At 36.8% G+C, this 57,671-nt stretch carries 60 protein-coding genes (2 of these 60 only partly in view); 49 read left to right on the top strand and 11 right to left on the bottom strand.

Features of this window, described 5'->3' with window-relative positions:
* A protein-coding gene (locus tag D1B32_RS07010; RefSeq protein WP_118888978.1) for a hypothetical protein crosses the window boundary here: on the bottom strand, positions 1–144 show its start. The gene continues 249 nt to the left of window position 1, outside the view; only the first 144 of its 393 coding nucleotides appear in the window; it begins with the start codon at positions 142–144; its stop codon lies beyond the left edge, outside the window.
* Positions 145–612: 468 nt separating this feature from the next.
* On the opposite strand from D1B32_RS07010, the gene D1B32_RS07005 reads away from it, so the two are divergent.
* The 3 genes from D1B32_RS07005 (at position 613) to D1B32_RS06995 (ending at position 2,143) form a co-directional block, all read left to right on the top strand.
* Entirely contained in the window at positions 613–1,323 is a 711-nt protein-coding gene (locus D1B32_RS07005; RefSeq protein ID WP_338045034.1) for a polysaccharide deacetylase family protein, read from the top strand.
* A gap of 257 nt (positions 1,324–1,580) precedes the next feature.
* Entirely contained in the window at positions 1,581–1,685 is a 105-nt protein-coding gene (locus D1B32_RS07000) for a GapA-binding peptide SR1P (RefSeq protein ID WP_095308443.1), read from the top strand.
* A 191-nt stretch (positions 1,686–1,876) separates the two neighbouring features.
* Entirely contained in the window at positions 1,877–2,143 is a 267-nt protein-coding gene (locus tag D1B32_RS06995; protein WP_118888977.1) for a UPF0223 family protein, read from the top strand.
* Between the two features lie 97 nt (positions 2,144–2,240).
* Here D1B32_RS06995 and D1B32_RS06990 read toward each other — a convergent pair whose 3' ends face one another.
* Positions 2,241–2,861, bottom strand: a complete 621-nt coding sequence (locus D1B32_RS06990) for a YktB family protein (protein WP_118888976.1) — start codon at positions 2,859–2,861, stop codon at positions 2,241–2,243.
* Between the two features lie 332 nt (positions 2,862–3,193).
* On the opposite strand from D1B32_RS06990, the gene D1B32_RS06985 reads away from it, so the two are divergent.
* Together D1B32_RS06985 and D1B32_RS06980 are read left to right on the top strand one after the other, a co-directional pair.
* Positions 3,194–3,391 carry a YkzI domain-containing protein gene (locus D1B32_RS06985; protein WP_095308446.1) on the top strand — a complete coding sequence of 66 codons (198 nt, stop codon included), beginning with the start codon at positions 3,194–3,196 and terminating at the stop codon, positions 3,389–3,391.
* Positions 3,392–3,523: 132 nt separating this feature from the next.
* Positions 3,524–4,330: an inositol monophosphatase family protein gene (locus D1B32_RS06980; protein WP_095308447.1), complete on the top strand. Its 807-nt coding sequence runs from the start codon at positions 3,524–3,526 to the stop codon at positions 4,328–4,330.
* 11 nt (positions 4,331–4,341) lie between these two features.
* On the opposite strand, the gene D1B32_RS23685 is transcribed toward D1B32_RS06980, so the two are convergent.
* Entirely contained in the window at positions 4,342–4,512 is a 171-nt protein-coding gene (locus D1B32_RS23685) for a DUF5325 family protein (protein ID WP_158586216.1), read from the bottom strand.
* A 194-nt stretch (positions 4,513–4,706) separates the two neighbouring features.
* On the opposite strand from D1B32_RS23685, the gene D1B32_RS06975 reads away from it, so the two are divergent.
* Positions 4,707–5,012: a YlaH-like family protein gene (locus D1B32_RS06975; RefSeq protein WP_118888975.1), complete on the top strand. Its 306-nt coding sequence runs from the start codon at positions 4,707–4,709 to the stop codon at positions 5,010–5,012.
* Between the two features lie 63 nt (positions 5,013–5,075).
* Here D1B32_RS06975 and D1B32_RS06970 read toward each other — a convergent pair whose 3' ends face one another.
* Positions 5,076–5,279 carry a YlaI family protein gene (locus D1B32_RS06970; RefSeq protein ID WP_095308453.1) on the bottom strand — a complete coding sequence of 68 codons (204 nt, stop codon included), beginning with the start codon at positions 5,277–5,279 and terminating at the stop codon, positions 5,076–5,078.
* A gap of 167 nt (positions 5,280–5,446) precedes the next feature.
* On the opposite strand from D1B32_RS06970, the gene D1B32_RS06965 reads away from it, so the two are divergent.
* A complete protein-coding gene (locus D1B32_RS06965) occupies positions 5,447–5,761 on the top strand; it encodes a YbyB family protein (protein ID WP_118888974.1) in 315 nt (104 codons plus the stop codon).
* A 32-nt stretch (positions 5,762–5,793) separates the two neighbouring features.
* Here D1B32_RS06965 and D1B32_RS06960 read toward each other — a convergent pair whose 3' ends face one another.
* Both D1B32_RS06960 and D1B32_RS06955 read right to left on the bottom strand, forming a co-directional pair.
* Positions 5,794–6,396 (bottom strand): YhcN/YlaJ family sporulation lipoprotein, encoded by a 603-nt coding sequence (locus D1B32_RS06960; protein ID WP_118888973.1) that lies wholly within the window; start codon positions 6,394–6,396, stop codon positions 5,794–5,796.
* Positions 6,397–6,593: 197 nt separating this feature from the next.
* Positions 6,594–7,085, bottom strand: a complete 492-nt coding sequence (locus D1B32_RS06955; RefSeq protein WP_095308457.1) for a molybdopterin-binding protein — start codon at positions 7,083–7,085, stop codon at positions 6,594–6,596.
* Positions 7,086–7,253: 168 nt separating this feature from the next.
* On the opposite strand from D1B32_RS06955, the gene D1B32_RS06950 reads away from it, so the two are divergent.
* From D1B32_RS06950 to pyc, 3 genes are all read left to right on the top strand, one after another.
* Positions 7,254–7,535 (top strand): Fpa/YlaN family protein, encoded by a 282-nt coding sequence (locus tag D1B32_RS06950; protein ID WP_095308458.1) that lies wholly within the window; start codon positions 7,254–7,256, stop codon positions 7,533–7,535.
* Positions 7,536–7,951: 416 nt separating this feature from the next.
* Positions 7,952–9,136, top strand: coding sequence for a putative lipid II flippase FtsW (gene ftsW, locus D1B32_RS06945; protein WP_095308459.1), 1,185 nt, complete (start codon positions 7,952–7,954; stop codon positions 9,134–9,136).
* Positions 9,124–12,567 (top strand): pyruvate carboxylase, encoded by a 3,444-nt coding sequence (gene pyc / locus D1B32_RS06940; RefSeq protein ID WP_118888972.1) that lies wholly within the window; start codon positions 9,124–9,126, stop codon positions 12,565–12,567. Before ftsW ends, pyc begins: the two co-directional genes overlap by 13 nt.
* Positions 12,568–12,713: 146 nt before the next feature.
* Here pyc and D1B32_RS06935 read toward each other — a convergent pair whose 3' ends face one another.
* Positions 12,714–13,643: a COX15/CtaA family protein gene (locus tag D1B32_RS06935; RefSeq protein WP_095308462.1), complete on the bottom strand. Its 930-nt coding sequence runs from the start codon at positions 13,641–13,643 to the stop codon at positions 12,714–12,716.
* A 722-nt stretch (positions 13,644–14,365) separates the two neighbouring features.
* Here D1B32_RS06935 and cyoE point away from each other — a divergent pair.
* The 7 genes from cyoE to D1B32_RS06900 all read left to right on the top strand — a co-directional run bounded on the left by cyoE (position 14,366) and on the right by D1B32_RS06900 (position 21,188).
* Positions 14,366–15,307 (top strand): heme o synthase, encoded by a 942-nt coding sequence (gene cyoE / locus D1B32_RS06930; protein ID WP_095308463.1) that lies wholly within the window; start codon positions 14,366–14,368, stop codon positions 15,305–15,307.
* A gap of 61 nt (positions 15,308–15,368) precedes the next feature.
* Entirely contained in the window at positions 15,369–16,421 is a 1,053-nt protein-coding gene (gene coxB / locus D1B32_RS06925; RefSeq protein WP_095308464.1) for a cytochrome c oxidase subunit II, read from the top strand.
* Positions 16,422–16,466: 45 nt separating this feature from the next.
* Positions 16,467–18,320 (top strand): cytochrome c oxidase subunit I, encoded by a 1,854-nt coding sequence (ctaD, locus tag D1B32_RS06920; protein ID WP_095308465.1) that lies wholly within the window; start codon positions 16,467–16,469, stop codon positions 18,318–18,320.
* A 1-nt stretch (position 18,321) separates the two neighbouring features.
* Positions 18,322–18,945 carry a cytochrome (ubi)quinol oxidase subunit III gene (locus D1B32_RS06915; protein WP_095308466.1) on the top strand — a complete coding sequence of 208 codons (624 nt, stop codon included), beginning with the start codon at positions 18,322–18,324 and terminating at the stop codon, positions 18,943–18,945.
* Positions 18,946–18,948: 3 nt separating this feature from the next.
* The gene (gene ctaF / locus D1B32_RS06910; protein WP_095308467.1) at positions 18,949–19,269 is read left to right on the top strand and encodes a cytochrome c oxidase subunit IVB; all 321 of its coding nucleotides are present in this window, start codon (positions 18,949–18,951) and stop codon (positions 19,267–19,269) included.
* Between the two features lie 476 nt (positions 19,270–19,745).
* Positions 19,746–20,642 carry a cytochrome c oxidase assembly factor CtaG gene (ctaG, locus tag D1B32_RS06905; RefSeq protein ID WP_095308469.1) on the top strand — a complete coding sequence of 299 codons (897 nt, stop codon included), beginning with the start codon at positions 19,746–19,748 and terminating at the stop codon, positions 20,640–20,642.
* A gap of 90 nt (positions 20,643–20,732) precedes the next feature.
* The gene (locus D1B32_RS06900; RefSeq protein ID WP_118888971.1) at positions 20,733–21,188 is read left to right on the top strand and encodes a DUF420 domain-containing protein; all 456 of its coding nucleotides are present in this window, start codon (positions 20,733–20,735) and stop codon (positions 21,186–21,188) included.
* Between the two features lie 71 nt (positions 21,189–21,259).
* On the opposite strand, the gene D1B32_RS06895 is transcribed toward D1B32_RS06900, so the two are convergent.
* Positions 21,260–21,625 (bottom strand): YugN family protein, encoded by a 366-nt coding sequence (locus D1B32_RS06895; RefSeq protein ID WP_095308471.1) that lies wholly within the window; start codon positions 21,623–21,625, stop codon positions 21,260–21,262.
* Between the two features lie 309 nt (positions 21,626–21,934).
* Between D1B32_RS06895 and D1B32_RS06890 the strand changes: the two genes are divergently transcribed.
* From D1B32_RS06890 to coaD, 7 genes are all read left to right on the top strand, one after another.
* Positions 21,935–23,008 (top strand): CAP domain-containing protein, encoded by a 1,074-nt coding sequence (locus tag D1B32_RS06890; protein ID WP_118888970.1) that lies wholly within the window; start codon positions 21,935–21,937, stop codon positions 23,006–23,008.
* A gap of 435 nt (positions 23,009–23,443) precedes the next feature.
* Positions 23,444–23,833 carry a spore coat protein YlbD gene (ylbD, locus tag D1B32_RS06885; RefSeq protein WP_118888969.1) on the top strand — a complete coding sequence of 130 codons (390 nt, stop codon included), beginning with the start codon at positions 23,444–23,446 and terminating at the stop codon, positions 23,831–23,833.
* An 11-nt stretch (positions 23,834–23,844) separates the two neighbouring features.
* Positions 23,845–24,078 carry a YlbE-like family protein gene (locus tag D1B32_RS06880; RefSeq protein ID WP_095308474.1) on the top strand — a complete coding sequence of 78 codons (234 nt, stop codon included), beginning with the start codon at positions 23,845–23,847 and terminating at the stop codon, positions 24,076–24,078.
* Between the two features lie 60 nt (positions 24,079–24,138).
* Positions 24,139–24,576, top strand: coding sequence for a YlbF/YmcA family competence regulator (locus tag D1B32_RS06875; RefSeq protein WP_095308475.1), 438 nt, complete (start codon positions 24,139–24,141; stop codon positions 24,574–24,576).
* 98 nt (positions 24,577–24,674) lie between these two features.
* Entirely contained in the window at positions 24,675–24,950 is a 276-nt protein-coding gene (locus D1B32_RS06870) for a YlbG family protein (RefSeq protein ID WP_095308477.1), read from the top strand.
* A gap of 362 nt (positions 24,951–25,312) precedes the next feature.
* A complete protein-coding gene (gene rsmD, locus D1B32_RS06865) occupies positions 25,313–25,864 on the top strand; it encodes a 16S rRNA (guanine(966)-N(2))-methyltransferase RsmD (RefSeq protein ID WP_095308478.1) in 552 nt (183 codons plus the stop codon).
* Positions 25,865–26,063: 199 nt separating this feature from the next.
* A complete protein-coding gene (gene coaD / locus D1B32_RS06860; protein WP_095308479.1) occupies positions 26,064–26,549 on the top strand; it encodes a pantetheine-phosphate adenylyltransferase in 486 nt (161 codons plus the stop codon).
* 66 nt (positions 26,550–26,615) lie between these two features.
* Here coaD and ylbJ read toward each other — a convergent pair whose 3' ends face one another.
* Positions 26,616–27,827 carry a dipicolinic acid transporter SpoVV gene (gene ylbJ / locus D1B32_RS06855; protein ID WP_095308480.1) on the bottom strand — a complete coding sequence of 404 codons (1,212 nt, stop codon included), beginning with the start codon at positions 27,825–27,827 and terminating at the stop codon, positions 26,616–26,618.
* A 189-nt stretch (positions 27,828–28,016) separates the two neighbouring features.
* Here ylbJ and D1B32_RS06850 point away from each other — a divergent pair, with 189 nt between their 5' ends.
* Entirely contained in the window at positions 28,017–29,036 is a 1,020-nt protein-coding gene (locus D1B32_RS06850) for a SepM family pheromone-processing serine protease (protein ID WP_118888968.1), read from the top strand.
* 112 nt (positions 29,037–29,148) lie between these two features.
* On the opposite strand, the gene D1B32_RS06845 is transcribed toward D1B32_RS06850, so the two are convergent.
* The gene (locus D1B32_RS06845; RefSeq protein ID WP_095308483.1) at positions 29,149–30,360 is read right to left on the bottom strand and encodes a nucleotidyltransferase; all 1,212 of its coding nucleotides are present in this window, start codon (positions 30,358–30,360) and stop codon (positions 29,149–29,151) included.
* A 174-nt stretch (positions 30,361–30,534) separates the two neighbouring features.
* Between D1B32_RS06845 and D1B32_RS06840 the strand changes: the two genes are divergently transcribed.
* The 3 genes from D1B32_RS06840 (at position 30,535) to D1B32_RS06830 (ending at position 32,176) form a co-directional block, all read left to right on the top strand.
* On the top strand, positions 30,535–31,074 hold the full coding sequence (locus tag D1B32_RS06840) for a YceD family protein (RefSeq protein WP_379600949.1): 540 nt from the start codon (positions 30,535–30,537) through the stop codon (positions 31,072–31,074).
* A 44-nt stretch (positions 31,075–31,118) separates the two neighbouring features.
* On the top strand, positions 31,119–31,292 hold the full coding sequence (gene rpmF / locus D1B32_RS06835; protein WP_095308485.1) for a 50S ribosomal protein L32: 174 nt from the start codon (positions 31,119–31,121) through the stop codon (positions 31,290–31,292).
* A 398-nt stretch (positions 31,293–31,690) separates the two neighbouring features.
* Complete coding sequence (locus D1B32_RS06830; RefSeq protein WP_095308486.1) at positions 31,691–32,176, top strand: RsfA family transcriptional regulator; 486 nt, start codon at positions 31,691–31,693, stop codon at positions 32,174–32,176.
* 99 nt (positions 32,177–32,275) lie between these two features.
* Here the strand turns inward: D1B32_RS06830 and D1B32_RS06825 are convergent, their stop codons facing one another.
* Complete coding sequence (locus D1B32_RS06825) at positions 32,276–32,761, bottom strand: N-acetyltransferase (protein WP_095308487.1); 486 nt, start codon at positions 32,759–32,761, stop codon at positions 32,276–32,278.
* A 281-nt stretch (positions 32,762–33,042) separates the two neighbouring features.
* On the opposite strand from D1B32_RS06825, the gene D1B32_RS06820 reads away from it, so the two are divergent.
* The 21 genes from D1B32_RS06820 to D1B32_RS06720 all read left to right on the top strand — a co-directional run.
* Positions 33,043–33,423, top strand: a complete 381-nt coding sequence (locus tag D1B32_RS06820; protein WP_118888967.1) for a DUF3397 domain-containing protein — start codon at positions 33,043–33,045, stop codon at positions 33,421–33,423.
* A gap of 93 nt (positions 33,424–33,516) precedes the next feature.
* The gene (bshC, locus tag D1B32_RS06815; RefSeq protein ID WP_118888966.1) at positions 33,517–35,136 is read left to right on the top strand and encodes a bacillithiol biosynthesis cysteine-adding enzyme BshC; all 1,620 of its coding nucleotides are present in this window, start codon (positions 33,517–33,519) and stop codon (positions 35,134–35,136) included.
* Between the two features lie 210 nt (positions 35,137–35,346).
* Positions 35,347–35,778, top strand: a complete 432-nt coding sequence (mraZ, locus tag D1B32_RS06810; RefSeq protein ID WP_095308491.1) for a division/cell wall cluster transcriptional repressor MraZ — start codon at positions 35,347–35,349, stop codon at positions 35,776–35,778.
* A 110-nt stretch (positions 35,779–35,888) separates the two neighbouring features.
* Positions 35,889–36,866, top strand: coding sequence for a 16S rRNA (cytosine(1402)-N(4))-methyltransferase RsmH (gene rsmH / locus D1B32_RS06805; RefSeq protein WP_187393135.1), 978 nt, complete (start codon positions 35,889–35,891; stop codon positions 36,864–36,866).
* Positions 36,866–37,246: a cell division protein FtsL gene (gene ftsL, locus D1B32_RS06800; RefSeq protein ID WP_095308493.1), complete on the top strand. Its 381-nt coding sequence runs from the start codon at positions 36,866–36,868 to the stop codon at positions 37,244–37,246. Before rsmH ends, ftsL begins: the two co-directional genes overlap by 1 nt.
* Before the next feature lie 16 nt (positions 37,247–37,262).
* A complete protein-coding gene (locus tag D1B32_RS06795) occupies positions 37,263–39,512 on the top strand; it encodes a penicillin-binding protein (protein ID WP_118888964.1) in 2,250 nt (749 codons plus the stop codon).
* A gap of 101 nt (positions 39,513–39,613) precedes the next feature.
* Entirely contained in the window at positions 39,614–41,548 is a 1,935-nt protein-coding gene (locus D1B32_RS06790; protein ID WP_118888963.1) for a stage V sporulation protein D, read from the top strand.
* A 152-nt stretch (positions 41,549–41,700) separates the two neighbouring features.
* Positions 41,701–43,176, top strand: coding sequence for a UDP-N-acetylmuramoyl-L-alanyl-D-glutamate--2,6-diaminopimelate ligase (locus tag D1B32_RS06785; protein ID WP_095308497.1), 1,476 nt, complete (start codon positions 41,701–41,703; stop codon positions 43,174–43,176).
* On the top strand, positions 43,176–44,546 hold the full coding sequence (locus tag D1B32_RS06780; RefSeq protein WP_118888962.1) for a UDP-N-acetylmuramoyl-tripeptide--D-alanyl-D-alanine ligase: 1,371 nt from the start codon (positions 43,176–43,178) through the stop codon (positions 44,544–44,546). The genes D1B32_RS06785 and D1B32_RS06780 overlap by 1 nt, the downstream gene beginning before the upstream one ends.
* A 109-nt stretch (positions 44,547–44,655) precedes the next feature.
* A complete protein-coding gene (mraY, locus tag D1B32_RS06775) occupies positions 44,656–45,639 on the top strand; it encodes a phospho-N-acetylmuramoyl-pentapeptide-transferase (protein WP_095308499.1) in 984 nt (327 codons plus the stop codon).
* A complete protein-coding gene (murD, locus tag D1B32_RS06770) occupies positions 45,639–46,988 on the top strand; it encodes a UDP-N-acetylmuramoyl-L-alanine--D-glutamate ligase (protein ID WP_095308500.1) in 1,350 nt (449 codons plus the stop codon). Before mraY ends, murD begins: the two co-directional genes overlap by 1 nt.
* A 178-nt stretch (positions 46,989–47,166) precedes the next feature.
* Positions 47,167–48,240 (top strand): stage V sporulation protein E, encoded by a 1,074-nt coding sequence (spoVE, locus tag D1B32_RS06765; RefSeq protein ID WP_379601015.1) that lies wholly within the window; start codon positions 47,167–47,169, stop codon positions 48,238–48,240.
* Positions 48,241–48,437: 197 nt separating this feature from the next.
* Positions 48,438–49,250 carry a cell division protein FtsQ/DivIB gene (locus tag D1B32_RS06760; protein ID WP_118888960.1) on the top strand — a complete coding sequence of 271 codons (813 nt, stop codon included), beginning with the start codon at positions 48,438–48,440 and terminating at the stop codon, positions 49,248–49,250.
* A 399-nt stretch (positions 49,251–49,649) separates the two neighbouring features.
* Entirely contained in the window at positions 49,650–50,933 is a 1,284-nt protein-coding gene (ftsA, locus tag D1B32_RS06755; RefSeq protein ID WP_095308503.1) for a cell division protein FtsA, read from the top strand.
* 190 nt (positions 50,934–51,123) lie between these two features.
* Positions 51,124–52,278, top strand: a complete 1,155-nt coding sequence (gene ftsZ / locus D1B32_RS06750) for a cell division protein FtsZ (RefSeq protein WP_095308505.1) — start codon at positions 51,124–51,126, stop codon at positions 52,276–52,278.
* Positions 52,279–53,257: 979 nt separating this feature from the next.
* Positions 53,258–54,178, top strand: a complete 921-nt coding sequence (spoIIGA, locus tag D1B32_RS06745; RefSeq protein WP_118888959.1) for a sigma-E processing peptidase SpoIIGA — start codon at positions 53,258–53,260, stop codon at positions 54,176–54,178.
* 13 nt (positions 54,179–54,191) lie between these two features.
* Positions 54,192–54,911, top strand: coding sequence for an RNA polymerase sporulation sigma factor SigE (gene sigE / locus D1B32_RS06740; protein WP_095308507.1), 720 nt, complete (start codon positions 54,192–54,194; stop codon positions 54,909–54,911).
* A 123-nt stretch (positions 54,912–55,034) separates the two neighbouring features.
* On the top strand, positions 55,035–55,817 hold the full coding sequence (sigG, locus tag D1B32_RS06735) for an RNA polymerase sporulation sigma factor SigG (RefSeq protein WP_095308508.1): 783 nt from the start codon (positions 55,035–55,037) through the stop codon (positions 55,815–55,817).
* Between the two features lie 365 nt (positions 55,818–56,182).
* Complete coding sequence (locus tag D1B32_RS06730) at positions 56,183–56,446, top strand: YlmC/YmxH family sporulation protein (RefSeq protein ID WP_095308509.1); 264 nt, start codon at positions 56,183–56,185, stop codon at positions 56,444–56,446.
* Positions 56,447–56,608: 162 nt separating this feature from the next.
* Entirely contained in the window at positions 56,609–57,418 is an 810-nt protein-coding gene (gene pgeF, locus D1B32_RS06725) for a peptidoglycan editing factor PgeF (RefSeq protein ID WP_118888958.1), read from the top strand.
* A gap of 27 nt (positions 57,419–57,445) precedes the next feature.
* Positions 57,446–57,671, top strand: the 5' end (the start) of a protein-coding gene (locus D1B32_RS06720) for a YggS family pyridoxal phosphate-dependent enzyme (protein WP_187393136.1). The gene runs 446 nt beyond the window's last position; only the first 226 of its 672 coding nucleotides appear in the window; its start codon is at positions 57,446–57,448; its stop codon lies off the right edge, out of view.

Genomic DNA, 57,671 nt, shown 5'->3' with positions numbered 1-57,671 from the left:
TTCTTCAATTGATTCTTCTGGGATAATCATGACATTATATTCCGTCGGATTAAACGAAATAGCCTCAACGACTTCGTCTTTAGACTGACAACCTGTAAGTAAAATTAGTAGGGTAGAAATCATCAATAAGAACTTGTTCATCAACTTTTATTCACTTCCTCATTGTGAATTTATCTCATGACAATGTAAAGATAGTTTATCAAATGAATAGTGCACTTTAGATAATGTTATCGAACTGTTATTAAAATGAAAATCTATTGTCGGAAATTGTAAACATGAAGCAACATTGTTTGGGGTATATAATAGAAGTGGATTATATTGGTATATCGTGAAGTCATTTCCTATTTGGTTTGTACAGGAATATTTTTCGATCGGAAATGACAGTTGTTTCACGAATGCTTTATACTAAATCTAGTAATCTATTCTTACAGCTAGGAGGAGGTTCTACATATGAAACGTATTACATTCTTTATCCTTGTTATTGGTTTTGCAATTCTATCAGCCTGTGCAAGCGATACAGAAACGACGAGTCAGGGAAAATCACCATCTGCAAATGGAGAAAATGAATAGCAGAATCAGACAGCAGAGAACGAAAAACAAGGTGAGGATGAGGTGAAGGAAGAAGAATCTGAAGAAGAGGAGGCTACGGACGAGCCTTCTATTGAAGCCCAGTATACAATTTCGGAAAATTGGTCAGTAATTCCAATAGAAGCAGAAACGAATGAAGATGTTGTCTTATTGACAATTGATGATGCGCCTGATAAGTATGCTGTTGAAATGGCCAAAACATTAAAAGAATTAGATGCTGGGGCGATCTTCTTTGTAAATGGACATTTTATTGATACACCTGAAGAAGAGGAAATGCTCAAAGAAATTCATGAAATGGGCTTTATGATTGGAAATCATACGTTTACACATGCAACATTACCAGAGATATCTGAAGAAGAACAGAAAGAGGAGGTTATAAGTCTAAGTGATCGTATAGAAGAGATTATTGGTGAACGTCCGTTATTCTTCCGAGCCCCGCACGGTGCTAATACAGAATATTCAATTCAAGTTGCCGAAGAAGACGGTATGACAGTAATGAACTGGACGTACGGCTATGATTATTTCGAGCCTTATATGAATGCTGAAAAGCTTACGGAAGCAATGATTTCAGGAGAAGGGCCAGAGGTGGATGTACCGTATTCATTATTGAAACCGGGAGCGAATTTACTCATGCATGATCGGGAATGGACAGCTCAAAGCTTACCGAGCATTGTCGAAGGCTTAAGAGAAAAAGGGTACGAGATAGTTGACCCAACATTTATCGAAACAAAATGAAGGGGTAATTAATAAACCAGTTAAAAACCTTACTGAATTCAATCATGAGAAGTTCAGATTTAACGTATAATGGACACAACCATAAGCCTTCATACATATGGTTGTGTTTTTTTATGAATTTTGGAAGGAATAGCAATAATGCCTCTTATTCAATGGGATATCTCTAAATATGTTATACTATTAACTATTGACTCTTATAATGTGTCATATTATAATATGAATATGTTATCAATAAAGTTGGAAAAGGGGATGACTTAATGGGTACAATAATTTGTCAAGATTGCCAACAAGTTATTGAAGATTACGAAGATGAAAAAGTAACAACTCTTTACGGTACATGTCCTACTTGTGATAAAAAATAATACAATTATAGGCTAAGCTACATTATATAGTGTAGCTTATTTTTTTGCATATACAGGGAAACGATAAACAAACAGGTTAATTAATTCCCGTTTACCAAATAGAAGTAGATATGTATTATAATAAGTATCACGGAAAAACTTATTGATATAGGTCTATATGCACATAAGGTATAATGAGGTGAATAGGAATAATGAGTTATGAGTACCCGATAGATGAGACGTGGTCAACGGAAGAGATCATAGATGTTGTGAATTTTTATTCACTTGTGGAAAAAGCTTACGAAAAAAAAGTAAGTCGCGAAGAAATTCTATTGCTGTATCGTAGATTTAAACAGATCGTACCTTCAAAAAGCGAGGAAAAGAAGCTGTTTACAGCATTCGCAGACTCATCAGGCTATTCTTGTTACCATACTGTCAAAAAAGCGAGAGATTCAGCCGACGACTTTATTAAAATGTAATAATGCTGGTATTACCGTTTAGAAAAGCAAAGACCTTATTCACATACAGGTGAATAAGGTCTTTTTTTCTTAAGGTTTTTGTAACGGGTGAGATCAGCTAGTTACGAGATTGTAGTGCTAATTGATAAAATGGGAGTAATGTATGAAAGGTTCGTTTCGCTGTATCGACTAAATCTCCTCCATTTGCAGCTAAATCACTTTCAGATGGAACATGAATTCCGATTAAAAACTCCGCTTTTTTTACATCTCTAAAGCGTTCGAGATGTTTCATCTCCAAATCCTGAAGCGTTATGGAATCTTTGCTCATATGATCTAAAGAAACAACGAAATTGTCTGGAAGCTGTTTAATTTTATCAAATGCTGAAATAAACGATTTCGCAATTTCTTGTTTATTTGGTAATTCGTAAATTAGCGCTAGCCACATAAATAGATGATCATCAAACAAACCTATTTGAAAGTGTGGGTGTTTTTTGTATCCTCGTTTATTATCTGCTATTGCCAGCCAGGTATCCTTTGGGGGATTTACAGTTCTCCTTGCGTGTTTAGCAATATGTAAATACATTTCATTTCCTAATTGTGCTGCTACATAGTCAGCGAGTTCAGATCCGATTTCTTGGAACTTCGGCTGAATTCTTGTTTGGATTGCTTCCATTCTTTCATCAAGACCATCTATCGTAAATGTTTCAAAATCTTCACGTCTAAATCCTTGAAAAGTCAAAAGTTTCATTCCTTCCTTCATGCATGTTATTTATAATAATTATTATTAAATATAGAAGGTTGTAAGTCAAGTTATACATACTTATTGATTCTGTAACAGAAAACATTGGCAATATGGTGTGAAAGCTTTAAATGTTAAGTTTCAACCCTATGTGATCAGGCTTTAAAGAGAACTGAAATTCTCAGTTATGTTTAAAAAGGCTAAAAACGGGAAATGATAATAAAAATAATCATTAATTTCAGAAAAGCTATGAACAATATAATTTCCAAGTCATAAAATAAAGAAAACACATGAAACTGATAAAACAAGCTCTGAGAAAGGAAGTGGCGAAGTTGAAATATGTTATGGAAGCGTTAAGGAGAAAAGAGGCTGAAGAGCGACTGCCTGTTATCCGAATGGAGATTGATTATGAGCTGGTAACGCTTTATGATGCGATGCAAGCTAATGATAAAGTTTCAATTATTAAAGCTAAGGAACGTCTAGAGGATTTAAGGAAACAGATGTTACAAATTGAAAATGAGCACGCTTAATAACTGACCCCAATATGTATTGGAAGCATTAGGAAATACTCGAATACATATTGGGGTCATTCATATACAATGACGGGGTCCCTTCATTTTGTTACAATTGGAATTATAATCATAATAGTGGAGGGCGTACATATGGATAAAGCGATTCGCAATGACATATATGATCAAGCTGTAAAATGGGTGTTGGAAGCAGGTACGATCATTCGAGATGAAATGAATGCTCCATTGAACATTGAAACGAAATCAAATCCAAATGATCTTGTTACGGTATTGGACAAACGTATAGAAGCGTTCTTTGTTCAGAACATAAAGGAAAAATATAGCAATCATTTTATTATTGGAGAAGAGGGCTATGGTGATTCCGTTACATCTCTTGATGGAACAATTTGGATTATTGATCCAATTGACGGCACCATGAACTTTGTTCATCAAAGAAGAAACTTTGCAATATCTGTTGGCGTATATCAAGATGGTATTGGTGAAATCGGAATTATTTATGATGTGATGTCAGATGTGCTGTACCATGCGAAAAAGGGCGAAGGAGCTTACAAAAATAATCAGCAGTTACCTCAGCTTACTTCAGATGTTAAATTAACAAATGCAATTATAGGAATGAACCATTTTTGGTTGTGTGAGAATAGACTTATAGATGAAAAAACGATGCAGAATTTTGTGAAGAAAGTACGAGGCACGAGAACGTATGGATCTGCTGCATTAGAGTTTGCTTATACGGCAGAAGGAATTGAAAACGGATATTTATCCATCGGACTCGCGCCGTGGGATGTAGCAGCTGGTATTGTCATTGTGAATGAAGTTGGCGGTGTGACGAGTGATATAGATGGAAATGAAGTGAATATGCTTGAAAAAACATCGATACTTACTTGTAATCCGATCTTGAAGGACGAAATAATAACCTTTATCCGAAATGGAAGAAAGTGACGGGATTTTCGTCACTTTCTTCTTTTCTTTAATGATAAACCATAACCGAAAATTGCAAATCCGAGTATTAGGAATAATAAAATAAACCAAATATTGCGGAAAGCGATAGCGAGTCCAACAAGAAAGAACATCGCAACAACAAGAATAGCTAATAAAAGCATAGGAACATTAATATTCTTCATTTAAGCACCTCTATTTCAATAAATAGTATATATGAAAAAAACGTTTTCTTCAAAAAAAGTTAGACTGATAGAGAATACTATTTTTCGTGGCTGTACAAATATAAATTAAAATATGACCTTACGCTTGTTAGTGGCAGGAATATAAAAGATTTAGTATGATAATAGAAGAGCTTAGTGAATATTGGGGGATACATATGGATGGCTTTAGGTTTGTATTTGATTTTGTAGTAGAAAAAAATGGTGTAGAGAATATATTTTGGATATTTTATGTAATGAATTTTATTCTTTGTGCAATTGCTTATGAACTTGGGTTTGCTCGTAAATTGCCACCGCTAAAAAAGCTTTTTGTTTATATTTTATTGTTAATTGGAACCTATATATTAACAATATTTACTACTGTAATGCGTATGCCAACAATTGAAAGCCTTATCGTTATTATTTTTATATTGGCAGTATATAGAATTAGACTTCATTACCAGAGAAAAGCAGATAATAAATAAAAAACGCCAATTTTGGCGTTTTTTTATTAGAGGAACGATAAACTTTAAAAAATTGGAAATAGACTACAAGTACTGGTCCACTTTTTTATTTTCGCGATAAAGTCTAAAATTTCCTGTAGAAAGTCTTTCGTTAGTTTTAACCTCAATTCGGCCATAGCAACTATTACACAGATACATATATATTCTTCTGTTTCTTAGTCGTTTTGCTTGAAGGCAATAATCTTCAATTTCTTCCACTTTATCACAAAGAGAGCACTTTACTTGCATTCTTTCACCTCTTACTTCAAAAAATAATCTGTATTTAAAAACTTCTTGTAAGTAGTATATCACAAGATATTCACTTTAGTAGGAGATCTTTTATGTTTGATAAGAACTATTCGGGGGAACATAAGTATAAACTTAACAATATCTATTTAAAATGAAAGGAAGATTTCATGAAAAAAAGATATGTATTATCAGCAGTAGGAGCACTAGGTGCAGGAGTAGCAGGTTACTATTTAAAGGATGAACAAAATCGTAATAAAATTAAAGAGGCTGCAAACGTTGTTGCATCGAAGTTTAAACAAAATTCGCATTCGGATGATCATGATCATACATTTGAAAGCTCAGGTGTACCGGATCAATTAGAGGAGAAAGATTTGGAGCAGCTAGAAAATTCCAAAATGGTATCAGAAGGATCACAGTTTGGTGTACAGTATTACAATGAAAAGAAAGAAGAAAACACTTCACGTAACCAAGAAGAAATATAAGGTAACCCAGGCTTCTATAAGAAGCCTGGGTTTTATTCTGCACGATTGTCATGGTGATTAGATTGTTCACCTTCGATATCATCCAGCTTTTGTTGCTCTTCATCAGATAATATTTCTTTGTTTTGGTCTGGTTCGGCAGGTGGGTTGTTCATGATTGGAAATTCAGGCATATAGCGACCTACAATCGCTGCAAGTTCATCTACAAATCCTTGAACAGGATGGCCTTGTGCCATTTTGTCTCCCATTCCCCTAATCCTCTCCATAACATCAGCATCGGCTACTACGATAGCTGTTTTTCCATATGGATCATGATAGAGTGCTTCGGAAACAGAATATTTAATTGTTCCTACCCGTGATCGATCAAGATCTTTATCAACATCAATCCCAACCACAGTGTAAGGACCAGCGACAATTGCAGCAGCATCACCCACACTTGGAACATCGCTAGCTACATTGGCTAGATGATTTGCAATTTCGGTATTGCTTAAATCTTCAAGTTTTGTTGGGTCTGAGTTTTTAACTTGGACTAATTGATTGTTTTCTTGTTCTTCTGCCAATGGGGGATCCTCCTGTTGTCCACATGCTGCCAGGAGTATAATTCCAACCAAAAATAATAATGTAAAATGCGGCTTCATTCAGCATTCCTCCTAATTATAGTAGCTGATGACCTTATTTTGGTTAGAATAAATGAAAATATACAGTGAAGGATATAATTATATTGGTTGGCAGGAAAGTAAGTATAAAACTTTCTTACTGCGTATATGCAACTATCGCAAGAACTTGGCGAATACGATTTTTTCTAATGAAAAAAATCTGCAATGCATGCAGATTTTTAGTGAATGATAATTTGTTTTATATTGGTTATTGGCTTGTCTTTATTTGATCCATCTTGGTAGAAAAAGTGAACAGGACCATTTTCTTTAATTGGTTTTCCGTCAATCGCAAAAAGAAAGTAGCCATTTTCGAGGTCAGCTATTGATATTTCCGTTTCTACCTCATCTGATACTAAAATAGCGTGCGTTGCACTGGCTTTAACTTCTGCATTTTTTATGAAATCATGCAATGGCATGACATAGGAATTTTTTAAAATTGTTTCTCCTTCTAATTTTGAGATACTCCTGTTTACAGGAGGACGATTCATTTTAACATCAAAAACTTCTCGGTTGAATCGTTGAGACGCTAATTCTAAATCATCAACTTCTTCCGAATTCCTGCCCTTGTCGGAAAAAGCGTCGCTCAGCAATATTTTTCTATCATCGAAAATCCATACGGTAGGATCTAAAGTGATGGAATAGAAAACGTTTCCCATAATCGGTACAATCATTATTTCACCCCTAATTCTGTATCTTCATCAAGAATAGCAGACATAAACAAATATTTCACCTGTAAAGAATTATTTTTTATAAAAATTTTACGCTTTTGTTTGCATTTTCTTGTAGCTAACGCTAATATAATATACAAAGAAGTCTTTCTAACGGAGGGGATTTTATTGATGCCAGAGGCGACTATTGATCACCGTGAAAAAGCCCATGCCCTTCTTAAGGCTGACGCTGACAACATATTACGACTAATTGAAGTTCAAATAGAGAATTTAACGATGCCACAATGTCCAGTCTACGAAGATGTTTTGGACACGCAAATGTTTGGTCTCTCGAGGGAAATTGATTTTGCTGTGCGTCTAGACTTAATCAGCGAGAACGAAGGAAGAGCACTTCTTGAAAATCTTGAGAAGAAGCTTAATATATTGCATGAAGCTTCACAAAATTCGGTTTGATTAAGCAGTCCATTGTATTGGCTTAATGATGTGATGTGACAAAGCAAAACTTTGCCAGTAAGTAAGCGGCAAGGTTTTTTTGTTTAATTGTAAGGAATATAAAGGAATTTAAATAGGAATTTATAGGTGAATTTGAAAAAATAATAACAATTTAGAAGACGCGACTTACAAAAATGTGTTATAGTTATTTAAATTTCTTTTCATCGATACTTAAAGTTCGTGTTTGAAAAAAGAGGGTAAAAGGACCGAGAAGTTCGAGGCGGCGCAAGACCTGGATTCCGCAGGTTTTGTTGACTCGACGTTCGACACTGGAAGTGTCAGAAGTTAGTTAGTCGATGTTCCTCCGATCTTGATGTGTCATTTTTACCGAACTTTTTGAACAACCTCTTAAAAAACATATGGTTGGGAGAAGTAGGATGCTTAAGAGATTAAAAGACTACGATTTTACCTTAATGATTACACCAATACTATTAGCTGGGTTTGGAATTGTTATGATTTATAGCGCGAGTATGGTGACAGCTGTTGTGGAAGGAAATGAAAGTACCCATTATTTAATACGTCAATCGATTTGGTTTGTAGTCGGAATGATAGGTTTTATCATCTGTAGTATATTTCCATACAAATACTATCAGAAGCTAATGAAGTTTATTATTTTGTTTATTGTAATCTTGCTTGTTGCTGTGCTTATTTTCGGAAATTCCGTAAATAACGCGAAATCATGGTTCCAGATTGGTCCAGCTAGTATGCAGCCGGCTGAATTTGCGAAGCTCGGTCTGATTATGTATTTGGCTTCCATCTATTCGAAGAAACAAGCATACATAAGTCAGTTTAATACAGGTGTATTACCACCGCTCATACTTACCGGGATTATTTTAGGATTAATTGTTCTTCAACCAGACATCGGAACCGCATCGATTATTTTCTTGATTGCTTGTACTGTTATATTTAGTTCAGGAATACGATTAAAGCACTTATCAATCTTAATCGCTATCGGTGTTGGATTAGCTATATTAGCAGTGCCTTTTTTAGTGACTGATGAAAGGTTGTCTCGATTTACAGGAGCTTACCAGCCTTTTGCAACACCAGATTCTGATGGGTATCAATTAATCCAATCCTATGTAGCAATTGGTGTTGGTGGATTAACTGGGGAAGGACTAGGTCAAAGCGTACAAAAGTTAGGCTATCTGGTGGAAGCTCATACGGATTTCATTATGGCGATTGTAGCAGAAGAGCTAGGTTTTATTGGCGTACTTATTGTGTTAGGAATGCTAGCAATCATTGTATTGCGTGGTATTTTTATAGCTAGAAAATGCAATGATAGTTTCGGAGCATTACTAGCATTAGGAATTTCTTCCATGGTTGGAATTCAAACATTTATTAACCTTGGATCTATTAGTGGACTGCTACCGATTACCGGTGTACCACTTCCGTTTGTTAGTTATGGAGGCTCATCACTTCTCATCATGTTAATCTCAATGGGAATTCTTAACAATATTGCAAGTGCTGTTAAGAAGCAAGAAATTGATGGAACAAAAGAGAAGTCGAATGTAGAAAGAAAAACGATTAATTATAACAGGAGTGATAGAAGATGGCAGAATTAAAACAGATCAAAAAAGTACTGGTTGCTAACCGAGGAGAGATTGCAATTCGGGTGTTTCGGGCTTGCACAGAACTAAACATCCGTACTGTAGCGGTTTATTCGAATGAAGATTCCGCGTCCTTTCATCGTTTTAAAGCAGATGAAGCATATTTAATCGGTAAAGGAAAAAAGCCAATCGATGCTTACTTAGATATTGAAGGAATTATTGATCTTGCAAAAGAAGTACAAGTTGATGCGATTCATCCTGGCTATGGTTTTTTATCGGAAAATATTAACTTTGCAAGACGTTGTGAAGAAGAGGGAATTATCTTTATTGGACCTACTAGCGAACATTTAAACATGTTTGGAGATAAAGTAAAAGCAAGAGAGCAAGCGGAGATAGCGAATCTACCGATTATTCCTGGTAGTGGCGGTGCTATAGCAACTGTCCGAGATGTTGAAGCTTTTGGAGAGGAACACGGATATCCAATTATCATTAAAGCATCATTAGGCGGTGGTGGACGTGGTATGCGAATTGTTCGTGATGCAAATGAAGTCCGCGAGGCATACGATCGTGCTAAGTCCGAAGCAAAAGCTGCTTTTGGGAATGATGAAATATATGTAGAGAAATTCATTGAAAATCCTAAACATATCGAAGTACAAATCCTTGGAGATCAGCATGGAAATATTGTTCATCTTCATGAAAGAGATTGTTCTGTACAGCGCAGACATCAAAAAGTAATCGAAGTTGCGCCAAGTTTGTCTCTTTCAGATGACTTACGAGAACGCATTTGTAATGCTGCAGTTGACTTGATGAAAAATGTAGGTTACATAAATGCTGGAACTGTTGAATTCCTTGTTACGAATGATGATTTTTATTTTATTGAAGTTAACCCCCGTGTACAGGTAGAACATACTATCACAGAAATGATTACTGGTATTGACGTTGTTCAAACACAAATTAAAGTGGCAGACGGATACAGCCTGCATGATGAATCTGTTGGAGTACCAGCACAAGAAGAAATTACAATTCACGGTTATGCAATCCAGTCCAGGATTACGACAGAGGATCCACTGAATAACTTTATGCCAGATACGGGTAGAATTAATGCATACCGTAGTGGTGGAGGTTTTGGTGTACGGCTAGATGCTGGAAATGCCTATCAAGGTGCAGTCATATCACCGCATTATGATTCTTTACTAGTTAAAGTTTCAACGTGGGCATTGACCTTTGAGCAAGCTGCAATTAAAATGGTGCGAAATTTAAAGGAATTCCGAATTCGTGGTATTAAAACGAATATCCATTTCTTGGAAAATGTAATTTTGCATGAGAAATTCATGTCTGGTCAATATGACACAACATTTATTGATAATACACCAGAGCTATTCGTCTTTCCGAAACGTAAAGACCGTGGCACAAAGATGCTTACCTATATTGCGAATACAACGCTCAATGGGGCAGAGGGGATTACGAAAAAGAAAAAGCCTGAATTTTCGCCATTACTTATTCCAGAAGTAGATTCTCATCAAGAAATCCCTGCTGGAACGAAACAAATTTTAGATGAAAAAGGCCCAGAAGGGTTAGCACAGTGGTTGAAGGATCAGAAGGAAGTATTATTAACAGATACTACATTCCGTGATGCCCACCAATCACTACTTGCAACAAGGATTAGAACGACGGACTTGCTGCATATTGCTGAACCGACTGCGCGTTTATTACCAAATCTCTTTTCTGTCGAGATGTGGGGCGGAGCTACGTTCGATGTAGCATACCGTTTCCTAAAAGAAGATCCATGGACTAGACTGCTCGCTCTACGTGAGAAAATGCCAAATGTACTATTCCAAATGCTATTACGTTCGAGCAATGCTGTAGGGTATAAAAACTATCCAGATAATTTAATTCGCGAATTTGTAGAGAAGAGTTCCAATGCAGGTATTGATGTTTTCCGTATTTTCGATAGCTTGAATTGGGTTGAGGGAATGAAGCTGGCAATTGAATCGGTTCGTGAAAATAACAAAATTGCAGAGGCGACAATTTGTTATACTGGCGATATACTCGATAAAGGTCGGGAAAAATATGATATTAATTACTACAAAAACATGGCGAAAGAGCTGGAACAATCTGGTGCCCATATTTTAGGGATTAAAGATATGGCTGGATTGTTAAAACCAGAAGCAGCCTATCAGTTGATATCTAGCCTTAAAGAAACGATCGATCTTCCAATCCACCTTCATACACATGATACGAGTGGAAACGGTGTTTATACGTATGCTAGAGCAATCGATGCAGGAGTAGATGTGGTCGATGTTGCTACTGGTTCGATGTCGGGATTAACTTCACAACCTAGTGCGCAGACACTTTATCATGCACTAGAAGGAAGCGCACGCGGGCCACAGGTTGATATTAATGCATATGAAGAAATCTCACATTATTGGGAAGGCATTAGAGAATACTATCAGGATTTTGAAAGTGGAATGAAAGCACCACATACAGAAATTTATTTCCATGAAATGCCTGGAGGACAATACAGTAATCTAAAACAGCAAGCGAAGGCTGTTGGACTTGGAAATCGTTGGAATGAAGTCAAAACAATGTTCCGCAAAGTTAATGACATGTTTGGAGACATTGTAAAAGTAACACCATCTTCAAAAGTAATTGGTGATATGACATTATTTATGGTACAGAACAATTTATCCGAAGCAGATATTTATGAAAAAGGACATTCAATTGATTTCCCGGATTCTGTTATTGAGTTTGCGCAAGGGTATATTGGTCAGCCATATCAAGGCTTCCCAGAAAAATTGCAGGAGATTATTCTTAAGGGGAGAAAAGCAATTACGGTTCGACCTGGGGAATTATTAGAATCAATTGATTTTGAGGGCTTAAGAGACGAACTATTTAAATCTTTGGATCGACAAGTAACTAGCTTTGATTTGATTGCCTATGCATTATATCCAAAAGTGTTTATGGATTATCATAATTTCTGTGAAAACTATGGAGATATGTCTGTGTTAGATACACCTACGTTCTTCTACGGAATGAACTTAGGTGAAGAAATTGAAGTAGAGATAGAAAAGGGAAAAACCTTAATTGTGAAACTTGTTTCTATTTCTGAACCTAAAGATGATGGTACACGAGTTTTCTATTTTGAATTAAATGGACAATCGCGTGAAATCAGAGTAAGAGATAACAGTGTTGAGTCCTTGCTTTCAACAAGACCAAAAGTCGATAAATCAAATGAAAAGCAAATTGGTGCGACAATGCCAGGAACTGTACTTGCAGTTAATTGTTCAAAGGGAGATTCAGTTGAAAAAGGTGAACACATTTTAACAACGGAGGCAATGAAAATGGAAACAACTATTCAAGCTCCGTATGCAGGTGTCATCAAGGCGATTCATGTAGATGCTGGAGAATCAATTGAAGTGAATGATTTGTTAATTGAGTTTGAATAATATTTGAATGGTAGTGTGTCTCTGATTTAATGAAATTATTATAATCGGAGACTCTCCACTAGCTTTTAATTGTTTTATAGACCCTTTGATGCAATTCAGCAGAAAAGATCTCAAATGTTACTAGAAAAAAGAAAAAACAGGGATGGCTATTTAGCCATTCCTGTTTTTTCTTTTTTAGCACTTCTATTAGAAAGTAGGATGAAATAACTAAGCATTCCAAAGTAGCAGGAGATTACTAATGCGTGCATAAGTGCTACGCCAAGATTAAGTAAAGTAAATATAATCAATGCTCCAAATAGAACCTGCAGGAAAATCAAAAAGAAAGTAATAATCCATCCCCAATACATTACATTGTTGAAACGGTAGTTTTTAATCATATTAAGCATCAGGATAAACGTCCAGATAAATAGTATCCCTGCTGCAAATCGGTGTCCCATTTGTACCCACTGATTAAAATCATAATCAGAAAACGAGAGGGGGGAGGTGTTCGTACAAAATGGCCAGTCACCACAAACAAGATTTGATTCAGTATGCCGTACTAGTGCACCTGTATACACAACAATCATTGTATAAATGGATAGTGCGTAAATATGCAAACGATGACTTTTTTTAATGAATAGCGACTCGGTATGTAATTTCTTATCTAATTCAAAAATTAGCAGCATAAGCAGAAAGACTGCTGCAAACGATACTAAAGATATTCCAAAATGGGCAGCGAGAACAAAATCTGACTGTCCCCAAACAACAGCTGCTGCACCAATTAAAGCTTGCAGGACAATAAAGAAAACAGAAGAAAATGCTAGGAATTTTACTTCTCGAACATGACCAATTTTAATCCAAGATAAAATTGCAAGCGTTAATACAACGATCCCAGCTACTCCAGAAACAGCTCGATGGCTTAATTCAATTACCATTTCAAAAGTGAATTCAGAGGGTATTAATTCACCTTCACAAAGCGGCCAGCTATCTCCACAACCATCCGCTGATCCGGTCTTTGTAACTAATGCTCCTCCTAATAGAAGAAAAAGCATTAAAATTGTTGCAATTAATGATAAGGTTCGTAAAAATTTAATCATACACTCAACAGCCTCACTTCTAATGATTAAAAACTATAATAGGATGTTCAAAAAGTCTGGTAAAAATGACATATTGAGAGCAGGAGACCTTCGACTACGCACCAACACGTTCTGTGTCGAACATCAAAGTCACCATAACACACGCGAGAAGCTCGATGGCGATGGCTTCTACTTAAAAACGCCCACGTCCTGGGGCGACACAGAAGTCAACACATCCTAAGTAAGCCCGATATTGGGGAACTAAGCCGCCTTGAACTTCTTGGTCCTTCATTTTCACCTTTTTAATGCGCACTATAAAAACTTTCAATAGATTAATCATAATAGCAGATTAACTTTTATTGCAACGAAATTAGCTTAGAAACTACTATTTATACGCACAATTGTAATAGTATCATGTTTTACATACGTTTTCACTATGCAAATAAGAAAAAAGCTTGCATTAATTTACGTTGTTTGCTAGAAATAGTATAGGGATGTTCGCTATCATCCTAAAAAAATGAGGTTATACATATTTTCAAGTGGTAGTAACGATCCATGAAAAATTCACTTAATTGTCACATATACATTGAAATTATGTTGTAAACTATTTAGTGAATTGATAAGTTAATTAGATTGTAATTTAATTCCGTGATACAATAAGACTTAGAATCAGAATTCATGGAATGAAGAAGACTTCTGGTTATTTAACGTGTCTTTTTGTCGGGGTTAAAGGGGGGAAATTAATGAATAAAGCGGAAACATCGTATTCTGAAATAATCGGCGATGCAGCATTGACCAACAAGGAAAAAATTGGAGTGTTTCTTAATGAAATAAAAGCGCTTATAAAAATAGGCATTGTAAACTCGAATATGATTACTGTCTTTGCCGGTTTTTGGTTAGCAGTTCATTTTTCGAACTCTTCCTTTATATCCCATTGGGGAACTTTTTTACTCACAATGGTTGGTAGTGTGCTCGTTATTGCTGGTGGCTGTATTATCAATAATTGGTATGATGCAGACATTGATCCTAAAATGAATAGAACTAAGAAACGACCGACGGTTACTGGATTTATATCTTTGAAAACAGCGTTAATTGCTGGGCTTGTAACGACTGCGGTAGGATTAATTATGTTATTGTTTACAACACTATTAGCTGCACTTTTTGCTTTTATAGGATGGTTTGTTTATGTCGTATTGTATACAATGTGGTCAAAGCGTCGTTATACATTAAACACGGCAATCGGAAGTATTTCAGGTGCTATGCCGCCACTAATCGGTTGGGCAGCATTTGATCCTTCGCTGCATATTGTTCCTATTGTTATGTTTTTAATTATGTTTATCTGGCAAACACCGCATTTTCTTGCTTTAGCAATGAAAAAAACCGAAGATTACCGAGCGGCTGGAATACCAATGTTACCTGTCGTGCACGGTTTTGAATTTACAAAACGCCAAATTGTAGTTTATACTGCCTGTCTACTTCCCCTACCATTTTTACTTGCATCACTGGGAACGACTTTTGTTGTTATTGCGGTATTACTTAATATTGGTTGGCTTGTATTAGGGTTTAGAGGCTTCTTTATGAAGGATGATTTGAAATGGGCGAATATCATGTTTATCTATTCTTTAAACTATTTAATTATTTTATTCCCGTTAATGATTATTGTGACATTGCCTATATTTAACTAAACGTTTGTCCTTAAATAAATATATATAAGGAAACAACAAGAAGAAAGAGAGGTATTAATACATGAAAGGTTGGATGGGAAAAACTAAGGCACTATTACTATTTACAATGTTGTCTCTATTTTTGACCGCGTGTGGGAAAGAAAATTTAACTGCACTTGTGCCAAAAGGGTATGGAGCAGAAAGCTCGATGAATTTAATTATTCTCACAACATTAATTATGGTTGGAGTTTTTGTCGTTGTTATGATTATCTACGTTATTGCTTTAGTCCGTTTCCGAAGAAAGAAAGGGCAGGAAGATTTCATTCCAAAGCAAGTAGAAGGGAATCACACATTGGAAACGGTTTGGACAATCATACCGATAGTGCTAGTTTTAATTATGGGTGTACCAACTGTTATTGCTACGTTTGATTTAGCAGATACGTCCAATGCAAGTGAAAACATCAATATTGAGGTTACAGGGAATCAATATTGGTGGCATTTTAATTACGATGGCGAAGAAATCGTAACAAGTCAGGATTTGTATATTCCTACTGGTGAGAGAGTATACCTGAACATGCAGTCCTCAGATGTTATTCACTCGTTTTGGGTACCATCTATTTCAGGGAAAATGGATGTTAGTCCTGAAAACGTAAATACAATGTACATTGAAGCTTTTGAAGAAGGCGTTTACTGGGGGAAATGTGCTGAGCTTTGCGGGCCATCGCACTCATTAATGGACTTTAAAGTAATTGCAGTTAGTCCGGAAGAATATGACCAATGGCTATCTGATATGCAAGCTGTTGATCCTGAGCAAGAGCCGCAGGATACTGTAGCACAAGAAGGTAAAGAATTGTTTGAAGCAAATAACTGTATGGCATGTCATGCTATCGGATCTTCACCTGCTGCAACTGGACCTAATTTAACAAACTTTGGGGACCGTACCACTATTGCTGGTATTTTGGAACCAACAAAAGAAAACCTAATTGATTGGATCATGGATCCTGAGTCAATTAAGCCTGGAAATAAAATGACAGGTGCATATCCGAGCGTTTCAGAAGAAGAGGCAAATAGTATTGCTGAATATTTACTGCAATTAAAACCTTCAGAAATAACACCTGAAAGTGCTGGGAACTAAAAAATATATAATTGGGATGAAAGACACAAAAGGGAGGTTTAAGCTTTGAGTAATGCAGCTACTCAAAAGAGAGCTTTTAGTGCTGTACTATGGGATTACTTGACCACCGTTGACCACAAAAAAGTTGGGATTCTGTACTTAATGGGTGGTGGATTCTTTTTCCTACTAGGTGGACTAGAGGCTCTTATAATTCGAATTCAGTTAATTAAACCTGAGAATGATTTTATTACTGCAGGTTTGTATAATGAAATGATCACGATGCACGGAACAACCATGATATTCCTTGCAGCCACACCATTATTATTTGGTCTTATGAACTATATCATGCCACTGCAAATCGGGGCACGCGACGTTGCTTTTCCATTTTTAAACGCACTCGGATTTTGGTTGTTCTTTTCCGGTGGTATTCTATTAAACTGTAGTTGGTTTTTAGGAGGAGCACCTGATGCAGGGTGGACTGCATATGCACCATTATCGATTCAATCACCGGGACATGGGACAGACTTTTATGTTATGGGATTACAGCTATCTGGTGCTGGAACATTAATGAGTGGTATTAATTTCCTTGTGACTATCGTTGCGATGCGTGCGCCAGGGATGACTTATATGCGTATGCCATTATTTACATGGACTACTTTTGTAACGAGTGTCCTAACCTTGTTCGCATTTCCTGCATTAACTGTTGGATTGTTCCTACTAATGTTTGACCGTATGTTTGGTTCTGCGTTCTTTGATGTAGCTCTTGGTGGGAACTCCGTAATTTGGCAGCACCTTTTCTGGATATTCGGTCACCCAGAAGTATATATACTGATTTTACCTGTATTTGGGGTGTTTAGTGAGGTTTTACCTACATTCTCTAAGAAGCGATTGTTTGGTTATTCTGCAATGGTATTTGCAACCTTTTTGATTGCGTTTTTAGGATTTATGGTTTGGGCACACCATATGTTTACAGTAGGTTTAGGACCAGTAGCTAACTCCATATTCGCTGTTGCAACGATGGCGATTGCTGTTCCAACAGGTATTAAAATATTTAACTGGTTATTTACGATGTGGGGCGGAAGTATTGTTATTAACTCAGCAATGCTTTGGGCACTGGCATTTATTCCTTCATTTACAATTGGTGGTATGACAGGGGTTATGCTTGGGTCAAACGTAGCGGATTATCAGTACCATGATTCCTACTTCGTTGTTGCTCACTTCCACTATGTAATCGTTGGTGGAGTGGTGTTTGGTCTATTTGCAGCTTGTCACTACTGGTGGCCAAAAATGTTCGGAAGAATTTTACATGAAGGTATGGGTAAATTAGCTTTCTGGACATTCTTTATTGGATTCCATTTAACATTTTTCATCCAGCATTTCCTAGGATTAATGGGTATGCCACGTCGTTATTGGGTATTCCTGGAAAACCAAGGGCTCGATACTGGGAATTTGATTAGTACGATTGGCGCCTTCTTTATGACAATTGGAACAATAGTTTTTCTTATTAATATTGTTTATACTGCTGTTAAAGGTGAAAAAGCACCTGCAGATCCGTGGGATGCTCGTACATTAGAGTGGACAATTCCTTCACCACCGCCGTTTTATAATTTTAAACAAATGCCTTTAGTAAGAGGCCTTGATCCATTGTGGATTGAGAAAACAGAAGGAAATGGAAAAATGACTCCTGCAGAGCCATTGGATGAAATTCATATGCCTAACGGATCTATTCTTCCTTTAATTATGACAGCTGGTTTCTTTATCGCATCTTTCGGTTTCATTTATCAAACTGATCATAAAGCTTGGTTAATAGCATTGTATGCTGGTATGGCTATTGCGATTGGTTGTATGGTAATCCGTTCCTTGAAAGATGATCTTGGATTCCATATTTCCAAAGAAGAACTAGAAAGGGAGGCTGACTGAGATGAGTCATGATCATTCCTTAAACCCGAAAACGATGCCAGAAGATCCTTCAAAAGCAACAATGGAAGGAAAACATAAATTTCTAGGTTTATGGTTCTTCCTTGGCGGAGAAACAGTTCTTTTTGCTTGCTTTTTTGGAACGTACCTAGCTTTAAGAAATTCAACGGCTGGTGGTCCAACATCACAAGATTTATTCGGATTAGATTTAGTATTCTTAATGACTGTTCTGTTATTAACAAGCTCACTTACAAGTGTATATGCTATCTACCATATGAAGAATAATGATTTTAAAAAGATGATGCTTTGGTTAGGAATTACAGCATTATTAGGTATTGGCTTCTTAGCTTGTGAGATCTATGAGTTTGCACACTATATTCATGATTATGGATTTACATTCCGTTCATCAGCATTTGGGTCAGCATTCTATACATTAGTTGGTTTCCACGGAGGTCACGTTATTTTCGGACTAAGTTGGCTAATTACGCTAATGGTACGAAATGCTAAAAGAGGATTAAATCTTTATAATGCTCCAAAATTCAATACATTTGCATTGTATTGGCACTTTATTGACGTTGTATGGGTATTCATCTTTACAGTAGTATATCTAATGGGGATGGTGAGTTAATTTATGACGGAAAATACAAGTACCAACAAAATTAATTCGTACCAAAAAGAAAAAAATCGAGAAGAGATGCGAAAGCAAATTATTACTTTCGCATTGATGATTTTCTTTACAATGATTGCCTTCTTCGCAGTTGCCATGGGAATCAGCTCAATGTTTGTTATCCCGTTAATACTTATATTGGCAATTGTCCAAGTTGGGTTCCAATTCTATTACTTCATGCATATGAAAGATAAAGGACATGAATTTCCAGCGTTATTAATTTTCGGTGGAATATGGGTTACGTTCTTAGTTGGAGTTACGTTTGTAACCATTATTTGGTGGTAAGACAACTTTGGAATCTGAATAGAAAAAGATCGGGATGTACATATCCCGATCTTTTTTTGGCAGATAAAGACGGGGATATAACAAAAGTGTTTAATGTAAAGAAGAACAATACACAAACTTAGCGAAGTATATTTCCAGTGCGCGTTATTGCAATAAACAGGTTCGATTTTTTATATCATAACAATACTTTTGTCCCAATCTCTATTTGCATAAGCGCAACTAAGCTATTAATAAAAAGCATGTAAGAAGCACATGTATAGTTAAAGTTACAAAAAACGTTCTCATAAGAATACCTTTAACAAATGGCAAATTTTCTAAGCAAAAAAGTAGCTAAGCTTAGCTGTCTATATTAGAGGACTCATTTGGAATCCATAATGAATGCTGACTTCTCTAACAAATTTGTCACAATAAGGAAAGAATTTATTTGTTTTATACGTTATAATAAAAAGATAATCCACTATATGGAGTGATTAATGATGTGGTTAGAATTACAGATTTTTGGTTTCCGTGCACTGTGGAGTCCCTATTATTTTCTTTTTATCGTTGGTCTTGCTATTTTATACTATTTCATTACAGGAGCTTACCGTCATAAATTTGGTGGGGAAGCTAAACCAACTGGTAAGCAACAACTTCTCTTTTATCTCTCTCTTGTGTTGTTATATATTGTTAAAGGGTCACCTATTGACTTACTTTCACATATTACCTTAACAGCACATATGATTCAAATGGCTATTTACTTACTCGTTGTGCCTATTTTTTTGTTAAAAGGAATCCCGGAATGGATTTGGAGAAAGGTTGTTAATACGCCGGTTATTAAACCTGTGTTCACATTTTTTACGAAGCCACTTATTTCATTGTTGTTATTTAACGTGTTATTCTCTTTTTATCATATGCCAGTAGTTTTCAATCTTGCAAAAGAGTCACAAATTATGCATACATCGACATCGTTGATTTTGTTTATTTCAGCTATTATTGTCTGGTTCCCGTTATTATCTCCGATCAAGGAAATGGACAAGCTGCATCCGTTGATGAAAATGGCTTATATTATTGGAAATAGTGTTTTAATAACACCAGCTTGTGTGCTGATTATCTTTGCACCGGAACCACTTTTTGCTGCTTATTCACAAAACGGTTCATGGCTTCAAGCTTTGGCTTTATGTGTTCCTGGTGATGTACTTCAAGGCTTAGCGCCAGCTCTTTCAGGACCAGAAATGTTTACTAGCATGGGCACAGTGGAGGATCAACAACTGGGCGGCATTATTATGAAAATCATGCAAGAAATTACGTATGGAATCGTATTAGGAACGATATTCTTTAGATGGTTTTCTAAAGAAAGTCAAACTGTTGACCCACTTCCAACGTCTGCAGAATAAGAGAGAAGGATAAAACTTTATCACATGTTATGAAGGCAAGTGGACCATATTGAATAAAGTTTCACTTTATCTAGAAAGGATTCGTGAGTTATGCCATTTTTACCAACGCTAAGTACTTTTTTTATCGTTCTAAGCGCAGTCCTAGTTGCGATTGGATGGATGTTAATTGTTAAAGGGAAGAAGAAAGCACATAAGAAGGTTATGCTTTTAGCTGCACTTAGTGCGATTCTATTTTTTATTATTTACATGTCTCGAACAATTTTCGATGGAAACACGAGCTTTGGCGGACCGGAGAATATTAAAATTTATTATACGCTCTTCCTTATTTTCCATATTATTTTAGCAACAACTGGTGCAGTGTTTGGAATTGTAACGATTGTATTAGCATTAAAACGAAATATAGCTAAACATCAAAAAATAGGACCTGTAACGAGCGTTATTTGGTTCTTCACTGCTATTACTGGTGTTGCGGTTTACTTATTATTGTATGTTATTTATGATGGTGGCGAAACAACAAGTCTGATTAAGGCTATATTGGGCTTTTAGTACAAGAAACCAGCTGTTTGGTCTAAACAGCTGGTTTCTTGTAGCTTTAATAAAGCTTTTAATTTATTGTTTTACTTTTTATGATGCTGAATTTCCTCAGCAACCTTTGCAACAAGTGTGTGTGCTCTTTCCACTAGACTTTCTGGGAAATTTTCCGCTTCACCATATTCGACACCATGTGGGTAGTAATGCTTGCCGAGCAGTGGTGTTAATAATTTAATAACAGCGTCTCCTCTATCAACATCACCTTCGATAGCATATCCTTGAATACGAATGTAATATGTAACGTTCTTTTCTTGTGACCCAATTTTGTAATCATAAGTAACTCGCTCATAGTCCCATTGTCCTGCACGTATAAATGCATGTTTACCAGTTAAATGATCTAGAGGTCTTAAATCTACAATTGAATCTTCTATGCCCGTATTTTCCAATCTCATTTTTTTCACCTCATATATTAGTCCTCATTGTATAATGATAGTACGAAAACGCTTAATATGCAATTAAAAACCAATTATTATCTATTGAATAGGTATATAATTGCGATAATAAATATAATAATAGGGTAAAGAGAATATAAATCCCCCCACACTTGTTTTCTATGAAATGTGTAGTGGATACATCTGGACCACCCAACTTCTAAGAAATCGAATGGGAGTTTCCCTCGCTTCGTTTTAGATAGGTCCTCTCTTCTGGTTACGATAGTATGAAGTATAAGATGATACTAATAAAGAAAGGGGGAGTCACCAATGCGAATAATTCAAAGCTTATTTTTTTTAACGTTGCTTGGAATCGCTGTTTTTTATTTTTTGGATCGAACGGAAACTTCACCGGAAGAAGTGGTTCAACAAGTCACAAAAATTGTTAAAGAAAAGCGACATGTATTAGATACAAAAGTTTCTCCGAGTGATGAAGACACATCAGTCGTCCCATTGGAGGGGAATATATTTCAATGGATAGGTCAAACGAGTGAAGCGCTTGAAGGGAGCTTTGGCGTCCCAGTTCGGATTGATAAAAGTGCCTATGATTACGAATGGTGGGTTTATACGAATTCGACGAACCAGTATGTACAATTTGGAGTAGAAGATAATGTAGTTAAAACCATTTTTGCGACAGGAGAAGGGTTGGATATAAATCCTGTTTATATTGGGCAACCGTATGGGGAGGTTGACCAGGAGTTCAGCTTTTCGGAAGAAGTTTCATATAATAATGGAATATCATCTTATAAATTTAGAATTTCGAAGGAGGATATACAAGTAAGACCACTTGTAAAATTAAATGATAACACATTTATTCAGCTTTATTTTGATACATTCACTGATAAGCTATCATCACTTCGAGTTTTAACTGCAGATACAATATTAAAGCAACGTCCATATGAAATTGAGTATAGAGGGAAGCTCCCAGACGATCCGATCTTTACGGAAGATGAATGGGAAGAGATTGAAAAGGGAATGGAGCAACAAATTTATGATATTACCAATATAATAAGGCATCGGCATGGCAAGGATAAGTTAGATTGGGAAGAAAGTGTAAGCAATGTAGCATTTCTTCATAGTAAAGACATGGAAGAAAATAATTATTTTTCACATTATAGTTTAAATGGGGATGGACTAAAAGAACGGTTAGAAGCAGGAGAAGTTTTTTATACTGCAGCTGGAGAAAATATTGCTGCTCAATATCCAGATGCACCAGCGGCGATGGAAGGGTGGTTAAATAGCGAAGGGCACCGTGAAGCTTTGTTAAGCAATGATTATACCCACATCGGTGTCGGTGTGCATCGGCTTTATTACACGCAGAATTTTCTCGGTAAACCATTATAATTACAGCTTTTATAACCTGTCAACATGAACAAGAAATCAATATATATAATAGTTGAAAGAAACTGCGGAGTAATGTGCAATTATGGGTTGTGCGTATACCTGCTCGCTGACTACTAGTATAGTATATCGAAACAGAAACGTTGCTCTAACCAGTCGGGTGAGCGTAGGGCGGTGACTCCAGTGGGAACAGCACGTGTCTGAAGACTCATCGGAAGCGATTTTCTTCCGAAGAGGCTGAAGCCGTGCCCACGGAAAGCATCCGCCCGGAGCGATCCCGGATGGCGATTATTGCACGAACTTGAAGAAAACAGCCAGTAACTTAGTTCGCAGTTTATATATAATCCGTACAGTTTTTGTTTTACATTTTCACATATGAGTGACCTGTGCATAAATTAGTTAGTACAAATGACTATTTATTTTGCAAGGGGTGATCACATGGAAGATTTACATCCGTCGGTAGTTTCTTTTAAAAGCTTTATCAATTCGCATCCAGCTCTAATAAAGGAAATTAGAAAAAGTGGCAGATCGTGGCAGGAGTACTATGAAAAGTGGGCATTGTTAGGGGAAGATGATTCGTATTGGGATAAATATAAAGTGGATAAGCATAAAGAAAATGTGAACGAAGAAAAGGAAAGTGTAAAAAATACGGAGCTCGTCAGTCAGCTAATGAAATATACATCTAATTTGGATGTGAATAAAATGCAAGGTCAAGTTGAACAGTTAAGTAAAGCAGTTACAGCTATCCAAGAAATGGTTTCACAATTTAAAAAGACACAGAAAAATAATCAGCCCGAAAAGGATTCATCTAAATGGGTCCAAGACTGAGGTGACTTTTAATGGATCAACAAAGTATCCAGTATTTAAAAGCAAATCCAAAGTTAGCGACCTTTGTGCGATATAATCCAGTATGGTACCGTTATTTATCAAGGGAACCAGAAAGAATAAAAGAGATGGAAAAGGAAGCTAAAATTTTCTATGGTAAGACACTGCCACAGCAAATAAGTACACTAAATGATCGTATACAAATGATTAGTATGTTGACTGAAGTTGCAAAAGCAATGAAAGATTAGAATCTATTTTATTTTCAACTGTCCAATTAAATGATACTATATAGTAGTGGGGGTGTAATAATGATAGCTACATTGGAATATGTGGATATACTTGACCGTTCTGAGCAACTTGGCAAAATGGTTATGGCGTCTGATACGATGGAAGCCTATAAGCAAACCCGTGCTGCACTTCATGAGGATGAGGATGCTCAAAAGCTGATAAAGGCTTTTTTAGATATGAAGGACCAATACGAGGATGTCCAGCGGTTTGGTCGCTATCACCCAGATTACTATGATATCATGAAAAATATCCGTGTTGTAAAAAGAGAAATGGATATGCATGATAAAGTAGCAGCATTTAAAATGGCTGAGCGGAATCTCCAGATCTTATTGGATGAAATTAGTCAGTATGTTGCTGAGAGTGTTAGCAAGCAAATTAAAGCTCCAAAAGATGGTGCTGCACTTACAGATAGTGGCTGTGGTTGTGGCAGTGGTGGAGCATGTGGGTGTGCTTCTTAGCCAATCATGTTCGTCCTTAGGTTATTAACCCCTAAGGGCGGACAAAAATATAGCATAAATGATCAAATTCAGAACTAAGCGGATAGTGGGGTTTTCGAGTGAGGACAAATAGACAAGGTATTGTTGTCTGGTTTCAGCATATGAAGAATATTAAGCAACTAAAGCGATATGGGAATTTGGTATATGCTTCCAAACGATTAAAATATGCTGTAATTTATATTAACCAGGATGAGATGGAAAAAGTAGAAGCGAAAATATTAAAGCAACCATTTGTTTCAAAGATAGAAAGATCGTATAAACCATTTGTCCGTACAGATTATGAAAATGCGAAACCGGACAAAGCAAAACAATATGATTATAAGATGGGAATCTAAATAAGCCTTCTTGGAATAATTATTTCCTAGCAAGGCTTTTTTGATGTTTTGAAGCCAACGTAATATAAAAAGAAAAACCTGCAGAAGATATTTCTGCAGGTCCCTTTGTTTTTCGTCCTGAAAAACAAAAAGGCAAAGGGAGAGGAGAAACCGGAGCAAGAACTTATGGGGAAGTGTAAGTCTACTCCGTTTGAAACAACCAAGCTAATAACTAGTTGTTCATAATGCTAGTATGTACCATGAAATTAATTATATACATTTATTATCATAAGATGAACTTGACCACTTATGAGATCATTGTTTTCTAATGTTTTATTTTATGGTAGGATATATGTCGAATAGCATCAAATTGAGGTGAATTCATGCGAGTTATTGCAGGTGATTTTAAAGGCAGGCAATTAAAAGCGGTTCCAGGCAAATCAACGCGACCAACAACGGATAAAGTGAAAGAAGCTGTATTTCAAATGATAGGTCCTTTTTTCGAGGGTGGGAGGGTACTTGATTTGTTTGCAGGTAGTGGATCGCTCGGAATTGAAGCGCTAAGCCGTGGAATGGATTATGGTATATTTGTTGATAAGCATCCAAAGGCAATACATACGATTCAAGAAAATATCCAAACATTGAAATTGGATCAATATGCTGAAGTATTTCGAGCAGATGCACATCGTGCAATTAAAGCAGCAGCTAAAAGAGAGTTGAAATTTGATCTTATTTTAATGGATCCACCGTATGGAAAAGTGGATTATGTAAAACTTATAGACGAAATGATGGAGCTGGACTTACTTAATACTGGTGGTACAATTTATTGTGAACATGATCCAACAGAGAAACTCCCAAATGAACAGACGGGTTTAAGTTTGGTGAAGCAAGAAAATTATGGAGGCACGATTGGAATAACAATTTATCGCACATAAATGGGCTGTAGTAACCTATCCCGGAAATCTGAGTATCGAGAGGGATCTTGTTTCATATACCTATTGATGCCAACATCTCATACTTTCCTGATTATGTTCAGGATCTTGGTTCATATCCTTGTGGTACTAGCATTCCTTGGAGAAAAGGAAATCTAAGAATTAATCCACTTTATAAATCGAAATAGGAAGGAAGTTATCGATGGGAAAGTTAGCAATTTGTCCAGGCACCTTTGATCCGATTACAAATGGACATTTGGATATTATTAGCCGAGGAGCGAAGGTATTTGATCAAGTTATTGTAGCTGTATTTAATAATCAAGCTAAATCACCACTCTTCACGGTAGAAGAAAGAATTCATTTATTAAAAGAATCCATCAAGGACATTCCAAATGTCACCGTAGATGCTTCAGACCATCTGCTAATGGATTACGCGCAGGAGAAAAATGCACATGCTGTTATCCGCGGGCTTCGTGCCGTGAGTGATTTTGAATATGAAATGCAAATTACATCCATGAATAGGAAGCTAAATGAAAATATTGAAACATTCTTCATGATGACGAATAATCAGTACTCTTTCCTTAGCTCAAGCATGGTAAAGGAAATAGCTAAGTATAATGGGAATATTAGCGGACTAGTACCTGAATTTGTAGAGCAAGCACTGAAGGAAAAATATAATCATATTTAAAAAAAGAGAAAAACCAGCTCCGTAAGCATCTGCTTTTTAGGAGCTGGTTTTTATATTCATGAAGCATTATTTGAAACTTCTCCGATAGAGAATAAACACAGATAGTGCTAGACATACAATGGTAACAACAGGTCCCACATCTTTCAGATAATAAAGGATTATCACCCAAATATTTTCTGTTAAGTCGAGATGTGAAACGGGTATTTCATTCAAATCAATTGTCTGCCTGTCTAAATATAGCGGTTTGTAGAGAATGATCGTTAATATAACGGCAAAACAACCATGTAAAATTCTTGCAAAAAAATATGGAAGATAGCGAATATCTGTTTTTGCGAGGATACTAGCTACTTGTGCATGAATCGAAAGCCCGTTAAAACCGAGAATAAAGCTAATAATTATTGCTTGCTGTAAAAGGGTGTCTGTCATCGTTTGGGAGATCATATTTGCTCCAATAGTAATTTCAAATAAACCTGAAAAAATTGGAAGTGCCAAGTCCGTAGGGAAATCGATGATTATTAAAAGCTGCTCCCAAATTGTGGCGATAGCAGATGAAATACCAACTAAAAATAACAGTTTTATTAGTACTGAAAAAAGAATGATGAATCCCCCAACCATGACCAATGTTTTAATGGAATTCAATACAGCATCGCCAAGAATCTCACCAAGCGGTTTATTCGCTTTTACACGTGATTCGTGCATTTCACGAAAAGCTTTTATTAGGGAAACTTTCTGTTTGCTCGTTTTTTTGCGATCTGTTGCTTCTTCCTTTCTTCCATAGAAACGCATGCAAATTCCAACCATTGCATTACTTGTATAATGACATACTGCTAAAAGTGCTCCTAGCTTTAAATCATGGAAAAAACCAGCGGAAATTGCACCGAAAATAAATAATGGGCTGGAATTATTAGTGAATGAAACGAGTCGTTCCGCTTCAATTTTCGACAATTGCTTCTCTTCACGTAAACGTGCTGTTATCTTCGCCCCTGTAGGATAGCCGCTTGCCATACCCATCATCCAGCCAAAGCTTCCAGAACCAGGAACGTTGAATAAGGGACGCATAATTGGTTCAAATAATATTCCAAAAAACTTTACAACCCCAAATGCTAGCAATAATTCAGCTGTAATAAAAAATGGTAGCAGGGAAGGAAATACTACTTCCCACCACATATTTAATCCACGAATGCCTGCTTCCAATGATTGATCAGGAAAGCGGATTAAAGCAATAGTCAAAAAAATTGAAAAACTTGAATAGATAAAGGTTTTAAGTAATTGTCCCAATCGAAAGCCTCCTACGAAATGAACCTAGCTCTGTACAACTTATTTCGTTAGTAGTAGAATTATTCTAGCTTGTACTAAAACATCGTTGGAAAAGTACGGGTCTATACAATATACGCTCATACATCAGATAAATATTCCATAGACATGTTAAAGAAATGTTTGGAAGGAAGAAAGGGGCTTTAAGCTGCAATGAGAATGACAAAAAGAAATATATTATTTTTTATTATCATAATTGCTCTTGTTTACTTTCTTGGTACATATCAATTACCATACTATATTCAAAAACCCGGTGGAGCGAATGCGTTGAATCCTATTGTCGAGGTTGCGGATGGTTTTGAGAGTGAAGGAGACATGCACCTTGTGACAGTAAGTGGCCTCCAAGCAACACCGATTCAGTATGTACTGGCAAAAATATTCTCGTATCATGATATTTTACCATTGGATCAAGTTTTTCCTGAGGGAATTTCACAAGATGATTATATGCATGCTCAGCTGCAGGTAATGGAGAGCTCGCAGGAGGCTGCAACAGTAGTAGCCTATGAAGCTGCTGGTGAAGAAATAACAATCGATTATCAAGGTGTCTATGTTGTTTCCGTTGTTGATGGTATGCCAGCAGAAGGAAAGCTTGAAACAGGTGACCGTATTGTTGGAATTGACGGTCAGGAAGTTCGCGAATCAGCAGACTTAATTCAGTATGTAGATGATAAAAAAGCTGGAGATACTGTTCTAATCGAATTTGTTCGTGAGGAAGAGGCGATGGAGGCTGAGATCATGCTTGAGGAATTCAGTGACTTAGACAATCGAGTGGGAATTGGAATTAGTCTTGTTACGGATCGCGATGTAACAGTTGACCGCGATATTCAGTTTACAAGTGGAAATATTGGTGGACCGAGTGCAGGATTAATGTTCACGCTGGAGATTTATGACCAATTAACAGAAGAAGATATTACAAAAGGGCATGAAATCGCTGGTACTGGAGAAATCGATTATGATGGTAATGTACTCCGGATTGGTGGGATTGATAAGAAAATAGTCGCTGCAGATAAAGAGGGAATCGATATCTTCTTTGCACCGAATGAAAATGGAGCAGCGAATTCTAATTATGAAATTGCAAAGAAAACAGCAGAAGAAATCGGAACTGATATGCAAGTTATCCCTGTCGACACTTTTGAAGATGCATTACGTTTTTTAGAGGAAATGAAAGAATAACCTGGTTATGAAACAAATCGAAGTAAACTGAGAATGATTTTAAGAATAGCTAAACAAAAATAGATCTTGCAAAAGATCTATTTTTGTTTCATTACCGCTGATTTTATTTTCATTAAAGTATGATAGGTGCTTGCAGCTCCTGTTTAAACAGCTTTTGTCTGCTTTTGGGTGGCAGAATGCTGTAATAGGTATTACTTACTTTCTCTTCGATAGATAATATATTATGTTGATTTCTACCTATGCTTGACACGATTGGAACATTCATTTGCTTCTTTTGTTGATTTAAATAATTCCTCCCATTATTGGTTAACCCGATTACACGAACATACGGTACGGAGGAGTCTTGTGAGATCATCTCAATCTCAGTTTTTTTTGTATTCGTTAAAATATGCACAAACATTCGTTGAATTCTCGTCCACGTATAACGCTTCGTTTTAATAGCCTCCACCCAATTTTGAAAGGAACTAGCTATCTTAGCTGTAGCTTTAATTCTATTTTCAATCCCCTCATCAACACCTTGTATAGTTGCGAGCTCTTCTTTCGACATGGTCATTACTCGATAGTGTAATAGCGGGAAGTATTTCTCCCAATCATGCCAATGAGAAGCCGTAAGTACATATTGCTGAAGCTGATTGACTGTTTCCCCTGGAAGGCTATCGGTAATCTTAGATGTCAATGTATGTTGTTTCATTAGCTCTTTTCGAATGCTTGTTGCACTAGCAATCGTGCCAGTTATGTTTTCATCATGAAATGCATTTGCTTTCCTCTTAATGGTTAATGGCTCAATTGGTAGCTTGTTTTCCATAATTGCTTTTACATAGCTATACCCGAGAATATTATTTGGTTTTGATAAATCCATACTCGAATCTGTCAGCCCAATCTCTTTATAAGCATATGTACTAGCTTCTGGAAAAGAGTTTCCTGCATCTAAATAATATTTTAGTGTATGATTAAAAATTGATGATTTCGCTTTAAATGTATGGTAGCTTGATAAAAAGCTATTTATTGAGCCGGATTCACTTCCGAAACAAACACTGTTTACACCGAATTCATAGAGTGTTTTAACAGCCCCAGCGGCAAAAATATCACTATGCTGTACAGCGTAAACATAAGGGAGTTCGAGCACAACATCGATGCCAGTATTTAGTGCTGCTTTTGTACGGTGGAACTTATCAATTATCGCAGGCTCACCCCGCTGCAAAAACGATCCGCTCATCACGGCAACTACACAGTCAGCAGCTGTTGTTTTTTTAGCTTCCTCCAAATGATAGACATGACCATTATGGAATGGATTGTATTCTACGATTAGACCACATGCATTCATTTCCTCAACTCCCATGGGCTTAATGGTATATATTGTAACAAAAGATAGTCATTCGCGCATCTTCCATGCTATAATGATTAGTAAAATTGCTAACGGGAAGAATACATATATGTGTAAAGAAAAAATGTTGACAAAAGCTCATTTTTCTTTTAAAATAACTCTTGTTGCCTAGAGGTGATAATATTGAAATTTACATTAAGTCAAATCAGAAAAAATGCTGTCGATAAGCCATTTGAGTTTGATGAACTTGTGAATGTCCATGAACTACAAACAATGAACAATGATATACGTAAAATCAATGATGTTCGTGTCCATGGGAAAGCAGACATTCATGGAAATCAATTCTTTTTCTCTTTTCTGATTGAAGGGGAAATGGTATTACCATGCGCTAGAACCTTGGTTGATGTACCATATCCATTTACAGTTAAAGCAAATGAAGTGTTTTCAACTTCTTCTTATGATGGCAGCGACGAAGAAGAACATGATATTCATCTTATAGATGGAGAAGTGCTTGACTTAACTCCGATTATCAAGGAAAATATTTTATTGGAAGTTCCATATCGAGTATTTTCCGAAGAAGCAAATCCAGAAGAAGGTGCTCCTTCTAAAGGAAATGGTTGGGAATTTGTTTCAGAAGTGAAAACAGAAAAGACAATAGATCCCCGTTTGAAAAAATTGGAGTCTTTGCTTAAAAATAATAAGAAAGAAAAATAAGAATTACATTCAAGTTTTACTTTCATTTGAAGGAGGTGTAAGTCATGGCAGTACCTAAACAAAGAACGTCTAAAAAAGTTAAAAATCAACGTCGTACTCATAAAAAATTACACGTACCTGGCATGGTAGAATGTTCTAATTGTGGTGAATTAACAAAACCACACCATGTTTGTAAATCTTGTGGTCACTATGATGGAAAAGAAGTAGTGAGCAACTAATATCAGGATGTATAAAAAACAGATCACATTTTTAAGTGGTCTGTTTTTTTTGAAAGAATATGCGACATAATGCGCAATTTTGGTTAGAGCGTATATCCGCTCCGGAAATATTCTTCGTTAATACTGGCTTACTACCTATAACTAACATAGATGATTGAAATACTATCGTTACTCTAAACAGCTCGGAACGATCCTGGACGGCGGGAGCTGCTCGAACTTAACAAACAGAAGTTAGTTCGTAATTTATATTATTGTATAAAAAAAGACTACAATTTTTAGCAGGAGTTGTTCTGATGGAATGTGCTTGCTGTGAAAAATTTTCAGTTTGAAACAAGAATCCTATTCTAGTACCCCTATTTTTTGCATACATTGATAGCAAACGTGTTAGGAGGGGTGTTATGAACGATACAAGGCAGGATGCATGGACAAAGGATGAGGATATTATCCTTGCTGAAACAGTATTACGCTTTATTCGAGAAGGTAGAACGCAGCTCGAAGCATTTAAAGAGGTTGCAGCCCAGCTTTCTCGTACATCAGCAGCATGTGGATTCCGCTGGAATGCTACTATTCGCAAACAATATCAAAATGCCATTCAGTTGGCTAAAGAAGAACGAAAAAGCGGGTTAAGGAAAGGGACGCCTAGTGCTAATCATAATGAATCTGCAGAACGATATACGATAGAGTCTGCTATACTTTTACTCGAGAAAATGAAAACTAATTTTGAAGATGCTGAGAAAGCGGAATTAGACAAAACGTATCAACAAAAATTAAAGGATATAGAAAAAGAAAACGAAAAGCTGAAAAATCAATTATCACGTTATGATAACGCATGGCAGGAAATGAATAAGCTATGGACTTGGGTAAGAGAAAGTAAGCAAAATTAATTCAAGATGAATGTAGAAAGTGAAACCATGATCTAATTATACTTTCATAAATAGTAAAAAATCCTGAATGGAGCCGATCCATTCAGGTCTTGCTTTTCATTAATTGGGGTTGATTTCCTTTTCTTGAACACCTTCAGGAAGCCAGATTAGTGGGTTTTCTCCTAAATCTCTTTCCATTTCATAATGGGCTTTTACAAATCCCATCTTTTCCCAGAAACCATGGGAATTTATCCGTGGACTTGTTTTGATCGGTAGTTTAGACTCTTTTGCAAAATCAACCATTAATTTTCCAATCCCTCTACCTTGGTAATCTGGTAGAACTTCAAGCTTCCATATTGTTAAATAGTCCTGTTGTGGTGAAAAGTAATAATCGTATTTTTTATTAACCTCGTATAAACTCATTCTTGCAATTAGATTATCACCATAGTAAATTCCAAAAAAAGGAGACTTACTATCGTTTTCAATGATGTTATTTTGTAAGTCTTCCATCATCGTTAATTCTTGATTTCCATATTCTTTAAATCGCTTAAATTTTTCGAGTGTCTTATAATTGACTAAAAGATTTTCGACTTTTAAATGATCCATTAGCTTTCTCCCCTATCTAAAGTTAGTACCTATTTTCCCCATGTTCCTACCTGGAACATTGCGGAAGCGTTTACCTCATGTGAGTCAAGTGTCTGTATAAATACAGTATAATACAAAAATGATAATTTTTAAATAAATTGTAAACCTATGAATGTATAATCACAAAATAACTAGAAATTTTAATCCATCTTGTATGCTTATCTGTTACAATAAAAAATAAGTTTATTGGGATGGTATTTAAAATAATTGAAGGATAATAGAAAAGGAGAAAACAAAAGCACATGCTTGATTATTTCATTTATAGTATTGCGTTTTTTATTACAATTCCACTTGTTGCAACTATACTCATTTATATAATTTCCATAAAAAAACATGGAAACAAATTGCGAGCCTTGCATCAAGCTGTTAATTGGACAACTTGTTTTTATATTATCGCAGTCTCGATTATGCTAAAACTAATTGTTGGAAGCAGCTTTGCGGGCTGGATGGTTGTTTTATTTTTGATTGCTCTTGGGAGTGTAATTATATTCCAATGGAAAAGCCAGACTGAGATAGTTTTTCGGAAGGCGATAAAGATCATATGGCGATTGGCTTTCTTGTTGTATTTTACAATGTACATATTACTAACATTTATCGGGGTCATCCAGCGGTTAATAGGTTAAATGATGAAGTATAAACAGATTAGGTGAAATGGATGCAGTTTTTATGTACAATACAATTTGTACATAATGATATATAGAAGGAGAACGGAATCCATGCGAATCAACCCTATACAACTGAAGACTCAAAGTCAGCTGATAACGGATTACCGTAATAATGCAGGTACTATTATGGATTTCTTTGATTATCTACCTCATGATAATTACTATCAGCGAGTCAGAGATCTACATGAACGTACTTTTGAGCGGAAACAGTTAACGGATGTATTATTTACGATGAATAAGGAGTGGGGCGCACCAGCGTCAACTTTGAATAATATTGAAAGGTTAAAAGAAACGGATAGTGTTGTGGTGATAGGAGGACAACAGGCGGGCCTCTTAACAGGACCAATGTACACAATAAATAAGATTGTCTCTATTATCCAACTCGCCGGGCAGCAGGAGGAAAAGTTAGGGATTCCGGTAATTCCTGTTTTCTGGATTGCTGGGGAAGATCATGATTTTGAAGAAATTAATCATGTTTATTTACCTGATGCCAACAATATGAAAAAATATAAAATCCGTCATCGTTTAATGGATAAACGCTCTGTATCGAATATATCCATTAATCGATCCGCTCTCGTTGAATGGGTAGATGAATTGTTTGAGCAGTTGAAAGAGACCAAGTTTACGAAACGAATTTATGCTACTATTCATGAAGCTATTGAGTTATCAAACACCTATACAGACTTTTTTGCTCGAGTGATTTTTCATCTATTTAATGAAGATGGACTTGTCGTTGTTGATTCTGGCAGTGCTAAGACAAGACAGCTGGAAACAGAACATTTCAAGAAAATGATAAGGCATCAGGAGGAGATCAGTTTGGAGGTGTTTAATGCTTCTGAACGACTTGCTAAAGATGGATATGCTATATCTTTAGAGCTAAGTGAGGCGGTCGGCCATTTGTTTTACCATAAAGATCAGGAACGAATACTCCTTTTTAGAAATGATGAAGGGGAATGGGTTGGAAAACAGAATGAAGTGTGTTTTCAAACAAATGAATTAATTTCTATTGCTGAAAACTACCCAGAACGGTTAAGTAATAATGTGGTAACCCGCCCATTGATGCAGGAGTTACTATTTCCAACATTAGCATTTGTTGGCGGACCAGGTGAAATTGGTTATTGGGCTGCATTACAACCTGCATTTCATGCTTTGAATATCAAAATGCCGCCAGTTGTTCCTAGACTTTCGTTCACTATTGTTGAAGACAAAGTGAAGAAAGCATTGGAAAAACTTGATATTGATATAGCTGATGCAATCAATAAAGGTGTTCGCGTTACAAAGGAAAAATGGCTGCAATCAAAAAGTAATCCTCCAGTTGAAGATTTATCCATTCAAATGAAGGAAGTTATTGAGACAGCTCATCAGCCGCTAAGGAAATTAGCTAAGAGTATTCGAGCTGATATTGGCGATTTGAGTGAAAAGAACTTAGAATATCTATATCGCGATATTGACTTTTTAACAGAACGGATCGTGAAAGTTTTAGAAGAAAAGTATGAAAAAGAATTACGAACCTTTGATGAAATAGAAAGGACGTTACACCCACAGGGGGGATTACAGGAACGGGTTTGGAATCCGTTGCCATGGATCAATACCTATGGGATAGAGTTTATTTCAGAGCTAACATATCGACCTTATGATTTTGAGAAAGGTCATTATATTATTTATATTTAATTGTTTTAGGGAAACTATCACCACTATCCCCCACCATTTTATAAAACAATAAGAAGAAGCTGTCAAACGTTGATATGACAGCTTTTTCTTATTGTTTTTATCTGGTAAAAAAGACCTATTTTAATAAGAGGTAGATATTTTTTAATAAATAAAGTGGAGGATAGTGGAGGGATGTGGTAATATAAAAAATATGAAAGTGGGGCGGACTAGATGTTCATGGGCGAATACCTACATAGCATTGATACAAAAGGTAGAATTATTGTCCCTTCCAAGTTTCGTGAAAATCTCGGAGCTAGCTTCGTGGTGACGCGCGGATTGGATAAGTGTCTATTCGCATACCCTATGGAAGAATGGAAAATTTTAGAAGAAAAATTAAAGAAACTCCCACTTACTAAAAAGGATGCCAGAGCGTTTACTCGTTTTTTCTTTTCCGGAGCTGTTGAATGTGAAGTGGATAAGCAGGGAAGAATAAATATTCCTCCAACGCTTCGCAAGTATGCAAACCTGGAAAAAGATTGTAACGTTATCGGCGTATCAAACCGTGTAGAGTTCTGGGCAAGTGACAGCTGGGAAGAATATGTTACAGATTCTGAGGAATCCTTTGGAGAGATTGCCGAAAATCTAATGGATTTTGATCTTTAATAATACGAAAGCGTAGGCGCAGGGCGCTGGAGCTGGACGTAATCTTCTTGGAAAAGCTTTTTCACAGAGCGGCTGGACATTAGTCGTAAATCAATAAAGTGGGTGTAAGTATGTTTGAACATTATAGTGTTTTAAGAGAAGAAACGATAAAGGGATTGGCGATTAATCCGAACGGTACATATGTAGATTGTACGGTAGGTGGTGGTGGTCACTCGCTAGAAATCGCCAAGAGACTGAGTGAAGATGGATTACTAATTGCATTTGACCAGGATCTTGATGCCTTAGAAGCTGCGAAATCAAGGTTGAAAGCATATGAGGATAGAATATTGTTTGTTCATTCCAATTTTCGAGGATTGGAAAAGGAACTGACAAACAGACAAATAACGTATGTAGATGGAATTTTATTTGACCTTGGTGTTTCCTCACCCCAGCTAGATAGAGGGGAAAGAGGATTCAGCTATCATCACGATGCCGAGCTGGATATGCGTATGAACCAGACAGAAGAGCTGACAGCTTATGAAATTGTTAATACGTGGCCTTATAGTCAGTTGGTCTCTATTTTTTTCAATTACGGAGAAGAGAAATTTTCAAAACAAATTGCAAGGAAAATTGAGGCCTACCGTGAGAAAGAGGAAATAAGAACAACTCATCAATTGGTAGAAATTATTAAAGAAGGTATCCCCGCAGCAGCAAGACGTAAAGGTGGACATCCTGCAAAGCGGATTTTCCAAGCGTTGCGTATCGCAGTAAATGATGAATTGGCGGCATTTAATGATGCACTGCACCAAGCTGCAAAAATGGTGGGTGTAGAAGGCAGAATTGCGGTTATTACTTTCCATTCGCTTGAAGATAGACTTTGTAAACAAGCATTTAAGAAATGGAGCACGGAAAAGGATACCCCAAGGAATTTACCAATAATTCCAGCAGAACATCAAGCGCCATTTAAATTAATTACAAGAAAACCAGTTATGCCAGGGGATTATGAATTAGATGAAAATCGAAGATCGCGTTCGGCAAAATTACGTGTTGTTGAGAAAGTAACTGAATGGAGAAATGAATTTACTTATGAAGAAGGGTGGAAGAAATAATGAGTGCTAACGGAGCCCGTAATTGGCAGCAAATCAATCCACAGTATACTCCAAACACAGAAAAAGAAAAGAAAGTTTCTGTTAAAGTAAAAAATAATGGATGGATAACTAAAGGTGAGAAAGTTATATACTCCTTTATTGGGGCGTGTCTCGTCATTTCCGGTATTTATATGGTGTCATTTTCTTCGACAACTGATACAATAAATAGGGAACTTCAGCAGCTTGAACAAACCGTTAATACGCAACAGGTAACAAATGATGGTCTCATGTTTGAAGTGAAGGAATTGTCAAGACCGGAACGAATTATCGAGATTGCAGACAAAAATGGATTGAAAATCCAAAATGCGGAAGTAAAGCAAGCGCAGACGTTTAACAACTAAGCAAGGGGCTTGACATATGAATAAAAACAAGACAACGCATTTGATGGCGGGAGTATTCATCATTATCTTTGTCGCTGTTTTCTTAATTCTAACTGGACGGTTTATATACATCCAGGCAACAGGCGAAATAAATGGTGTTTCATTGGAGGAATGGGCCGAACAGAAACGGACCTCATCCTTTACACTAAGTGCTGAAAGAGGAAAGATTTACGATAACAATGGAATGGTACTTGCGTACGATAGACCAACTTATCGAATGTATGCAATTATTGATGAAACGTATTCTGAAAAGTCAGAGGCGCCCCTGCATGTAGAAGATCCACAAAAAACTGCAGAAATATTGGCGCCTCTTTTAGATGTAGAGGTAAGTGATATACTAGATCCTTTAAAAAGAGGGCTTGAGAATAATAGATTCCAAGTAGAGTTTGGTAAAATCGGTAAAGAGATTCCGCAAAAGAAAAAAGATGAGATTGAAGAATTAAATATTCCAGGTATTCAATTTGAAGAGGAAGCCTTAAGGTACTACCCTAATGGAATGTTTGCATCTCATATCATTGGCTTTGCTCGGGAAACTGAGGTTAAAACAGAAGAAGGAATACGAGATGAAATTGTTGGGATAGCTGGTATGGAAAATGAAATGAATGAACTTCTTGGTGGAAAACAAGGTTATATTTCTTATCAGCGGGATAGATACAATAAAAAGTTATTGGATCCCAAGGAAATCATTCACCTACCTGAGGACGGTGATGATGTTTATTTAACAATCGACCAAAAAATTCAAACTTTAATGGAAGAAGCATTATCTCAGGTTGATGAGCAATACAATCCTAAGAAAATGACTGCTATTGTTATGGATCCGAAAACAGGAAAGGTGTTAGCGATGAGTAGTCGCCCAAGCTATGATCCTAACAATCCAACAAATGTTGAGAACTGGTATAACGATGTTATTTCCACTCCATTTGAACCTGGCTCTACGATTAAAATGTTTACTTGGGCAGCAGCGATTGAAGAAGGGGTTTATAATGGTGCAGAAAAGTTTAAATCAGGAAGCTATCAGCCAAATGAAAAGATTAACAAGATTAATGACCACAATGGTGGGAAAGGCTGGGGACCGATTTCCTACGATGAAGGCTTCCAACGTTCTTCCAATGTTGCAGCTGCAAAGCTTGCATGGGAAAAACTAGGTGCTGATACATTTTTAGAGTATTTACACGCTTTTGATTTTGACGAAGAAACAGGTATTGATTTGCCGGGAGAGGTAAGTGGACAGATTTTGTACAATTGGCCATTGGAAAAAATTACAACTGCTTTTGGTCAAGGAAGTACAACAACACCAATCCAGCAAATGAAGGCAGCGACAGCAATTGCAAACGGCGGAAAGATGCTTCAGCCTTATGTCATCGATAAAATTGTTGACTCATCAACTGGTGAAACGATAGAACAGAAGGAACCAAGAGTGGTTGGTGAGCCAATATCAGAAGGAACTTCACAGCAAGTGCTAGAATTACTAGATTCGGTCGTTAATGGGGAAAATGGTACCGGGAAATCATATCAGCTAGATGATTATACAGTTGGCGGAAAAAGTGGTACAGCTGAAATACCGAACCCTGATGGACCTGGTTATTTAACAGGAAGAGAAAACTACGTCTTTTCATTTCTTGGTATGGCTCCAATTGAGGATCCGCAGCTAATGATGTATGTTTCTGTACAGCAGCCTGAGTTAGAACCAACGGAAGCTAGGTCTGCTCCAGTTTCGTTTATTTTTAAAAATGTAATGGAAAATAGCTTGCACTATTTAAATATCGATCCAAGTAACGAAGAAAAAGATGTCGTCCAACAACTAACCGTTCCTAAAGTAGTTGGCGGGAACTCTTCAGAAATAGTTGCGGAACTGAAAGATAAAGGGTTAGAAGTCTCCCTGGTAGGGGACGGAGAATCCATTGTTTCTGCAAGTGTGGAGGAAGGAGAAACGGTATTTCCAAGTGAGCGTGTTATTCTAGTTACAGATGAACCTGTGATGCCCGATATTACCGGATGGTCTCTAAGAGATGTAATGAAATTAGCTGAATTAATGCAATTAAAGACAGAGACATTTGGTAATGGATATGTAGTGACTCAGAACATACCTAAAGGAACTCCGCTTAAAAAGAATGATTACTTAGGAATTGAATTATTACCTCCAAATGAGGAGCAAGATGAAGAAACAAATAATAATGAAGAGGGTACGGAGGGAATATCAGACGAGTCCACGTCTCAAGAAGAGTAAATTTAGTCTTCGAATAACAGTTATGTAGTTAAACAGTGTTCTATTCAGTTTTTTTTACTCATATAGTGATTACAAACCAGCCTGGGAAAAGGGGATGGAGAATGAAACGTGTATCCACTGTTACAGTAAAAAAACGAATCGTCACTGTTTTTCTTTTGGGACTTCTTCTATTGGCGATTATTATTATTCGATTAGGGTATGTGCAATTTGTTATGGGTGAACGATTAACCGGACAAGCACACGACCTTTGGACGCGGGATATTAGTTTTCAAGCAGAACGTGGCTACATATTGGATGCAGAAGGAGATATTTTAGCTGAGAATGTTACTGCGCCTTCGGTAATCGCGATTCCGCGACAAGTAGAGGAACCAGAAGATGCTGCAGGAAAGTTAGCAAAAATATTGGGCATGCCAGAGGAAAAGGTTTTAGAAAATTTAACGAAAAATGAATCGAGTGTAAGCTTTCGACCGGAAGGAATTAAAATTTCGGAAGAACAAGAAACAGCAATACGGGAATTGAATATGAAAGGTATATACTTGGCAAAGGATTCAAAACGACATTATCCATATGGAGATGACTTATCTCATGTTCTCGGTTTTACAGGGATTGATAATCAAGGACTAATGGGACTGGAGTTGTCGTATGAAGATAAACTTGCTGGCGAGCCTGGAAGCCTCTCTTTCTATTCGGATGCGAAAGGACGAAGGCTGGATAATTTAGCGGATGTTTATAAACCTCCAACAGATGGCTTGAATTTAAAGACAACAATTAATTCCAAGGTACAAGCTATTATGGAGCGAGAACTAGATGCAGCTGTTTTAAAATATAATCCAGATGGAGCATTGGCAATAGCTCTTAATCCGAAAACCGGCGGTGTTCTCGGCATGACAACCCGTCCAAATTTCCATCCGGAAAATTATCAGGATGTAGATGCATCGATATTTGGTAGGAATTTACCGATTTGGAGTACGTATGAGCCTGGTTCGACTTTTAAAATAATAACACTTGCTGCAGCATTAGAGGAAAAAGTGGTTGACCTTGAAGAAGACACATATCATGATACTGGGCATATAACGGTAGGTGGCGCAAAAATCCGCTGCTGGAAAAGTGGAGGACATGGACATCAAAGCTATTTAGAAGTTGTTCAAAATTCATGTAACCCGGGATTCGTAAATCTCGGCCAACTCCTAGGAACAGAAAAATTGTTTTCGTATATTGATGCGTTTGGATTTGGAAAGAAAACGGGAATAGACTTACAAGGAGAAGGCAATGGGATACTCTTTAATCCTGAAAATGTAGGTCCTGTCGAATTAGCCACTACTTCATTCGGGCAAGGGGTTTCTGTTACACCGATCCAGCAGGTGATGGCAGTTGCTGCTGCGATTAATGGTGGCTATCTATATGAACCATATATAGCGGAAGAATGGATAGATCCGGTCACAGGTGAAACCGTTGAAAAGGTAGAGCCGAATATGAAACAGCGTGTGATTTCAAGCGGTACTTCTGATGAAGTTCGCAGTGCACTAGAAAGTGTAGTTGCACAAGGAACAGGCCGGCCTGCATATGTAGATGGTTATCGTGTTGGTGGAAAAACAGGAACGGCGCAAAAGGTTGGTCCAAATGGTGGCTATTTAGAAAATAATTACATTGTTTCGTTTATTGGATTTGCGCCAGCGGATGATCCGGAGATTGTTGTCTATGTAGCAGTAGATAATCCGAAAAACACCATCCAGTTTGGTGGTGTCGTCGCTGCGCCGATTGTAGGTACAATCATCGGGGACAGTTTAAGAGCAATGGAAGTTAAGCCAAGAGATGACGGTTTGGAAAAAGACTATCTATGGCCGGAACAGCCAAAAGTCGAAGTTCCAGATATGATAGGACAAACGAAACAGGAGCTGGCCGAATATTTACTTGATTTGACGATTGAGACTAATGGAGAAGGTGAATATATTGCGGACCAGTCTCCAAAACCAGGTACAAAACTGGAACCAGGATCTACCGTCAGAATTTATTTATCTGATGAAAAACATCGTTAATTGGACGGAAATTTGCTATAATAAGGGAAGTAAAAATCAGTAAATGCTTCTAAATTAAGACAACTATATAAAAGAGGGTGGAGAGCACCCTCTTAAAAAATACAATTATGTAGAATACATATGTTGGATATAAAATAGATAGGGTGTTTGCTATGAATTTAGATGAATTACTACATGTGTTACCTTTTTATAAAACAACATCGATGATTGATGAAATAAAAGTCGATGGTATTGAAATGGACTCACGAGAAGTAAAACAAGGAAGTGTTTTTGTTTGTATTCCTGGATTCACAGTTGATGGTCATGATTTTATAGACGATGCAGTAAAACAAGGAGCCGTTGCGCTAATTGTTGAAAAACTTGTTGAAGCTCCTGTTCCAGTTATTTTGGTAGACGATACGAATCGGGCGTTATCCATGCTCGCAGGTAAGTTCTTTAATTACCCAACATCAAAACTGCCATTAATCGGAGTTACTGGTACGAATGGTAAAACTACAGTTACGTATTTGTTGGAAGAGATTTTTAAACAACAGATGAAAAAAACTGGCGTTATTGGAACGATTCAGCTGAAAATTGGAGAGGAATCATATTCGATCTCGAATACAACTCCAGATGCTCTAAGCCTGCAACGAACATTCCACAAGATGCTTGGAGAAAATGTAGATCAGGCTATTATGGAAGTTTCTTCCCACGCATTGGATATGGGGAGAGTATACGGGTGTGATTATGATATTGCCGTATTCACCAATTTATCCCAAGATCACTTAGATTATCATTCCGATTTACAAGATTATCTTCGAGCTAAAAGCTTATTGTTTTCACAGTTAGGAAATAGCTATGATGAAAAGAAACGGAAATTTGCTATTTTAAATTCCGATGATGCGGCAAGTGATTTATTAAAACGCAGCACTGCGCAGCATGTAATGACTTACGGTTGTAATAATAAAGCTACTGTTATGGCTAACGGAATTCAGCTTGACGCTGCAGGAACATCCTTTACGTTAACCTCACCGGTTGGAGATATTGAAATCTCAAGTCGTTTAATTGGTATGTTTAATGTGTATAATATGCTAGCTGCAAGTACAGCGGCAATAGCTGCTAATGTATCATTAACGACTATTAAAACGGCACTTGAGCAGCTAGAAGGTGTAAATGGTCGTTTTGAGCCAGTTGTAGAAGGTCAGCGTTATGCAGTTATTGTTGATTATGCGCATACACCTGATTCGTTGGAAAATGTGTTGCAAACTGCAAGGGAATTTGCGAAGAATAATGTATATGTGGTCGTTGGATGTGGTGGAGATCGAGATCGTACGAAACGTCCGCTAATGGCATCAATTGCAGTAAAATATGCAGATCATGCATTTTTTACATCTGATAATCCAAGAACAGAAGACCCACAGTCGATTTTAGATGATATGACAGCTGAGTTAGAGGAAAGTAGTAGTTATGACGTAATCGTTGATCGGAAAGCAGCGATTTCTCAGGCTATCGGGCAAGCTACTTCAGAGGATATAATACTTATCGCAGGAAAAGGACATGAAACATATCAAATCATTGGACATACGAAATATGATTTTGATGATCGAGAAGTAGCGAGAAAAGCAATTCGCAATAAGGAGAAATATTGATGTTATTTACTACAAATTGGTTAGCTAAACAATTCCCCACTAATCAAGGGGGAATACAAGAAAATATAACTATAAAACAAGTAACGACAGATAGCAGAGCAAAGGGGGAAGGTCTATTATTTGTTCCGCTTGTTGGAGAGAACTTTGATGGACATGAATTTGTCAAACAAGCAATTGACAATGGTGCCTGTGCTATTATTTGGGATGAAAGCAAGCATTTGCCAGATGACATCCTGCCAAACCTTCCAATTTACTTTGTAAAAGACACCCTGAGTGCACTTCAGGATTTAGCGTCTGCTTACAGGACTGAGATTGATCCGATTGTAATCGGAATAACAGGCTCTAATGGTAAAACAACAACGAAGGATCTGACTTCCGCTGTTGTAAAAACGACTTATCGAACTCATGCTACGAAAGGAAATTTCAACAATCATATTGGATTACCATTAACAATTTTATCAATGGATCGAAATACCGAAGCATTAATTGTAGAAATGGGTATGAGTAACTTCCAGGAAATTGATTTATTAACACGTATAGCTAGACCAGATGTTGCAATAATTACAAATATCGGTGAGTCACATATAGAATTCTTGGGATCACGTGAAGGTATTGCTAAAGCGAAGCTGGAGATTGTAAATGGTTTGGATGAAGATGGAGTACTAATTATCGATGGTGATGAACCGTTGCTCCGTGAGAAACACATAAACCAGAAAAAAATTGCGTGTGGCTTTGGTGCAGAAAATGATTATAAAATTTCAGAGGTTAAGATACATACAACGGGAACAGAATTCACGCTTTCCGATGGCATGACTTATCAAGTTCCACTTTTTGGCAAGCACCATACAAAAAATGCTGTATTTGCGCTTGCTATAGGCAAGCTTTTAAACATTCATGCAGAAAAAAGCAAGCAAGCTTTGCAAAACCTTGAGCTAACTGGAATGCGGTTTGAACTACTAAAAGGCATAAATGATGTATCCATCATCAATGATGCTTATAATGCATCCGCAACTTCAATGAAGGCAGCTATTGAAGTAGTGAAACAAATGAACGGATTTGAGGAGAAGGTGTTAGTGCTCGGTGATATTCTTGAGCTAGGAGATCGTGCAAGAGAATTTCATGAGTCGGTTGCCGAAGTAATTGAAGCACCTATCACTGTGCTCTTTACATATGGAGTCCATGCTGAATGGATTCAAGCAGCAGTTCAAGCGAAGAGCCTTAATCTAAAATATACTCATTTTGCATCGAAGGAAGATTTAGTTCAGGCACTTAACCCCTATTTAACAAAACATTCACTAATATTATTTAAAGCATCACGAGGGTTAAAATTTGAAGAAATGATCGAAGCTATTACTACTGATGAGAATTAGATTACTACAAGGCAAGATAAAATTTTACTAAAAGTACAACCTAAAAAATAAATGAAACGTATTGATTCATCCAATCTATTTGGACGGTTATGTATGAGGAGGAAAGAAAGTGAATTTAACTGTTTTATTAATCACATTAGCGATTGCATTTCTCATTACCGTTCTTTTATCTCCAATATTGATTCCATTTTTAAGAAGATTAAAGTTTGGGCAAAGCATTAGAGAAGAAGGACCAAAATCACATTTGAAAAAAACGGGTACCCCTACAATGGGCGGTATCATGATTATATTTAGTGTTATTATTACGTCAATTATAATGGCTGCAAGAGTAGATGAATCTGGAATTGGTTATGAATTATGGCTACTCGTTTTTGTTATCTTTGGATATGGGTTACTCGGGTTTCTCGACGACTTTATAAAAGTAGCGATGAAACGAAATCTTGGTTTAACATCATTGCAAAAGTTACTTGGGCAAATTGTTATTGCACTTGTATTTTACTTTATTTTACGTAGTCAAGGATTTTCAACAGCGGTTCAAATACCGGGAACGGATATTCAGTGGGAACTAGGCTGGGGCTATGCACTATTAATCATATTCATGCTTGTCGGTGCTTCTAACGCTGTAAACTTAACGGATGGTTTAGATGGACTGCTAGCTGGTACAGCTGCTATTGCGTTTGGAGCATTTGCAATCCTTGCTTGGTATGGTACTGGTCAAAACGAACCAGCCATCTTTGCATTGGCTGTGGTTGGGGCATTACTTGGATTTCTGGTATTTAATGCACACCCAGCAAAGGTGTTTATGGGAGATACAGGGTCACTCGCGCTTGGAGGAGCGATTGCAGCTATTTCTATTTTGTTGAAAATGGAAATTCTGTTAGTAATTATTGGTGGCGTCTTTGTTATCGAAACACTTTCTGTAATTATTCAGGTTATTTCATTTAAGACAACAGGAAAACGTGTATTTAAAATGAGTCCATTACATCACCATTATGAACTGCTCGGCTGGTCAGAATGGCGGGTTGTGACGACATTTTGGTTAGTAGGACTTTTATTTGCCGCACTCGGCATTTATATTGAGGTGGGCTTATAATGAAGAGATTAACAGAATTCCCTTATTCTAACATTGTTGTTTTAGGACTTGCAAGAAGTGGAACAGCAGCAGCTGAAGCCCTTTTAGCAAATGATAAAACTATTCGAGTTCATGATAAGCAAGCAACAGAGCAGGATGAGACTGTTATACGACTGAAAGAGATGGGTGCTGAAGTTATAATAGGCTCTCATCCTATTTCCATTTTAGATGGAATGGATCTTGTTATTAAGAATCCAGGTATATCCTATGATAATCCGATTGTAGCAGAAGCAATAAGACGAGATATTCCCATTATTACGGAAATTGAATTAGCTTATTATTTATTTGACGGTCCAATAATTGGAGTGACAGGCTCGAATGGGAAAACAACAACCACTACTTTGGTAACGGATATGCTTAAGAAAAGCGAACGGCCAGTTAGAGTGGCTGGTAACATTGGGATTGTTGCTACAGAAGCAGTGCAATCCATGCAAGATGATGAAGCTCTTGTGCTTGAATTATCGTCTTTTCAACTACAAGGGACTGAAAAATTCAGACCAACAACAGCAATCTTATTAAATATATTTGAAGCACATTTGGATTACCATAAAACGTTGTCCAATTATAAGCAGGCAAAGTTTAATATCTTTAGAAATCAGACGAAGGATGACTACCTCATTTATAATGCTGAGGATAAAGCTATTGCAGAGGAAGTAAAGGACGCACGTGCAAAACTCATTCCTTTTTCCGTTCACCAAAAGCTTGAAGCTGGTGCATGGATCGATGACAAGTATGTTTATTTTAAAAATGAAAAAATCATCGAATTGAAAGAAATTGTTTTGGTCGGAGAGCATAATTTGCAAAATATATTAGCTGCAATTGCTGCTGCAAAGTTAAATGGAGCAACAAATGAAGGTATTTATCGTGTATTAACGACGTTTTCCGGAGTAGAGCATCGTTTACAATTTGTTGAAAATATTAATGGACGATTATTTTACAACGATTCAAAAGCAACAAATATTTTGGCGACTCAAAAAGCATTAGATTCATTTAAACAACCGACGATTCTTTTAGCAGGTGGACTTGATCGGGGGAATGAATTTACCGATTTGAAGCCACACCTGAAACATGTTAGAGCTATGGTTGTATTTGGCCAAACTGCAAGCAAGTTAAAAGAGTTAGCCGCTGAAGTTGGGATAGAAAAAGTAATTGAATCTGAGAATGTCGAAGATGCAGTCCATGCAGCATATTCGATTTCAGAGGAAAATGAAGTTATTCTTTTGTCACCAGCGTGTGCAAGCTGGGATCAATATCGAACATTTGAAGAAAGAGGAGACATGTTTGTACAAGCCGTGCATAAGCTAATGTAGGGGCAAACACAAAAAATGATTCGGTTGGTCATAAACATTGAACAGAAGTAAGATATCTATACCGAGAGTCTTAATTATTAAAACGATATAGAGCATACTACAAATGCCCCTGATCCAAAATTGGAAAAGGGGTGTTTTTTTGTTAAATAAATTACTAAAGGAGCAAAAAAGGCCAGATCTGCCTTTGCTTTTTATAATCGTTATTTTATTAGTCGTTGGGATTGTCATGGTTTACAGTTCATCCTACGTATGGTCTGATTACAAATTTAATGATTCCTTTTACTATTTAAAAAGACAGCTTCTCTTTGCTGGTGCAGGAGTGGTTGCGATGTTTTTTTTCATGGTCATTCCGTATTATACGTGGAAAAAATATGCAAATTTAATACTGCTATTTTGTTTTATATTATTACTGCTTGTCTTAATCCCTGGAGTAGGGTTGGTTCGAGGTGGAGCACAGAGCTGGATAGGGGTGGGTGCATTTAGTATTCAACCATCCGAATTTATGAAGCTCGGGCTAATCATTTTTCTTGCTGCGATCCTTTCTGCAAATCAAAAATATATAACTTCTTTTAAAAAAGGCTTTCTTCCATGTATTTTACTTGTTTTTACTGCTTTTGGTCTAATTATGCTGCAACCAGACCTTGGAACAGGAATGGTTCTTGTCCTTACATGTATGATTATGATTTTTGCTGCTGGTGCAAGGTTAACACATTTTTTTGGTCTTGCTGCAATTGGAATGCTCGGTTTTGTAGGCTTGATTGCATCTGCACCATATCGAATTAGTCGAATTACGGCATTTCTAAATCCGTGGGAGGATCCACTTGGGGATGGTTTTCAAATTATCCAGTCTTTATATGCGATTGGACCAGGTGGTTTAATGGGATTAGGATTAGGGAATAGCTTGCAGAAGTATTTTTATTTACCTGAGCCACAAACTGATTTTATTTTTGCTATATTAGGTGAAGAACTTGGATTTATTGGCGGAACTGTTATCATTGTTCTATTTTTCCTGCTTTTATGGAGGGGAATTAAAATTTCACTCGAAGCACCAGATCTATTTGGACGTTTTCTAGCACTTGGAATTGCAGGAATGCTTGCAGTACAAGCGATGATTAATATAAGTGTTGTGATTGGTCTGATTCCAGTTACAGGGATTACATTACCATTTCTAAGCTATGGTGGTTCATCTTTAACATTGACTTTATGCTCTGTTGGCGTTTTGCTAAATATTAGTATATATTCTAAGATTTAAGGTGAAGTTCTTTTCAGTTCCTTGCTTGGAAAAAATTCACAGCCCTGTAACTGGAAAAACTTGATAAAGTATGGTAAGTACACTACATCTTCCGCTATGTTTTATGATATAATTCATGTAACAGATAAAAACGGCTTTAAGATTTGCCGTTTTATTCTTTTGCTAACGTAAATAAATGTAAAAAGGAAGAAATGGGGATGAGTAAAAAGAATATTGTTTCGATTGAGGATCGTATTCCAAAATTGAAACAAGCACGTAAGAAAAAAGCAAACCGTCGACTTATATTTTATCTTTCAATCTTTTTTTTCTTGATATCTATCATCGTATATTTACAATCACCATTGAGCCATATTAAAACAATTGCCGTGAATGGAAATACGTATGTAACAGATGAAGAGATTATCGAAAGTAGCAATTTAACGACTGATACAAATATATGGACAATTAACCGAGCAGAAACTGAACAATTAATAAATAAGAACCCTATATTAGAGTCTGTAAAAGTAAGTAGAAAATTACCATGGACAATTGATATTCATGTAAAAGAACAGCAAATCATTGGATATATTCGTAACGAAACAGCGTATAAACCAGTATTAGGTAATGGTGAAATTCTAAATGTTACGAATGGGACGTTCAATGGCGAAGCTCCGCTAATTTATGGGTTTGATGATGAGGAATATCTACATAGAATGGCAGAGGAGCTAAAGGAACTCCCTGGTAGCATCAGGAATGTTATTTCGGAAATCCATTGGATCCCAACTGATGAAAATAAAAATACGGTGCTTTTATACATGAATGATGGTTACCTTGTAAAAGGAACGATTCGCGACTTTGCTGAAAAAATGGAAGTTTATCCGTCAATTGTTGCACAGCTTGATCCAGAGGAAAAAGGGATCATTCATATTGGAGTAGGTATCTACTTTGAGTCTTTTAATCAGGAAGAGGACGAAGATATGACAGAAATAGAAGGAATTCCAGACAATGAGGAATCAACAGAATCCGAATAAATAAATGTTGTGGTAGGAAAGTCATATAAATAGTTGTGTTTACGAAAGATATATAAGATACTCATAAAAGGTTGTTCAAAAGCCTAGGGAAAAGGACATATCGACCTTCGATGCATAAGCCGTACTCGTATTGGCCTTGCAGTGGGGCCAAAACTCCCCAGGAATTATGACTTTAGTAGACTTGGGTCTTTTCTTTCTCTTTTGAACACATTTTTTTAGAGGAATTTAGTTTTTTTAAAGCGTTAAGAAGGGATATTGCCACCTTTTGTGGAATAACCTATATATGTTTTATTTTTTTACTGATTTCCTATAAAATAGTAGATTATACAATAGATAAAAAAGGAAGTTCATAGAAACGACAGTAATACTGGAAGTTTCTGATTCTGGAGGTGCCTTTCGTTGAATAATAGTGAAATATTAGTAAGTCTTGATATAGGTACAACAGCGATTAAAGTCATTATTGGAGAAGTTTTGAACGATTCATTGAATATAATCGGGGTTGGGACCGCTAAATCAAATGGTATGAAAAAAGGTGCAGTTGTTGATATCGATCAAACGGTTCATTCAATCCGAAACGCGGTAGAACAAGCTGAGCGCATGGTAGGGATGCAGATTGAAAGTGTTGTCGTTGGTATAAACGGAAGTCATGTTCAATTACAGCCTTGTCATGGGGTAGTAGCAGTTCAAAGCGAAAACCGTGAAATTGGTGATGAGGATGTGACAAGAGTCATCGACGGAGCACAGGTAATCTCAATTCCACCAGAACGTGAAATTATTGATGTTATTCCAAAACAATTTATTGTAGATGGTTTGGATGAAATCACGGATCCGCGTGGTATGATTGGCGTTCGGTTGGAAATGGAAGGTACAATTATTACATGCTCAAAGACAGTACTACATAATATTTTAAAATGTGTAGAACGTGCTAACTTGCAAGTGTCCGATATTTGCCTTCAGCCACTTGCAGCCGGAACGATTGCTCTTTCAAAAGATGAAAAGAATATGGGGGTTGCTCTAATTGATGTGGGTGGTGGCTGTACTACCGTTTCAGTTTTTGGTAACGACCATCTAATTTCAACAAGTGTTATTAGCTTAGGTGGAGATAATATTACGAAGGATTTGTCTATCGGTCTAAGGACATCTACAGAAGAAGCAGAAGATATTAAACTGAATTATGGACATGCATTTTATGATCATGCTTCTGAAGAAGAAACATTTGAAGTTTCAATCATTGGAAGCAACACAAGAGAAACCTATAATCAGCTGCAAATTTCTGATATGATTGAAGCAAGACTGGAAGAAATTTATGCTTATGTAGAAAGAGAAATTAGAAAAATGGGTTACGGCGAGCTTCCAGGTGGGTATGTATTGACTGGTGGAACGAGTTCGATGCCAGGAAGTCTTGAGCTTGCTGAGGACTTATTCCGATCAAATGTACGCGTTGCTATCCCAGATTACATAGGTGTAAGAGAAGCACAATATACAGCAGGTATTGGAATATTGCAGTTCGCTTATCATAATGCGAAGATACAAGGAAAAGATTTGTATCCATCTGTAGTTGAAGATACAACAGAACCGAAACCAAAAAGACCGCAAAAACAGCCAAAGGTCAAAAAAGAAACGAAAGAGAATAAGAAAAAAGACTCTAGTTTTGCTAATTTATTTAAGTATTTCTTTGATTAAGAATAACTGATGTGAATTCAAAAGGTAATGGAACTTTTTGACAGATAAAAAATATAAAACTTTTATTATTTGCATAAGTGCAACGAAGTCATTTGCCTAAAAGCCTGGCAAACGCCAAGTTTTCTAAAAAGATCACATTGAAATTAGCTTCTGGTATTCTTGTAATTTTGCACATTAGGAGGAAAGAAATATGTTAGAGTTTGATACAAATATGGAGGAATTAGCGACAATTAAAGTTATCGGTGTAGGTGGCGGTGGAAACAATGCTGTGAACCGAATGATTGAGCATGGTGTTGAAGGTGTAGAATTTATAGCGGTAAATACTGATGCTCAGGCTTTGAATTTGTCTAAAGCAGAAACAACAATACAAATAGGTGGTAAACTGACACGTGGTCTTGGAGCAGGTGCAAATCCGGAAGTTGGAAAGAAAGCTGCCGAAGAGAGCAAAGAACAGCTAGAAGAAGTATTGCAAGGTGCTGATATGGTATTTGTAACTGCTGGAATGGGTGGTGGCACCGGAACTGGTGCTGCTCCTGTAATTGCACAAGTTGCTAAAGATCTTGGAGCATTAACTGTAGGTGTTGTAACACGTCCATTCTCTTTTGAAGGAAGAAGACGCTCTACCCAAGCAATTTCTGGAATTGATACACTTAAAGGAAGTGTTGATACATTAATCGTAATTCCAAATGATCGCTTACTTGAAATTGTAGACAAAAACACACCAATGCTTGAAGCATTCCGTGAAGCAGATAATGTGTTACGACAAGGTGTACAAGGTATCTCAGATTTAATTGCGAAGCCAGGTCTAATTAACGTTGATTTTGCTGATGTTAAAACAATTATGTTTGATAAAGGTTCTGCACTCATGGGAATTGGTATTGCAACTGGTGAAACGCGTGCAACAGAAGCTGCGAAAAAAGCAATTTCATCTCCACTACTGGAGACTTCTATCGATGGTGCACATGGTATCCTAATGAATATTACTGGCGGTACGAACTTAAGCCTTTATGAAGTTCAAGAAGCTGCAGATTTAGTTACTTCAGCAGCAGATAAAGAAGTGAACGTTATCTTTGGATCCGTTATTAATGAGAATCTAAATGATGAAATTGTTGTTACAGTAATTGCAACAGGTTTTGATGAGACTGTACAACCAAAAGCAGAAATTAAGCAAAAACAGCATCGTCCTATGGCTAGTCATAACCAGCATGCTGCCACGAGGGAAGAACCGGTTCAAAGAGAGCAGCGCGAGCAGCGTGAGCAACAACAGCCACAGCCTCGTGTTAGACAAGAGGACGACGAGCTTGATATTCCTACATTTTTAAGAAATCGAAACCGTAATCGATAAAAAATAACTTGTACGAAGACATAATAGAGCAGATGAGCTACATTCATCTGCTCTATTTTCAATTCCATAACCTCTATTCACCACCCGGCATAGATTCCTCCAAAACAATCCTTAACATTGCCCTCGAGGCGTGATGAACATATTCTCTATTTTACAATTAATATAAACTTCTAATTAATGCGCATTGAGAGATTGTGCGAATACCCGCTCCGGAAACACACTACGCTTTTCGCGGGTGACCCGTGAGCCTCTTCGAACTCCGTTCTTCAGAGTCTCACTCTGGCCACGTATCCCGCAGAAGTCTACGTGTGTTTCCTCCGCTAGTGCTGGCTCACTGGCTATACTAACATGGTTTATCAAAATAAAAATGTTGTTCTAACCAGTCCGGGTGAGCGTAGGGCGGTGACTCCTGTGGGAACAGCACGTGTCTGAAGACTCGCAGGAAGTGGTTTTCTTCCGGAGAGGCTGAAGCCGTGCCCACGGAAAGCATCCGCCCGGAGCGATCCCGGACGGCGATTGTTCCACAGATTAAGCAAATATTCACTAGTTCGGATTTTCTTTCAAATGTGATGAAGCATCTAGAATAGTGTTAGTTTACGTTAGCGCAGCAGATCACAAAGCGTAAATAAGGGAAGGCTTTGTATTTATATAGGAAGAATTATACAATTCCAGTTATATTGGTTTAGCGCTATTTTTATGCATGTTGATTTTAGAAGTATTTGACATAAAACGCAAAAATCGATAGACAGACAATCCGTATGAATATACGTTAGCTTTAAAAGAGACAAATTATCCCCGACAAACTTATAGACAAATAGTGAAAATTAGCTTTTATACGCACACAAGAAGTGACAGACTTTGCTTCCGCACTCTACTATACTCGTTAGTAATTCCTCAAATCTGGGGTTTCGATTATCTATGAAAATACCTCCTGAAAATAAATATTCCGAAAATGATTTGCCGGGAAGGAAGAGAGAAATTGACCATTTATCTTGATGCCGTCTGGGCATTGAATTTTTTTCTGGATTTAATGCTGTTAATGCTTACAAAAGCTTTAGCAAGGGATGCAGTAGGGAAAATACGAATCATTTTTGGGGCATTTATCGCTTCATTAATTGTACCCTTTACGCTATTTTTTCCAGACTCCTTTATAAATGGGGTACTGGGTAAATTAATTTATTCATTCTTTATTATCTTATGTACCTTCGGATATGCAGGTTTTTATCGCATGATGAAATTATTATTATTATTTTACTTTACATCATTTGCAATTGGAGGTGGATTGACAGGGATATACTTTATGCTTGCAAACCCTGTGTCAATTACAGGCAATGGAATTTTAACATTTAATAAAGGATATGGTGATCCAGTTAGCTGGCTGTTTATCTTAATCGGATTCCCAATCGTATGGTATTTTACAAAGCACCGTATGGACGAGCATGCAAGTGAGAAAATTCGTTATGACCAATTATGCGAAGTGACCATTCAAATGAATAACAATTCATTTATGACCAAAGGGTTTATTGATAGCGGTAATCAGCTAGTTGATCCACTAACGAAAAGGGCAGTAGTTATTTGTGATGAAATATTTCTGAAGCAGTGGTTTTCTGAAGAAGAATGGAAGCAATTAGAGGAAGTGCATCATCATTTAGCACTTGATCAAGTTCCAGAAAAATGGCAGCACAAAGTACAAATGATTCCGTATCAAGGTGTTGAAGGAAAAAGTGGTTTCCTCTTAGCGATTAGGCCAGATCACATTGAAATACATTATGGGAGTCAGAAGCTTACAACAAGCAATTTACTAATCGGTATTCAGTTTGGCGTATTAGTTAGGGATCAAAGCTATCATTGTTTATTGCATCCGCAAATCATTAAATTAGCTACTATACAAACAGCATAAGGGAGTGGAGAGTATGGCTCTATGGAAAATCAAACTGAAATTGCGCTGGTACAAATTATTAATTAAATTAGGATTAAAGTCATCAGAAGTCTACTATATTGGTGGAAGTGAAGCATTGCCTCCTCCCCTTTCGAAACAGGAAGAACAAGAATTATTAATCCTATTACCGAAAGGCGACAAGGCAGCGAGAGCGATGCTGATTGAGCGTAACCTTCGTCTTGTCGTCTATATTGCACGTAAATTTGAAAATACAGGTATCAATATTGAGGACTTAATTAGCATAGGTACAATTGGCTTAATAAAAGCGGTAAATACATTCAATCCAGAAAAGAAAATTAAGTTAGCAACCTATGCATCAAGATGTATTGAAAACGAGATTCTTATGTACTTGCGTAGAAATAATAAACTTAAATCGGAAGTCTCATTTGATGAACCATTAAATATCGATTGGGATGGGAATGAGCTTCTATTGTCCGATGTTCTCGGTACGGATGAAGATATAATTACAAAAAACCTCGAATCAAATGTGGATAAAACTTTGTTGAAAAGTGCATTATCAAAATTAAATGCCCGTGAAAAACAAATCATGGAGCTGCGTTTTGGATTAATTGGTCAAGAGGAAAAGACCCAGAAGGATGTTGCGGATATGCTTGGAATTTCTCAATCCTATATTTCACGTTTAGAAAAAAAGATTATTCGCAGATTGAAAAAAGAATTTAATAAAATGGTGTAGCCATATTTTATAAGGTTTTCATCAACATTTTACAGTCTTTCTAAAATCTGTACGTGCATAAAAACCCTCTGCCGGGGAGATACTGTCCTTGAACAGCATCACCGACTGGGAGGGTTGACTTAAATGACTAGACATAAAGTTGAGATATGTGGTGTTGATACATCCAAACTACCTGTACTTAAAAATGAAGAAATGAAAAAGCTATTTGTAAGAATGCAGCAGGAAGGAGATATTTCTGCTCGAGAAGAACTTGTTAATGGGAATTTAAGGCTTGTATTAAGTGTGATACAGCGATTCAATAATCGGGGAGAATATGTAGATGATTTATTTCAAGTTGGCTGTATTGGACTAATGAAATCAATCGATAATTTTGATTTATCACATAACGTAAGATTCTCCACGTATGCTGTTCCGATGATTATTGGAGAAATAAGACGATACCTCAGGGATAATAATCCAATCCGAGTATCTAGGTCCTTACGTGATATTGCATACAAAGCACTGCAGGTGAGAGAAAAATTAATTAGTAAGACATCAAAAGAGCCTACTCCTGCAGAAATTGCCGCTGAAATGGGAATTCCACATTCCGATATTGTGTTTGCTCTTGATGCGATTCAAGATCCTGTATCATTATTCGAACCAATCTACAATGATGGTGGTGATCCAATATTTGTTGTCGATCAGATTAGTGATGATAAAGACAAGGATTCAACCTGGGTTGATAAAATTTCATTAAAAGAAGGGATGCACCAATTAAATGAACGTGAAAAAATGATATTGAATAAACGATTCTTTCAAGGGAAAACGCAAATGGAAGTTGCTGATGAAATTGGCATCTCACAAGCACAAGTATCTCGTTTAGAGAAAGCTGCAATCAGTCAAATGAATAAGCAAATGTTTGAATAAAGATTTAAATAAATCATGCAAAATCAGGAAGGACAGGTTTTTCACCTGTCTTTCCTGATTTTTTCTGTGTAAAGATGAAATAAATTGATGTGTTCGCATATAGTTTAATAAGTACGTGTTCAAAAAGAGGAGGACGAAAGGGACCGAGCAGTATAAGGCGTCGATGCATTGAGCAGACGTTCTTGCGCACAGTAAAAGCGATTTTCTTCTGCAATGAGTGTAAAAGCAAGCCAACGATCTTCTCGCTTGTTGTTTTGACTTCGATATTGGACACAGTACGTGTCGGTACTTAATCGATGGTCTACTGCTCTCGAAGTGTCATTTTCAACGGACTATTTTGACAACTAATAAGGCAGGTGAGGACAATGATTAAATTATCAGAATTACAGTTGAAAGAAATTATAATAATTGATGATGGTAGAAGGTTTGGCCATATTACAGATTTAGAAATTGACGGTAATACAGGGAAAATTATTGCAATTGTTGTGGAAACGAAGGACAAAAAGAGTGGAATGTTAAGAAAGGCTGACGAATTATTGATTTCCTGGGATCATATTGTTCGAATTGGTTCCGATGTGATTCTTGTCAATGATGTCCAGGGACCAAGTTTATATGGTACGGTAAAATAGAGATTGCATGAAAAAGCTTAGTTGAAAGCCAAAATATGATAAAATAAGACAAGTCTATTTTTGCAGTAAAGAAAATATAAAAATTTCTTTACTGCAGAAGTGCACTGTAGCATTAGCCAAGAGGATTGGTGAATGCCAAGTTTTCTAATCAGGAGGATTATAATGAATGAAGTCTTTAAAGAGAAAGATAACGCATATCTCAACATAGAAAAGTGGCAAACAGAACACCCTGGACTTGTCGTGGGCTTTACTACTAGAAACGGTGGTGTAAGCGAGTACCCCTATCATACATTGAATTTTGGGTTCCATGTTGCTGATGAACAGAAGCATGTTATAAGTAACCGTGAACGATTAGCAGATAAGCTGAACTTTTCACTGCAAAACTGGGTGTCAGGAGAACAAATACATCGAACGGAGATTGCACATGTTACGGATCAAGATAAGGGGAAAGGTTCAACTACTTATACAAGCTCCATTAAAGGCACGGATGGGCTCTTAACCAACCAAAAAGGAGTATTATGTACAGCTTTCTTTGCAGATTGTGTACCCTTATTTTTCTTCGATCCGATAACGGAATATATTGGAATTGCCCACGCTGGCTGGAAGGGATCTGTTAACCGAATTGCTGAGAAGATGGTGGAAGCTTTTGCAAAAGTTGGTGTGAAACCGGAAAACCTATTCGTAGCGATTGGTCCTTGTATTTCACAGCAGAATTATGAAGTAGATGAGCGGGTGATTCAATCGATTCGAGCAGGGGAGAGGGAAAATGCGGTACGTTCACTCGGCAAAAATCGATTTTTATTAGATTTAAAGCAATTAAATGTAGATATCCTTTTACAATCTGGGGTATTACGTCATAATATAGAGGTAACAAATTATTGCACTTATCGTGATGATGAATTATTTTTCTCTCATCGGAGAGACCATGGTAAAACTGGAAGAATGTTAGGGTTTATTGGATTTCAAGGGTGATTACATGATGGAGGAGTTATACGTATTATGGAAGTCGCAGCAAATTTGGCAGTCATTCAAGAGAAAATAGGACAAGCATGTAAAAATAGTGGGCGCAAACCTTCCGAAATAAACGTTATTGGGGTTACGAAATATGCTACAATAGAACGAACCGAGGAAGCAGTTGAAGCAGGAGTTAAAAATCTTGGCGAAAATCGAAATGAAGGTTTTTTAGAAAAGTATCATCACATTGCTGATAAAGTAACATGGCATT

Source organism: Oceanobacillus profundus (genome assembly GCF_003515705.1).
GTDB lineage: Bacteria > Bacillota > Bacilli > Bacillales > Amphibacillaceae > Oceanobacillus > Oceanobacillus profundus.
This window is presented reverse-complemented; position numbering and strand designations above follow the sequence as displayed.

Bases quoted from the DNA above. Each gene is read 5' to 3' on its own strand.
- D1B32_RS07000 (WP_095308443.1), top strand. From the start codon at position 1,581: ATGGGTACAATAATTTGTCAAGATTGCCAACAAGTTATTGAAGATTAC.
- D1B32_RS06995 (WP_118888977.1), top strand. From the start codon at position 1,877: ATGAGTTATGAGTACCCGATAGATGAGACGTGGTCAACGGAAGAGATC.
- D1B32_RS06980 (WP_095308447.1), top strand. From the start codon at position 3,524: ATGGATAAAGCGATTCGCAATGACATATATGATCAAGCTGTAAAATGG.
- D1B32_RS23685 (WP_158586216.1), bottom strand. From the start codon at position 4,512: ATGAAGAATATTAATGTTCCTATGCTTTTATTAGCTATTCTTGTTGTT.
- D1B32_RS06975 (WP_118888975.1), top strand. From the start codon at position 4,707: ATGGATGGCTTTAGGTTTGTATTTGATTTTGTAGTAGAAAAAAATGGT.
- D1B32_RS06970 (WP_095308453.1), bottom strand. From the start codon at position 5,279: ATGCAAGTAAAGTGCTCTCTTTGTGATAAAGTGGAAGAAATTGAAGAT.
- D1B32_RS06965 (WP_118888974.1), top strand. From the start codon at position 5,447: ATGAAAAAAAGATATGTATTATCAGCAGTAGGAGCACTAGGTGCAGGA.
- D1B32_RS06960 (WP_118888973.1), bottom strand. From the start codon at position 6,396: ATGAAGCCGCATTTTACATTATTATTTTTGGTTGGAATTATACTCCTG.
- D1B32_RS06955 (WP_095308457.1), bottom strand. From the start codon at position 7,085: ATGATTGTACCGATTATGGGAAACGTTTTCTATTCCATCACTTTAGAT.
- D1B32_RS06950 (WP_095308458.1), top strand. From the start codon at position 7,254: ATGCCAGAGGCGACTATTGATCACCGTGAAAAAGCCCATGCCCTTCTT.
- ftsW (WP_095308459.1), top strand. From the start codon at position 7,952: ATGCTTAAGAGATTAAAAGACTACGATTTTACCTTAATGATTACACCA.
- pyc (WP_118888972.1), top strand. From the start codon at position 9,124: ATGGCAGAATTAAAACAGATCAAAAAAGTACTGGTTGCTAACCGAGGA.
- D1B32_RS06935 (WP_095308462.1), bottom strand. From the start codon at position 13,643: ATGATTAAATTTTTACGAACCTTATCATTAATTGCAACAATTTTAATG.
- cyoE (WP_095308463.1), top strand. From the start codon at position 14,366: ATGAATAAAGCGGAAACATCGTATTCTGAAATAATCGGCGATGCAGCA.
- coxB (WP_095308464.1), top strand. From the start codon at position 15,369: ATGAAAGGTTGGATGGGAAAAACTAAGGCACTATTACTATTTACAATG.
- D1B32_RS06915 (WP_095308466.1), top strand. From the start codon at position 18,322: ATGAGTCATGATCATTCCTTAAACCCGAAAACGATGCCAGAAGATCCT.
- ctaF (WP_095308467.1), top strand. From the start codon at position 18,949: ATGACGGAAAATACAAGTACCAACAAAATTAATTCGTACCAAAAAGAA.
- ctaG (WP_095308469.1), top strand. From the start codon at position 19,746: ATGTGGTTAGAATTACAGATTTTTGGTTTCCGTGCACTGTGGAGTCCC.
- D1B32_RS06900 (WP_118888971.1), top strand. From the start codon at position 20,733: ATGCCATTTTTACCAACGCTAAGTACTTTTTTTATCGTTCTAAGCGCA.
- D1B32_RS06895 (WP_095308471.1), bottom strand. From the start codon at position 21,625: ATGAGATTGGAAAATACGGGCATAGAAGATTCAATTGTAGATTTAAGA.
- D1B32_RS06890 (WP_118888970.1), top strand. From the start codon at position 21,935: ATGCGAATAATTCAAAGCTTATTTTTTTTAACGTTGCTTGGAATCGCT.
- ylbD (WP_118888969.1), top strand. From the start codon at position 23,444: ATGGAAGATTTACATCCGTCGGTAGTTTCTTTTAAAAGCTTTATCAAT.
- D1B32_RS06880 (WP_095308474.1), top strand. From the start codon at position 23,845: ATGGATCAACAAAGTATCCAGTATTTAAAAGCAAATCCAAAGTTAGCG.
- D1B32_RS06875 (WP_095308475.1), top strand. From the start codon at position 24,139: ATGATAGCTACATTGGAATATGTGGATATACTTGACCGTTCTGAGCAA.
- rsmD (WP_095308478.1), top strand. From the start codon at position 25,313: ATGCGAGTTATTGCAGGTGATTTTAAAGGCAGGCAATTAAAAGCGGTT.
- coaD (WP_095308479.1), top strand. From the start codon at position 26,064: ATGGGAAAGTTAGCAATTTGTCCAGGCACCTTTGATCCGATTACAAAT.
- D1B32_RS06850 (WP_118888968.1), top strand. From the start codon at position 28,017: ATGAGAATGACAAAAAGAAATATATTATTTTTTATTATCATAATTGCT.
- D1B32_RS06845 (WP_095308483.1), bottom strand. From the start codon at position 30,360: ATGAATGCATGTGGTCTAATCGTAGAATACAATCCATTCCATAATGGT.
- rpmF (WP_095308485.1), top strand. From the start codon at position 31,119: ATGGCAGTACCTAAACAAAGAACGTCTAAAAAAGTTAAAAATCAACGT.
- D1B32_RS06830 (WP_095308486.1), top strand. From the start codon at position 31,691: ATGAACGATACAAGGCAGGATGCATGGACAAAGGATGAGGATATTATC.
- D1B32_RS06825 (WP_095308487.1), bottom strand. From the start codon at position 32,761: ATGGATCATTTAAAAGTCGAAAATCTTTTAGTCAATTATAAGACACTC.
- D1B32_RS06820 (WP_118888967.1), top strand. From the start codon at position 33,043: ATGCTTGATTATTTCATTTATAGTATTGCGTTTTTTATTACAATTCCA.
- bshC (WP_118888966.1), top strand. From the start codon at position 33,517: ATGCGAATCAACCCTATACAACTGAAGACTCAAAGTCAGCTGATAACG.
- mraZ (WP_095308491.1), top strand. From the start codon at position 35,347: ATGTTCATGGGCGAATACCTACATAGCATTGATACAAAAGGTAGAATT.
- rsmH (WP_187393135.1), top strand. From the start codon at position 35,889: ATGTTTGAACATTATAGTGTTTTAAGAGAAGAAACGATAAAGGGATTG.
- ftsL (WP_095308493.1), top strand. From the start codon at position 36,866: ATGAGTGCTAACGGAGCCCGTAATTGGCAGCAAATCAATCCACAGTAT.
- D1B32_RS06795 (WP_118888964.1), top strand. From the start codon at position 37,263: ATGAATAAAAACAAGACAACGCATTTGATGGCGGGAGTATTCATCATT.
- D1B32_RS06790 (WP_118888963.1), top strand. From the start codon at position 39,614: ATGAAACGTGTATCCACTGTTACAGTAAAAAAACGAATCGTCACTGTT.
- D1B32_RS06785 (WP_095308497.1), top strand. From the start codon at position 41,701: ATGAATTTAGATGAATTACTACATGTGTTACCTTTTTATAAAACAACA.
- D1B32_RS06780 (WP_118888962.1), top strand. From the start codon at position 43,176: ATGTTATTTACTACAAATTGGTTAGCTAAACAATTCCCCACTAATCAA.
- murD (WP_095308500.1), top strand. From the start codon at position 45,639: ATGAAGAGATTAACAGAATTCCCTTATTCTAACATTGTTGTTTTAGGA.
- D1B32_RS06760 (WP_118888960.1), top strand. From the start codon at position 48,438: ATGAGTAAAAAGAATATTGTTTCGATTGAGGATCGTATTCCAAAATTG.
- ftsZ (WP_095308505.1), top strand. From the start codon at position 51,124: ATGTTAGAGTTTGATACAAATATGGAGGAATTAGCGACAATTAAAGTT.
- sigE (WP_095308507.1), top strand. From the start codon at position 54,192: ATGGCTCTATGGAAAATCAAACTGAAATTGCGCTGGTACAAATTATTA.
- sigG (WP_095308508.1), top strand. From the start codon at position 55,035: ATGACTAGACATAAAGTTGAGATATGTGGTGTTGATACATCCAAACTA.
- D1B32_RS06730 (WP_095308509.1), top strand. From the start codon at position 56,183: ATGATTAAATTATCAGAATTACAGTTGAAAGAAATTATAATAATTGAT.
- pgeF (WP_118888958.1), top strand. From the start codon at position 56,609: ATGAATGAAGTCTTTAAAGAGAAAGATAACGCATATCTCAACATAGAA.